This is a genomic window from Pseudoalteromonas sp. XMcav11-Q, assembly GCF_040104525.1.
Taxonomy (GTDB): Bacteria; Pseudomonadota; Gammaproteobacteria; order Enterobacterales; family Alteromonadaceae; genus Pseudoalteromonas.
On sequence record NZ_JBECOX010000002.1, the window covers coordinates 403,699 to 461,369 of the forward strand.

The 57,671-nt window shown below is 43.7% G+C and carries 42 protein-coding genes (2 of these 42 only partly in view); 17 read left to right on the forward strand and 25 right to left on the reverse strand.

Annotated features, from left to right (window positions below; translation table 11 throughout):
- From ABMY45_RS05240 to ABMY45_RS05260, 5 genes are all read right to left on the reverse strand, one after another.
- A protein-coding gene (locus tag ABMY45_RS05240; RefSeq protein ID WP_206473144.1) for a TonB-dependent siderophore receptor crosses the window boundary here: on the reverse strand, positions 1-1,432 show its 5' portion. Its footprint begins 674 nt before the window's first position; the window shows 1,432 of its 2,106 coding nt (coding positions 1-1,432); it begins with the start codon at positions 1,430-1,432; the stop codon falls past the left edge of the window.
- A gap of 65 nt (positions 1,433-1,497) precedes the next feature.
- Positions 1,498-2,340, reverse strand: a complete 843-nt coding sequence (locus ABMY45_RS05245; RefSeq protein WP_206473142.1) for a response regulator transcription factor — start codon at positions 2,338-2,340, stop codon at positions 1,498-1,500.
- Between the two features lie 93 nt (positions 2,341-2,433).
- The gene (locus ABMY45_RS05250) at positions 2,434-4,299 is read right to left on the reverse strand and encodes a S8 family serine peptidase (protein WP_206473140.1); all 1,866 of its coding nucleotides are present in this window, start codon (positions 4,297-4,299) and stop codon (positions 2,434-2,436) included.
- Positions 4,300-5,157: 858 nt separating this feature from the next.
- Positions 5,158-6,150 (reverse strand): helix-turn-helix domain-containing protein, encoded by a 993-nt coding sequence (locus tag ABMY45_RS05255; protein ID WP_227387735.1) that lies wholly within the window; start codon positions 6,148-6,150, stop codon positions 5,158-5,160.
- Entirely contained in the window at positions 6,150-7,058 is a 909-nt protein-coding gene (locus tag ABMY45_RS05260) for a GGDEF domain-containing protein (RefSeq protein ID WP_206473136.1), read from the reverse strand. Before ABMY45_RS05260 ends, ABMY45_RS05255 begins: the two co-directional genes overlap by 1 nt.
- 350 nt (positions 7,059-7,408) lie before the next feature.
- Between ABMY45_RS05260 and ABMY45_RS05265 the strand changes: the two genes are divergently transcribed.
- From ABMY45_RS05265 to ABMY45_RS05275, 3 genes are all read left to right on the forward strand, one after another.
- Positions 7,409-10,198 carry a TonB-dependent receptor gene (locus ABMY45_RS05265; RefSeq protein ID WP_349288530.1) on the forward strand — a complete coding sequence of 930 codons (2,790 nt, stop codon included), beginning with the start codon at positions 7,409-7,411 and terminating at the stop codon, positions 10,196-10,198.
- A 100-nt stretch (positions 10,199-10,298) separates the two neighbouring features.
- Positions 10,299-11,558, forward strand: coding sequence for a metallophosphoesterase (locus tag ABMY45_RS05270; protein WP_349288531.1), 1,260 nt, complete (start codon positions 10,299-10,301; stop codon positions 11,556-11,558).
- 139 nt (positions 11,559-11,697) lie between these two features.
- Positions 11,698-13,104, forward strand: coding sequence for a hypothetical protein (locus ABMY45_RS05275; RefSeq protein WP_349288532.1), 1,407 nt, complete (start codon positions 11,698-11,700; stop codon positions 13,102-13,104).
- A gap of 96 nt (positions 13,105-13,200) precedes the next feature.
- Here the strand turns inward: ABMY45_RS05275 and ABMY45_RS05280 are convergent, their stop codons facing one another.
- The 7 genes from ABMY45_RS05280 to ABMY45_RS05310 are packed head-to-tail and all read right to left on the reverse strand — an operon-like array spanning position 13,201 to position 22,660.
- A complete protein-coding gene (locus ABMY45_RS05280) occupies positions 13,201-13,800 on the reverse strand; it encodes a hypothetical protein (RefSeq protein WP_349288533.1) in 600 nt (199 codons plus the stop codon).
- 33 nt (positions 13,801-13,833) lie between these two features.
- Complete coding sequence (locus ABMY45_RS05285; protein ID WP_349288534.1) at positions 13,834-14,799, reverse strand: hypothetical protein; 966 nt, start codon at positions 14,797-14,799, stop codon at positions 13,834-13,836.
- A 10-nt stretch (positions 14,800-14,809) separates the two neighbouring features.
- Positions 14,810-15,778, reverse strand: a complete 969-nt coding sequence (locus tag ABMY45_RS05290; RefSeq protein WP_349288535.1) for a hypothetical protein — start codon at positions 15,776-15,778, stop codon at positions 14,810-14,812.
- A gap of 10 nt (positions 15,779-15,788) precedes the next feature.
- The gene (locus ABMY45_RS05295) at positions 15,789-16,763 is read right to left on the reverse strand and encodes a hypothetical protein (RefSeq protein WP_349288536.1); all 975 of its coding nucleotides are present in this window, start codon (positions 16,761-16,763) and stop codon (positions 15,789-15,791) included.
- Between the two features lie 10 nt (positions 16,764-16,773).
- Positions 16,774-17,721, reverse strand: coding sequence for a hypothetical protein (locus tag ABMY45_RS05300; protein ID WP_349288537.1), 948 nt, complete (start codon positions 17,719-17,721; stop codon positions 16,774-16,776).
- Between the two features lie 11 nt (positions 17,722-17,732).
- Entirely contained in the window at positions 17,733-21,638 is a 3,906-nt protein-coding gene (locus ABMY45_RS05305) for a hypothetical protein (protein WP_349288538.1), read from the reverse strand.
- Positions 21,635-22,660 (reverse strand): DUF4150 domain-containing protein, encoded by a 1,026-nt coding sequence (locus ABMY45_RS05310; RefSeq protein ID WP_349288539.1) that lies wholly within the window; start codon positions 22,658-22,660, stop codon positions 21,635-21,637. Before ABMY45_RS05310 ends, ABMY45_RS05305 begins: the two co-directional genes overlap by 4 nt.
- A gap of 517 nt (positions 22,661-23,177) precedes the next feature.
- Here ABMY45_RS05310 and ABMY45_RS05315 point away from each other — a divergent pair.
- The 5 genes from ABMY45_RS05315 to ABMY45_RS05335 all read left to right on the forward strand — a co-directional run bounded on the left by ABMY45_RS05315 (position 23,178) and on the right by ABMY45_RS05335 (position 31,533).
- Positions 23,178-25,556, forward strand: a complete 2,379-nt coding sequence (locus ABMY45_RS05315; RefSeq protein ID WP_349288540.1) for a heavy metal translocating P-type ATPase — start codon at positions 23,178-23,180, stop codon at positions 25,554-25,556.
- Positions 25,557-25,561: 5 nt separating this feature from the next.
- Positions 25,562-25,972 carry a Cu(I)-responsive transcriptional regulator gene (cueR, locus tag ABMY45_RS05320; protein WP_174169465.1) on the forward strand — a complete coding sequence of 137 codons (411 nt, stop codon included), beginning with the start codon at positions 25,562-25,564 and terminating at the stop codon, positions 25,970-25,972.
- Positions 25,973-26,140: 168 nt separating this feature from the next.
- Entirely contained in the window at positions 26,141-28,015 is a 1,875-nt protein-coding gene (locus tag ABMY45_RS05325) for an FAD-dependent oxidoreductase (protein WP_266069771.1), read from the forward strand.
- Positions 28,002-29,765, forward strand: a complete 1,764-nt coding sequence (locus ABMY45_RS05330; RefSeq protein ID WP_349288541.1) for a thiamine pyrophosphate-binding protein — start codon at positions 28,002-28,004, stop codon at positions 29,763-29,765. The genes ABMY45_RS05325 and ABMY45_RS05330 overlap by 14 nt, the downstream gene beginning before the upstream one ends.
- Complete coding sequence (locus ABMY45_RS05335; protein WP_349288542.1) at positions 29,758-31,533, forward strand: FAD-binding protein; 1,776 nt, start codon at positions 29,758-29,760, stop codon at positions 31,531-31,533. Before ABMY45_RS05330 ends, ABMY45_RS05335 begins: the two co-directional genes overlap by 8 nt.
- 278 nt (positions 31,534-31,811) lie before the next feature.
- Here the strand turns inward: ABMY45_RS05335 and ABMY45_RS05340 are convergent, their stop codons facing one another.
- The 5 genes from ABMY45_RS05340 to ABMY45_RS05360 form a co-directional block, all read right to left on the reverse strand.
- On the reverse strand, positions 31,812-32,369 hold the full coding sequence (locus ABMY45_RS05340) for a hypothetical protein (RefSeq protein WP_266069777.1): 558 nt from the start codon (positions 32,367-32,369) through the stop codon (positions 31,812-31,814).
- Between the two features lie 53 nt (positions 32,370-32,422).
- Positions 32,423-32,866, reverse strand: a complete 444-nt coding sequence (locus tag ABMY45_RS05345) for a DUF2000 domain-containing protein (protein ID WP_102058465.1) — start codon at positions 32,864-32,866, stop codon at positions 32,423-32,425.
- 99 nt (positions 32,867-32,965) lie between these two features.
- Positions 32,966-33,979 (reverse strand): DUF5924 family protein, encoded by a 1,014-nt coding sequence (locus tag ABMY45_RS05350; protein ID WP_349288568.1) that lies wholly within the window; start codon positions 33,977-33,979, stop codon positions 32,966-32,968.
- A gap of 71 nt (positions 33,980-34,050) precedes the next feature.
- The gene (locus tag ABMY45_RS05355; protein WP_174169461.1) at positions 34,051-34,632 is read right to left on the reverse strand and encodes an FMN-binding negative transcriptional regulator; all 582 of its coding nucleotides are present in this window, start codon (positions 34,630-34,632) and stop codon (positions 34,051-34,053) included.
- The gene (locus ABMY45_RS05360) at positions 34,629-35,204 is read right to left on the reverse strand and encodes a GNAT family protein (RefSeq protein ID WP_010603638.1); all 576 of its coding nucleotides are present in this window, start codon (positions 35,202-35,204) and stop codon (positions 34,629-34,631) included. The genes ABMY45_RS05355 and ABMY45_RS05360 overlap by 4 nt, the downstream gene beginning before the upstream one ends.
- A 96-nt stretch (positions 35,205-35,300) precedes the next feature.
- Here ABMY45_RS05360 and ABMY45_RS05365 point away from each other — a divergent pair, with 96 nt between their 5' ends.
- From ABMY45_RS05365 to ABMY45_RS05375, 3 genes are read left to right on the forward strand one after another with little or no spacing between them, the layout of a single operon-like run.
- Positions 35,301-36,758: a PLP-dependent aminotransferase family protein gene (locus tag ABMY45_RS05365; protein WP_174169460.1), complete on the forward strand. Its 1,458-nt coding sequence runs from the start codon at positions 35,301-35,303 to the stop codon at positions 36,756-36,758.
- Positions 36,751-37,068, forward strand: a complete 318-nt coding sequence (locus tag ABMY45_RS05370; RefSeq protein ID WP_206473105.1) for a hypothetical protein — start codon at positions 36,751-36,753, stop codon at positions 37,066-37,068. Before ABMY45_RS05365 ends, ABMY45_RS05370 begins: the two co-directional genes overlap by 8 nt.
- Positions 37,069-37,085: 17 nt before the next feature.
- A complete protein-coding gene (locus ABMY45_RS05375; RefSeq protein WP_227387745.1) occupies positions 37,086-37,490 on the forward strand; it encodes a lysozyme inhibitor LprI family protein in 405 nt (134 codons plus the stop codon).
- Positions 37,491-37,556: 66 nt separating this feature from the next.
- On the opposite strand, the gene ABMY45_RS05380 is transcribed toward ABMY45_RS05375, so the two are convergent.
- The 3 genes from ABMY45_RS05380 to ABMY45_RS05390 form a co-directional block, all read right to left on the reverse strand.
- Positions 37,557-38,216: a DUF4386 family protein gene (locus tag ABMY45_RS05380; RefSeq protein WP_349288543.1), complete on the reverse strand. Its 660-nt coding sequence runs from the start codon at positions 38,214-38,216 to the stop codon at positions 37,557-37,559.
- 299 nt (positions 38,217-38,515) lie between these two features.
- A complete protein-coding gene (locus ABMY45_RS05385; RefSeq protein ID WP_227387747.1) occupies positions 38,516-40,801 on the reverse strand; it encodes an InlB B-repeat-containing protein in 2,286 nt (761 codons plus the stop codon).
- 168 nt (positions 40,802-40,969) lie between these two features.
- Complete coding sequence (locus ABMY45_RS05390; RefSeq protein WP_174169455.1) at positions 40,970-41,857, reverse strand: LysR family transcriptional regulator; 888 nt, start codon at positions 41,855-41,857, stop codon at positions 40,970-40,972.
- A 101-nt stretch (positions 41,858-41,958) separates the two neighbouring features.
- Between ABMY45_RS05390 and ABMY45_RS05395 the strand changes: the two genes are divergently transcribed.
- The 3 genes from ABMY45_RS05395 (at position 41,959) to ABMY45_RS05405 (ending at position 44,286) form a co-directional block, all read left to right on the forward strand.
- On the forward strand, positions 41,959-43,125 hold the full coding sequence (locus tag ABMY45_RS05395) for an MFS transporter (protein WP_227387748.1): 1,167 nt from the start codon (positions 41,959-41,961) through the stop codon (positions 43,123-43,125).
- Between the two features lie 85 nt (positions 43,126-43,210).
- Entirely contained in the window at positions 43,211-43,747 is a 537-nt protein-coding gene (locus ABMY45_RS05400) for a GNAT family protein (protein WP_349288544.1), read from the forward strand.
- Between the two features lie 74 nt (positions 43,748-43,821).
- Positions 43,822-44,286 carry a GNAT family N-acetyltransferase gene (locus ABMY45_RS05405; protein WP_349288545.1) on the forward strand — a complete coding sequence of 155 codons (465 nt, stop codon included), beginning with the start codon at positions 43,822-43,824 and terminating at the stop codon, positions 44,284-44,286.
- Positions 44,287-44,542: 256 nt separating this feature from the next.
- Here the strand turns inward: ABMY45_RS05405 and ABMY45_RS05410 are convergent, their stop codons facing one another.
- From ABMY45_RS05410 to ABMY45_RS05420, 3 genes are all read right to left on the reverse strand, one after another.
- Positions 44,543-45,265: a hypothetical protein gene (locus ABMY45_RS05410; RefSeq protein ID WP_349288546.1), complete on the reverse strand. Its 723-nt coding sequence runs from the start codon at positions 45,263-45,265 to the stop codon at positions 44,543-44,545.
- A gap of 356 nt (positions 45,266-45,621) precedes the next feature.
- A complete protein-coding gene (locus tag ABMY45_RS05415) occupies positions 45,622-46,470 on the reverse strand; it encodes a hypothetical protein (protein WP_349288547.1) in 849 nt (282 codons plus the stop codon).
- A gap of 113 nt (positions 46,471-46,583) precedes the next feature.
- A complete protein-coding gene (locus tag ABMY45_RS05420; RefSeq protein ID WP_349288548.1) occupies positions 46,584-47,123 on the reverse strand; it encodes a hypothetical protein in 540 nt (179 codons plus the stop codon).
- A 340-nt stretch (positions 47,124-47,463) separates the two neighbouring features.
- On the opposite strand from ABMY45_RS05420, the gene ABMY45_RS05425 reads away from it, so the two are divergent.
- Entirely contained in the window at positions 47,464-47,964 is a 501-nt protein-coding gene (locus tag ABMY45_RS05425) for a GrpB family protein (protein ID WP_349288549.1), read from the forward strand.
- 116 nt (positions 47,965-48,080) lie between these two features.
- Positions 48,081-48,752: an SDR family oxidoreductase gene (locus ABMY45_RS05430; protein WP_102058479.1), complete on the forward strand. Its 672-nt coding sequence runs from the start codon at positions 48,081-48,083 to the stop codon at positions 48,750-48,752.
- Between the two features lie 65 nt (positions 48,753-48,817).
- On the opposite strand, the gene ABMY45_RS05435 is transcribed toward ABMY45_RS05430, so the two are convergent.
- Complete coding sequence (locus tag ABMY45_RS05435; protein WP_349288550.1) at positions 48,818-51,424, reverse strand: ExeM/NucH family extracellular endonuclease; 2,607 nt, start codon at positions 51,422-51,424, stop codon at positions 48,818-48,820.
- A gap of 297 nt (positions 51,425-51,721) precedes the next feature.
- Between ABMY45_RS05435 and ABMY45_RS05440 the strand changes: the two genes are divergently transcribed.
- Entirely contained in the window at positions 51,722-52,456 is a 735-nt protein-coding gene (locus ABMY45_RS05440; RefSeq protein WP_349288551.1) for a transporter substrate-binding domain-containing protein, read from the forward strand.
- A gap of 113 nt (positions 52,457-52,569) precedes the next feature.
- Here ABMY45_RS05440 and ABMY45_RS05445 read toward each other — a convergent pair whose 3' ends face one another.
- On the reverse strand, positions 52,570-57,671 hold the 3' portion of the coding sequence (locus ABMY45_RS05445) for an Ig-like domain-containing protein (RefSeq protein ID WP_349288552.1). Its footprint extends 2,041 nt past the window's final position; 5,102 of the gene's 7,143 nt are visible here — the last part of the coding sequence; its start codon lies beyond the right edge, outside the window; the stop codon is at positions 52,570-52,572.

Here is a 57,671-nt window from a genome sequence, read left to right on the forward strand (position 1 = left end):
GCTGATAAAGTGCGGCAATCCTCCCGGTGAGTTGGGTGTCATCAATAGTTGATTCCGTTTGCCACTCGGTGCCAGCGTAGTTTTTATCAGCAGTAACATCACTTGTGAAACTGTCGTATCTAAGACCTGCCAAGAGGGTTAGCGCTGATATTGTCACTTCGTCTTGGACGTAAAACGCACGGTTACTCTGTTCAATATCGTGCGCTTCGGTATAGAAGTTAAGTGGCAAAGCGCCTACATCAAAGGCTGCATAATTGGGCGCTGCTAGATTAATGTTTGGTGTGCCTGTCCCGAGTGTATCCCAATACCCTACGGTTGAGCTTAAGGTTTTGTATTCAAAACCCAAGAGCAAGTGGTGTGATGAATTGCCAACGGTAAAGTGAGTAGACAATTGGTTGTCTAAAACATAGCCATGTTGCGTTTCATCGGTTTTATATGCTGCACGGGCAAGTATGGTATCGCTATCTGCAATTAAGTTTTGGTTGTAGGTATTTTGCTGTAGGCCTTCTGCATCGGTGTAACGCCAGTTGGCAAACAAAGCCCAATTGTCGGACAAATTGTGTTCCAACTTTAGCCCTGCCATTAGCGTTGTTCTATCAAAATTAGACCAATTGATATCGCCTGCAAATGCATCGGCATCTAGATAACCGTAACTTGCACGCGTGAGCGTACCAACGCTATGTAAGGGAGTGGACGGTATAGCTTTGGGATCGTCTTGGTAATAAAGCTGTGCAGTTAAAGCCGTATCATGGCTCGGTTGCCAGCGCAGTGATGGTGCAAATACAGTGCGTTCTTCTTCAGTTGTTTTTTGCTGGCCATCACTTGTTCTTGATAGCGCAATGGCACGATAGCTCAGCTCATCGGTGATCACACCTCCATGATCAACGCCGATTTCTTTGAGCGCTCTGCTACCGACTCTCAGGCGAACCTGTGTTTGCTCAGTGCCATTGGCAAGCTTTGCGATTTGATTCACCATGCCACCTGGCGGGGCTGAGCCGTAAAGTACTGACGCTGGTCCTTTTAGCACCTCAATGGTGTCGGTGGCAAAGGCATCAACTTGAGGATATAAATTCCAAAGGTTATTGGATTGTAGTTCTAGGCCATCGTAATAGTTTCGATAAGATTCAAAACCGCGAATAGTGTATTGGTCAAAAATGGTGACCGTGCTGCGGCTTTCTGGTGTGATACCAGAAACATAGCGTAACGCAGCATTGACCGAGTCAGCTTGGCGTAGTTGCAGGGTATCTTGATCTATATGAGAAATAGAAAAGGGCGCGTTGATTGGTGCTAAAGACGACTTTGTTCCGGTACTTTTATATTGACTGCCCTGAACTTCTATTCTTTCTAACTCATCTTTTTGGTTTTCATTGGCACTTGTGGTTTGAGAAAGCAGTGAGAGGCACACTGCAGCATAGAGCGTGTTAATTTTCATTGTTCTACTACTATGGATAATGAGAGTGATTCTTATTATATATATTTTGCACGGTTCAGTTTTGTCTAAGAGTGCACTCGTTGTGAAATTTGTTTGGGAGAAAGAGAAAATAAATGTTTAAAACGACGGCTGAAGTGCGCCTGATTTTTAAATCCGCTATCAATAGCAATTTGATTTAAGGATGCGGAACTATTGAGTAACTCAAAATAAGCGTGAGTGAGCCTAGTGCGGATCAGATATTCACTGGCACTCAGATCAGATGCGGCAAAGAGTTTGTGAATATAACGTTTTGACCAGCCAGAATGCTCACAAAGCATATCGATACAAAATGCTTCATCACTTGCATGTGTGGAGATGAGCCGTTTTAACTCCGCCAGCGGCGATGTTGGTAATTGAGTCGGCTGGCAAGCACTTAGATGCAGTACAATTTCATCTTCAAGCCATTTTGCCGCTGTTAAATTTAGCGTTGCGGCGGTTAAGGCGCTTTTGAGTAATGTTGTTAGACCAGAGGGAATTGTCAGTGCTTGTCCATGCAAAAGCCGCTTGCCCGTTCGAGATGCGAGCCAATTGATTGGAAAGTTGAAGCTAACGGCGTGGTATTGTGTAGGAAGGTGAAACACATGTTTTTGATTTGCTTCAAGATAAATTAACTGTGTTAGATCAGCACGCTGTAAAGATTGTTCAGTCAACCACCAACCATTTCCTTCTGAGATAAGGATCAAACTACCATAGTTTTCAGGCATCATCGCCGCAGTTTGCGCAGTGCGATGGTAAATAATACCATCGAGCTTTACTTGCGAGATACTACTACAGATGAGTGGCACTTCGGTGTGTAGTTCACCGTCAGATACATGGTCATAAAACCCTTGATGTAATAATTGGCTGTAGAGATCTAATACAATACTCATTAAAAACAAAAATGGCGGCTCAAACGAGCCACCACTGTACTTGTTTTTTCAATAAACCCAAAACGAAATGAGATTTATTTGTAATAAAGCCAATTAGTAGCTTGCAACAAGTGTTACACCAGAGAAGCTAGAGTAGCCACGTAACTTGATGTAATAGGTTGCACCTTGGCCTGAACTTAAACTACAAGATTCGTTGTTACCATTTAAGAACGGACGACAGTCATAGGTTGATGTCGTAGGTGCCGCACCTTTACGAACATACAAGTCTGCATCGCCAGAACCACCAGAGCTTGCAACTGTTAATGTTACATTTGCTGGAACATCAATGGTGTATAGCAACTCTTGGCCAGATGCACCAGCTAGACCACTTACTGGGATGCCATTTTCTAAGCAATTACTACCACAGCCACCTGGATCAGATGAGTAAGTACCTGTGAGGGTCGCATTTGCATACGCAGCGTAACCATTTAGCATCACATACCAATCACCTGCAGTCGGATTGGTGAAATCGCATGATTCATTGTTACCATCCAGATACGGGCGGCAAGCGTAACTATTCAGCGTTGGTTGAGAGCCTTGCTGTACATACAGGTCGGCATCGCCAGTACCACCAGCAAGTGAGAAGTTCAGTGCGCTAGCGCCTGCTGGAACAACCAACTTATAGAAAGTTTGCTGACCAGATGCACCAGATGCACTGACGCCTTGGCCGTTAACTAGCTCTGTGATTGGATCTGGGTCCGGATCAGGATCAGTGCCATCAGCTAGTGTATAAAGTAGCTCGTTAGGTGAACCGCTTTGTGGGTTAGAGACTTTACCTTTTGATGAGCGTTGGCTCAGCAAGCTATCAATTTGTGACGGGCTTAGACTTGGGTTTTCATCCAAATATAGCGCAACAGCACCCGCAACGTGTGGAGCGGCCATCGATGTACCGCTGATGGTATTGGTTGATGTATCTGAGTTATACCAAGCTGAGGTGATGCTTGAACCCGGTGCATAAATGTCTAGACAGTTACCATAGTTTGAGAAACTAGAGCGGGCATCGCTGCTTGTGGTTGAACCCACAGTGATTGCATTGGCTGCACGTGCTGGTGAGTAATTACAGGCATTGCTATTGTCATTACCCGCCGCAACAACAAAGCTAACGCCCGAGGCAACTGCGTTATTTACTGCGTCATCAACAGCTTGAGAAACGCCACCACCCAAACTCATGTTAGCAACGGATGGGCCTGATGCATTGTTTTTAACCCAATCGATACCAGAGATAACGCCTGAATATGAACCCGAGCCGTTACAACCCAATACTCTTACGCCAACGATATTGACGTTTTTCGCTACCCCATATTCACCGCCACCAATTGTGCCTGCAACATGGGTACCATGACCGTTACAGTCTGTTGCATCATTGTCATTATCAACAAAGTCATAACCATGTGATGCACGGTTACCAAATTCATTGTGACTAATGCGAACACCCGTATCGATAACATAGGCCGTTACGCCAGTTCCATCAAAATCATAATGGTAGTTTGAGTTTAGCGGTAGATTACGTTGATCGACGCGATCAAGACCCCAAGTTGGATTAGCTTGGTCGCCGCTTGCTGTGATAGCTGGAGTCACTGTAACCACTTGGTCTTGTTCGATATAGTCAATATTTGGGTTATTAAGCAAACCTTTTAGTTGCTTTGCCGATGCATTAATGACCACACCGTTTAGCACGCCACCAAACTCTTTTGTAATGCTTACGTTATGTTTATTCTGTAACGCTTTAGCTTGCTTATTAGCGAAGGCTGCAACCGCTTTACTGTCTTTGACATTTAAAACAGAAGGTGTTGTGAATACCACAATATACTGATCATCGATTGCTTTGTTTGACTCTACGCTAAGTATTTTAGCGGCTTGTGCGTTGACTGAAGTCAAACCCGCTAATACTGCAAAACTAATAGCACTTAATTTACGCATTTTGTTGTTCCTTGCATGTTGTTTTGTTTAATTGTGTTTACCAATCTCAAGGTTATGAACTTATCTAGCTGCTGTAGACGCGTTATTCACCAAAGTTCAACGCTTGATTGCGTTTGTTTTGAGATAATGAGCAACGCCAGCTAAATAAAAATTGCACATAATTTCGACTGGTTACACTAGGATAGAAGTAAAGCTTAAAAAATAAACAAAAAATACAAAAAAAATTTACAATGCGTATTTTAATGCATAGATTAGCAGGCCAGATAAGCGAGAGGTTTGCTCCTGCTTTTTATATTTTACCAATAAATACATGTGGTTAATTTTTATTTTAGGGAGAGGTAATACTACAAGGAAAGGGGAATAAATAGGCTGTAAAAATTCCAAATGAGTATAGTGTATGTGATTTTTGTTAATTTATCTTTACGTTTAGGTTTGGTTTTTGACTTTTGAATTGTTAACAAGGACAAAACCAACTAAGGTGAAAACCATGCTTATTATTAAACCTAGTTGATACAGCTTTAGCTTCTCTTTGCTCCTCATTTTCTATGCCGATTTGTTGAATATCGCGGTTATATAGCAACTTTAAAGCCACTAAACCATCCCAAGTTAAGCCCTTTTTGCAGTAACTGCATCACCATTGCTGTGCGCTTGTAGAATTGTTCTCTGTGCTATTACAACCGACCAAACCCGCTACCATCATCGCCATTGCAGCGCCCGTTAATGCTTTCATGTTTTTAATCCTCTTTGTTATCTATTAACGTGCTTAGCTTCGGCCTAGGATCGAAACGCAGTCACGTTATAAAAGACCTAGTAACCGCAAGATCCATTTCAGTGTAGAAGAAAAAATGGGGGATAAAGTTAAATCTTACGAAAATAGGAAGGCGTTAATCCCGTCCATCGCTTAAATGCACGGCGAAAATTAGTGATGTCGCTAAATTGTAAAGCGGTTGCAATTTGTTCATTGGAATAGCCTTGCTCGGTCACGTAAAACATGGCTTGTTGACGATGCAGTCTGTCTTTTTCGTTAATAAAAGTAGTCTGATGTAGCTTGAGTTTGCGTTTAAAAGTTGCAGCGCTCATGCCCATTATTTCGGCGATTTGCTCACTATGATATTTAGGATATTTTAACTGTAAGCGGTGCAGCTGGGCGAGAAATCCACGCTGTGGTGAGGGCAAGGCTTTTAACTGCCGAGCCACTAAATAAGGAAAAGTGCCAATTTGTTGCTGAGCTAAAGCTTGGTTACTCATTACTACGGCAAAATCACTGTGATCAAAGCTGTAAGCTAGGTGTATATGGCTCAGGTATTGCGCGACTTGTTTTGGCTTTGTATACGGAAACTGCAATGTTAATGTGGTTTCTGGGCTGCGCCACTTAAGGTAGCCACAACAAAGGCTTGCCATTGTTTCACATAAAAATCGCGTGACCGCAGGCTTACCTTCTGCAATGGCGGGTGAGAACAGTAAATGGCAGCTTGTTTCTGTCTGGAGTTTTCTAACGTGGTAAAAAGGCAGTATATCCAAACCTTTAAGCAGAAGTACTTTGAGTAATTGCTGTATATTGTGGCAATTAAATAGCAGCTCGGCATGGTGACTGATTAGGGTATTAAGTAGGTATTGGCCGTAAATAAAACTGACTTCCTGACAGCTCGTCTGACTGACAAGGTTGCTTACTATTGTTTCAAACTGCTCATAACTAATGAAGGTTGGGTTAGCGTGCAGATCGGTATAAAACAACTTACTGCCTTTCAAAATGACGTCTGCATGTACACCGCGCTGGGAAGCCAACTCCACCAAGGGGAGTGCAAAATAGCGACTCGCAAGTTGTTTTGTTTGGCACTCAAAATAGGACATTAAGCCGCAGCTACCTTGGTCTGATTCAGCTCGTTCACAAGCGCTGCTATCAAAGGTTCAAATTCACAGTGTTTGTCATCAACTTCGATACAGCTCCATCTCACTGCACTATATTGCGGCTGGTTTTCACCGTCATCATAATTGGCATGGCGGGCGATAAATTCGGCCGTACGGTTGGCAAAAGCTTGGGCTTGAATATGGTTGGTTTGTGGGTGAACGACCACAAATTTATCCGCTGCAAAGCGACATAGCAGATCACTCTCTCGCATGCTCAAAGAGAGCATATCGGCAATATCGCGTAGTAACTGATTACTTTTTTGCATACCATGCTGGCGAGCGTAAGCGGCAAAATCACAAATATCGAATAGTGTTAAGCAAAATGGGCTATTGCCATTGGCAAGGCGAGATTGTTCGTGGCGAACTTGATTTTGCATATACTCTACGCTGTAGAGGCCGGTGACAAAGTCGGTCATGCTGTGGTCACGATAAAAGCGCTCTTTTTTCATTAAGGTTTGATTGAATATGCTTTGTTCTTTATACCAGTAATAGGCTGAAATACTCATCAGCACCATGCCAAAGCAAGCAGGGATCGCTTCAAAACTGGTTAAATAATGGGGCGTGAACACCACCATCTCATCTAAAAAATCCCACAGCATAGAAACATACATGGCACTCAACCCTGCAAACAGTAGGTTAGTGACGAGTCCTTTTGGTCGAGTGAGCAAGGTCACCGCTATCCAAATCAGTGTCATCAGCGTGAGGCCACCTTCACCAACGCTATCGAGCCAATTGACGTCCGACAGCGGTCGCAATACAGAGGTATAGGCCGTGATGGTAATGGCAACCAGTGTAAGTACCACCAGTAGCAACCACCGCGATTGATGCAGTAAAAAAGGCTGAAGTTTCATGTTTGTCGTCTAGTCAAAATTTAAAGCGATATAGTAAAAACTTGCGCTTGGTGCTGATAGGGTCAATTTAGCTCAATAAAGGCGATGTTTTTATGACAAAAACCGCAATACTTTTGCATAACAGCAGCTAGCAAACCGATTGTTATTCAGAGTTCAGGTTAAATATCGTTGCCAAAATTCTAAGGGCTGGGGGGTCATATCGGCTCAAATTTACGCGTTCGGCTGGCATAAACGCCCTGTTATAGGCTGCAGCGCACTCAAGTGAAATAAAAGCGTCACGTTTTCGCACTAGGGTAGCCGCGACGTTTTAGCGGGGCGCTAAAATTCTACTCAACCTGTGCGAGCAAATAATGAAAAAAAATCTACCGACTAGCTTTACACTTTCTGCCGTTGCGATGATCTGCGCTGGACTGACGTTAAGCTCAGCTGCAAATGCTAACACCCTAACAGGGCAAGTCAGTTCCGTATCGAAAAAGAGCCACTTTCAAGGGGCTAAAGTGGTGATCAAAGAATTAGACAGAACCCTTATCTCTGAGCGAGATGGTCGCTTTACCGCAACGAATGTCCCAGCGGGTAATTATACGCTTGAGATAAGTTATCTTGGCGCTGAAACCGTGACTAAAAGCATCACAATTACTGATAACCAAGTCACCGGTGTTCAAGTACAGCTTGGTTCTCAAACGGGCCAAATGGACGATATTATTGTTGTAGGGCAAAGAGCTGGACAAGCTGGTGCATTAAACCGACAAAAAAATGCGCTATCGCTTAAATCTATTGTTAGCGCCGATTCCATCGGTCAGTTACCGGATCAAAATGCAGCTGAGGCGCTGCAACGTCTGCCTGGACTTTCTATTCAACGAGATCAAGGTGAAGGCCGTTTTGTGGCAATTCGTGGGATCGACCCAAATCTAAATAACGTGACCATCAATGGTGCCAACGTGCCTTCTCCTGAAGCGGGCGTGCGCTCGGTGGCGATGGATGTCATCCCAAGTGAGTTAGTGCAAAGCCTAGAGGTGAGTAAAACGGTTACACCGGATATGGACGCATCGGCTGTGGGCGGTAGCATCGAAGTAAAAAGCCTCAGTGCTTTTGACCGAGAAGGGCAGAGCTACAGCGTAACGTTACAAGCGTCACACAATGAACAGGTGAGCGAGACCAGCCCAAAAGCGTCGTTTAGCTTCACCGATATTTATGCCGCAGGCAAAGAGGTGGAAGTTGGGGTTGCAACGGCGGTATCTTGGTTTGAGCGTGAGTTTGGTTCTCATAATATGGAAACCGATGGCGGCTGGATGGAACTAGAAATGGACGATGTGAACTCAGGAGAAGAAGTGAGCTTCTTTGGTGCTGAGGAAATGGAGCAGCGCCACTATCGTATTACGCGAGAGCGTTTAGGAGCGGCACTGAATCTTGATGTGCATCACAAAGGGTTTAACAAATACTACTTACGCACGCTCTACAGCAAGTTTTCTGACGATGAATTTCGTCAACGCAATGAGCACAAGTTTGACAAAGGCGATGTATTTGCCGATGAGCTAAGCCAAAATGCGGCCTATTTCTCAGGTGCAGAAATGGATAGAGATACCAAAGACAGATATGAAGAGCAAAGCATTTTATCTGTGGTTTTGGGCGGCGAAAACTTAGTGCAGGATTGGTTTATTGAATACAGCATTGGCTACTCGAAATCAGATGAAAGCGAGCCAAATCGCTTGGATACCTCATTTGCTGGAGAAGACTTTGCGCTAGGGTATGTACTGGATGGTAAGACACCCACGCTTTCAGCAGATGAAGCTTCTCAGCAGCTTAGCAATTTTGAAATCGATGAAATTGTCTGGGAGAACAACCTAAGTGAAGATGAAAATACTAGCTTTAGACTGGACTTAACTAAAGACTTCACTTTACTTGGTCACAATGCGCAAATTAAATTTGGTGGTAAATATGCCGACCGTGAAAAGTTTAACCGCGTTGACGCCAAGCTATATGACGGCGGCTTTGATGATCTAACGGCGAAAGACTTTGCCGCCAATGAGCCTGAGTATGAGCTTGGGGCCTTTGGTCCGGGTTTAAGTCGCGGCCAGATCCGCGACTATTTCTACAGTACCCGCAGCGCCCTTGAGCTAAATCAGCTTGAAACCGATATTGAAACACAAGGTCGATCGTACATCAGTGAAGAAACCGTCACCGCGCTCTATGCTATGTTGACGGTTGATATAGATAAACTCAATGTTATTGCCGGATTTAGATACGAAGACACAGATTATGCAACGAGTGGTAATCGCGTTGAGCTTATCAATGATGAAGTGAATGACGTTGAGCGCGTCGAGATCAACCAATGGCAAGTCGAAGATAGCTACGACCACTTGCTACCAAACTTAACATTACGCTATGAAATCAGCGACAAACTGATCACCCGTTTTGCCTACACACAAACTCTTGCGCGTCCAAGCTTTGAAGATGCAGCAGCATTTCAAATCATAGAAACAGAGACCACAGAAGATGAGGGTGAAGTTGAAATTGAGCGTAAAGCCGAAGTCGGAAACCCAGACTTAGACCCATACAAGTCAACAAACTATGACTTCTCGGTAGAATATTACCCCGGTGCGATTGGCGTGTTATCTGCGGGCGTTTTTCACAAAAACATCGATAATTTTATTGCCAAAGCCGAGGTGCAAGATAACGGTCAGTGGCAAGGCTATAAAGAAGTTATTCAAAGCGTTAATGGCGGCGCCGCTGAACTGACAGGGGTGGAGCTTGCATACACGAAGAACTTTCAAAACGGTTTGATGCTCTCAGCTAATGGTACATTTATTGACGCTGATGACAATCTACCAAACCAATCCGACACCGTGGGCAACCTGATGTTTGGTTATGAAAATAGCCAAATAAGCGCAAGGTTAAGTGCGTCGTACAAGAGCAAAAGCTTTTTGTTTGAAGAAAACAAGCAGCGCGTTTTCCAAGACGACCATCTGCAACTCGATTTCAGCATGAAGTACTTTTATACCGAGCAAACTCAGCTTTATTTCAACGCGATCAATTTAACCGACGAGCCGATGAGCATTTATCAAGGCGACACTCGTTACAACTACCAATACGAAACCTATGGGCGTTCATTTGAGCTTGGAGTAACGGTAACGTCTTTCTAAGAGAGAAGTAGAGGTGGGGTCTTAGGTATAGGATGTATTAAAAGGACATCCACCTTATTTATATGCAGGAGGATGCAGTGGTAACACTGCGTCGGTAACAATGAAAATAACATCAATAGCATTACTATTCGCGCTTAGTAGCACAGCGCAAGCCGCAGAAAATATTAACTTTCTGGCCTTTGGTGATGGCGGCTATCACCCAGATTATCCAAAAACAAAGCACATTAAATCGCCTAAAAATAAGGCTGAGTTTATTGCTGCTGAAAAGGCGGATTGGTTAGAAGAGCATCGCCCGCTCGAAGAGTTTAATCATGCGCCTATCTATGTTTATCCGGGAACCGAAACCGCAACGGAGGAAACCGGTGCGTTGGTGGTTGGACAGGCAATGGCCTCTTTGTGTGAGAAAAAGCCATGCGACTTTGCTATTCAGCTTGGTGATAATATCTATCCTGATGGAGCGGCGGCTAACGATGGCAAGGACGACCAAAAGCGTATGGATGACTTGATTTTAGGGCCGCTAAAGCCGCTCCTTATTCAAAACCCAGAGTTGGTCGTGTACTCAGCATTAGGCAACCACGATTGGAAGACGTCTCGTCGCGGCGTGAAATTACAGACCGAGTGGATGGCTAAGCAAGCTAATTTTCACATGGATGACAAAGGTTATTACAGCTACACCTTTGGTGAGACAGGCAATAATGTCGAGTTTTTTGTACTTGATACCAATATGTTGCTCTCTGGCCAGCATTATTACGAAATTCCACTAAAACCGGACGGTAGTGAACAGGGACTGGCGAGTGCACTGGCAAGCGGACAAGCTGAAGTGGAAGACATTGAGAAGCACGAGCAACCTGTAAATGGGGAAGATCACAGGCAATTGGCTTGGCTTGCAAATGGGCTTAAAAACTCAACCGCAAAATGGAAAATTGTATATGGACACCATGTACTTTGGTCGATTGGTGGCACCAAGTACGATGAAGCTCATGTGCTACGCCGCTTAATCTTACCCGAACTATGTGAGTACGCAGATGCATATATTGCAGGCCATGAGCATGATTTGGAGCTGTTAACGGACGACTGCTCGCGTGTACTTCCCGGAAACACAAAGCCTAAGTTACCACTTATTATCAGCGGCGCCGCATCAAAAATGCGCGGCACGCATACACCGCTTGCTAACTATCAAGAAAAGCGTTACCCAGAGTACGACCTAGTCTGGAATAAAGCTTTTACTTGGGGCTTTGCGCATATCGAATTAGACAACCAAAAAGACATGTTAAATGTGTCGTTTTACTCAACACCAAACGATTTAAGCGGTCAGCTGGTGCCAGAGCAAAGCTTTAGCTTCGCTCACCGCAGTAAGTAACGGATCAGCAGGCGATAAACATGCGGTTTTAAGCAATTAAAAAGGGTGAAATACAGATTAAATGTAATGCTGTGTAATTGATAACTTCCGTTTTGATGAACTAGATTTAACAGGAGTTTTACATCTTAAGGAAAGCATCATGCTACCGTCATCAATTACACGCACTAAACTTCAACTACTTGGAATATCATTATTGCTTGCTACAAGTACATTGGCTGCGCCAAGTGCGCTTGCTTACTCGAATGATACTTCTTGTAAACCGAATAACGATTGGTTTGGCAGCCCTGTGCCAAATCCTCCTGAAGGTGCAAATAGTCCGTTTGCATTTAAAGATGGTAAAGATCTTTCGACAAACTGCGATTTTCATCAGTGGTCGTGGAATAAGTTTCTCTATTTAACGCAGCCTGACAAGCGTGCTCCTGGTGGCTTGTTGATGTTTGGTTCTGGGTTTTGGCAGGTTGATAATGCGCTAAAACCTTATTTTGCCCCTTGGAATGATTTATTAAATCCAACCGGACTTCGCCCCGCAAATGTGTTGATCCTTGAAGATATAAATCAAGCTGGATCAGATGGCGTTATTTACAGCAAGTTTGGTGGGACGCCCGTACATTATTCGATCCACGTTAACGATACTTATATGAAGTCAGCAACCTCCCACCCTAAAGCAGATAGCAAAGCTGAATTTGCTGTGGGGTCGGTTGAGTTAAAGGTTGCTTGGATGGATGTCAAAGCGCTGCAGCAAGTCTATCCAAAGCTTGATTTAGCTGAGCATTTTTATATTCGTAAAGCGGTTTACCAAAAAGACAATAAATATAGCGGTACGGGAGAAGTGGCGCTCGTTGGCATGCATGTTGTCGGTGTGGTTGAAAATCACCCAGAGTTTATTTGGGCGACGTTCGAGCATAAATTGAGTGCACCAGATTACTACAGCTCTGAGGGAAAGTTTAAGAAAAGCACGGCTTACTTACAGCAAGATAAAGTAGTGAGTAATAGCCATGATCTGCTATTTTATCGGGGCGGAACTGAGGTGCAAAATGCACATTTAACGTATCCAGCTTCTGAAACTACGACCAACACGTTTCGGTTATATCAATACGGCGTGCCAAACGGCAATCCATATATAGCGGGTGATAACCCTGAGCTGGTGGGGAGTCAGACACAACAAGCTCAAGATGAAACTAACTTCAATAATATTACTGAACTAAATAGCTTAGTGAATGTAAAACTGGAACAAAAGAATCCCGTTTGGAGTAACTACTTTTACGCCGGATCAATCTGGCTGAGCACGCAAGATTACGATTTTGCAAATGGCATTAGTGGCAATATCGTGGGTAAGGAAGCCAACGAGGCGTTACGCGGCTCATTGGCGGTTGCCAATATCACTATGGAAACTTATACCCAAACTTTCAGCGATGTCACTGGCACCGAGCCACAAATTAAACCAGCTAACTGCTTTAGCTGCCATGGTATTAGTGCAGGTAAATCAACGATGCAAGTAAGCCATATTTACAACAACTATTTAAAGTTAATGCAAAAGAGTCAGTAAATCAGGTTTCCTGAATGCGCTCAGGCTCATAATAGTAAGCCACCGATTTTTGCGGTGGCTTACTTTTCGCAGTTGTTTTAATTAGGTCAATTAGTGTTACTGCACTTTTTTGTTTTTAGACCCATATAACATAAAGAATAGTCGGCCCATTAAAAAGATATTTATCAAAGCGATAGAAAGGGCGATTCTATCGTCCTCATCGCCTCTGAAGTTTGACAACAATTCAACGAGGATTAGCAGACAAAACAAAGTACTAATCAAGTTTATGCCCCAACCAGCGAACTTAGCGGTTTTGACAAGTTGCGTGTAATGGCTAAGTCTACCCATTATTGAGTGATATCCGAAAGTTATGCCTATCGCCATCATCATTAACCCCATTGCCGCCGGATCTCCTCTTCGATTTACGTTATACGCTTCAATGCACAATAACCCTACCGCAGTGATGATAGACAAAATGACAACAGTTCTAATTAAAAATTCAGCAACAGGATTTGGTTCTTTTTTGCTTGAAACTTGAGATTTTGTTATCGTAACTTGCTGTCCGTTACGTGTCACTTTCTGTGCATGTTGCTGTTGATAGACTTGGCCATATTTGGGTTGTTGATTATTAACACTCACATCACTGATTGCACGAGTAGGCGTTCCTTCATCTAGAATATGCTCAACGCATTTCTTAAATAACTTTTTTATTGTCACAAAAACTCCTTGTTATAGAGATTAATTCGAGTATTACCAAAACTCTTTATCTATTGGGCGGTTATTTTTTAGGTCATAAAAGGGGGCTTGTTTTACTAAATCTTCGCCTAATATTTGAATATGGTCTTGGTGGTCAAGATAGGGGCTTTCTATCGTTTCTTGCCAACCTTTATAAAACGAACTTGGTATGGGCTGAGTGGTATCCATAAAACGGTGGATTTCACTCCACAGCTGCACGCTGCCGTCCATATCCTTTGGCTCCCAATCGGTTGAATAAAGTGTCTGGCGCTTAAGTGTTTTTGGGTATCGCAGTGGGGCTAAAAACGCCAAGTTATGCCTCACACCTTTCCCCGAGGAGACCTTTACAATATACAGTTCAACTTCACCAAGTGTTAACGAGAAGCTCCCTTCATTATTGCCAATGGGAAATGTGACGAGGCCGGTATTTCGGAAGAAGTCGACCCGTAGCACTTCAGAAGTATAGTGTTTAATTCTGTGAACTCTATAAAAAACGAAGCTTGCAAACGCCACTAACCCAATCATAAGGTAAAGGATATGAGGCTCAGACTCTTTCAGATATACGGGGAGACAAACAAGCGCAAATATTGAGGCCATATAAGCAAAAACGATATTCGCAAGTTTCCCTGCTCGCGCAAAGTCAGCTCCGCCTAATGCGATACGTAGGTTCGATGAGAGCACGTTATTATCTTGCAAGACAAAGTCTGCTTTACTATTTACAGCCACTTTTTGCATGCCTTTACTAATGTTAAAGTCTCGTGGTATCGAGTCCTCTATTTTTAGTAGCGGTGTTTTTTCTATTGGCCGATCATGCACTACCTTATCTACAGGCGCCGAGGGAGTTAACGTTTGCGTCTCCTTTTTACCCTCAGTTTCCATCACCATTTTTACTATTTTTTGCAGACCTAAAGCGAGCAAGGCCACCACTTTTTTCCAACTGCGGTTATGGGTAGGGCTGACTTCCTTGTGGTGTGCTTTCATTGTTTTATTGCTACCAAAACACTTTATCTAGTAGACGGTTATTTTTTAGGTCATAAAAAGGCGCTTGTTTTACTAAATCTTCGCCTAATATTTGAATATGGTCTTGGTGGTCAAGATAGGGGCTTTCTATCGTTTCTTGCCAACCTTTATAAAACGAACTTGGTATGGGCTGAGTGGTATCCATAAAACGGTGGATTTCACTCCACAGCTGCACGCTGCTATCCATGTCCTTTGGCTCCCAATCGGTGGAATAAAGCGTTTGGCGCTTAAGTGTTTTTGGGTATCGCAGTGGGGCTAAAAACGCCAAGTTATGCCTCACACCTTTCCCCGAGGAGACCTTTACAATATACAGTTCAACTTCATCAAGTGTTAACGAGAAGCTCCCTTCGTTATTGCCAATGGGAAAAGTGACAAGGCCAGTATTTCGGAAGAAGTCGACCCGTAGCACTTCAGAAGTATAGTGTTTAACACGGTAAACATAGACAAACAGGGGCAAAGCAAATGCTAGTAGTCCCGTGGTGAGCCATAAATACAAACTATCACCACTACCGAAATAAAAAATAATTGAAAGTAGCGCGATGATGGATGCCATATAGGCAAATACAATGTTTGCTAATTTACCAGTTCGTGAAAAATCGGCACCACCAAGCGCTACTCGCCTATTCGAAGAAAAGAGGTTATTTTGTTGGACTGGTTGAGTACGAGTAGATACCGCAGGACTCACTTTCAGCATCCCTTTACTAATGTTAAAGTCTCGTGGTGTCGAGTCCTCTATTTTTAGCAGCGGTGTTTCTTCTATTGGCCGATCATGCACTACCTTATCTACGGGTGCCGAAGGAGTTAACATTTGCGTCTCCTTTTTGCCCTCGGTTTCCATAACCTTACTTACAATTTTTTGAAGACCTAAAGCGAGCAAGGCCACCACTTTTTTCCAACTGCGGTTATGGGTAGGGCTGACTTCCTTGTGGTGTGCTTTCATCGTTTTATTACTACCAAATCACTTTGTCTAACGGACGGTCGTTTTCTAAATCGTAAAAAGGGGCTTGTTTTACTAAATCTTCGCCTAATATGATTATTTTATCTTGCTCCGTAAAGTCACTGCTTTCGATTACCTCTTGCCAGCCTTTGTAAAAGGATGCAGGTATAGGTTGTGTGTTATCCATAAAACGATGGATTTCACTCCACAGCTCCATGCTATCTTCTAAGTCTCTTGGCTCCCAGTCGACAGGGTACACAGGTTGATGGCGAAGGCGTTTGGGGTAGCGCTTTGGTACCAAATAGGCCATGTTAAACTGCACCCCTCTACCTGCAGAAACTTTACCGATATACAAATCAACCTCATCTAACGCTAACGAAAAGGTACTAACATTGTTACCAACGGGAAAGGTAACAAGGCCACTATGGCGAAAGAAATCAACACGGAGTACTTCAGCTGAAGTGCGTCTTATATGAGAAGTACGAATGAATATAAGTGTAGCCAGTACGCTGAGCGTACCACCTAACCAGAGAAATCTTGGATCAGGATTATGAAAATAACTCCAATAGCAGATCGCCACAACTAATATTGCCATATAAGCAAAAGCTGCATTCGAAAGCTTATCGATACGATCAAGGTCAACACTCATCAATTTAATATCTCTGCTGGAGGCCATTAGGTTATTTTGCGAAAGCATGAATCGACTGTTTAGCTGAGCTGGTACTCGCTCAAATCCCCCCTTTACTTTTTTACGTCTTGGTACAGAGTCTGCTATTGGTAGTAGAGGAGTCTCTTCCACCGGTCGACCAAAATCAATGGGTGATAAATTGTCCTCTGTATGTTCTTTTATCTCTTGTGGTGTTTTGGGAGCTACTTCAGTTTCCATGACCTTACTTACAATTTTTTGAAAACCTAAAACGAGCAAGGCCACCACTTTTTTCCAGATGCGGTTATGGGGAGGGCTGACTTCCTTGTGGTGTGCTTTCATTGTTTTATTGCTACCAAATCACTTTGTCTAACGGACGGTCGTTTTCTAAATCGTAAAAAGGGGCTTGTTTTACTAAATCTTCGCCTAATATGATTATTTTATCTTGCTCCGTAAAGTCACTGCTTTCGATTACCTCTTGCCAGCCTTTGTAAAAGGATGCAGGTATAGGTTGTGTGTTATCCATAAAACGATGGATTTCACTCCACAGCTCCATGCTATCTTCTAAGTCTCTTGGCTCCCAGTCGACAGGGTATATAGGTTGATGGCGAAGGCGTTTGGGGTAGCGCTTTGGTACCAAATAGGCCATGTTAAACTGCACCCCTCTACCTGCAGAAACTTTACCGATGTACAAATCAACATCATCTAACGCTAACGAAAAGGTACTAACATTGTTACCAATGGGAAAGGTAACAAGGCCACTATGGCGAAAGAAATCAACACGGAGTACTTCAGCTGAAGTGCGTTTTACAAAGCCAACATGGATAAAAATAGGTATGGCGACCGTAAGCAAAACGGCTATCTTCCAAACAAAAAATTGATCGTGTGTAGCCAAATAAAAACACGCCGCAATCATTGCCCCTGCTAAAGCAATATACGCAAAAGCTGCATTTGAAAGCTTATCGATACGATCAAGGTCAACACTCATCAATTTTATATCTCTGCTGGAGGCCATTAGGTTATTTTGCGAAAGCAAGAATCGACTGTTTAGCTGAACTGGTACTCGCTTAAACCCCCCTTTTACTTTTTTACGTCTTGGTACTGAGTCTGCTATTGGTAGTAGTGGAGTTTCTTCCACCGGCCGACCAAAATCAAAGGGTGGTAAATTGTCTTCTGTATGCTCTTTTAGCTCTTTAGGTGCTTTGGGAGCTACCTCGGTTTCCATTACCTTACTTACTATTTTTCTGAGTAAAGTAGCAGATAGGGCTGTAAACGTTTTTAGATTTAATTTTTCTCTCATTATTTGGCCTTTTAGTTTAATAGCCTCTGTAGCAACCCTGCTGCACTTAAACCATAGTCATCGATCTCTACCTCTACGGCTTGTTCACTCCAAAGCCGTGCTTCTGAAATATTGCCATCTTGATCGCGCTCTGGAGCTGGTAGCCTAAACTCTTGACTCGAGTTTGGGCTAATGGTTTGCCCCTTACCAAGGGGGTATTTTGTACAGCGCATGCGCAGCTCTAACTTTGTGCAGTTTAGCTTGTCAAAATAAGGGTATAGCGCGGTTTCGTCGAATTGCAGCTGAAACCCGGTAAATTGAGGGCTAACGGTAATTTTGACATGTTCCCAGAAGTGGTCGATTGCGGTGGAGGCTTGGCCCTTTGCCGCTGTACTTAGCAATGATTGCCATGGTTTATTAGAGGCAACGGGCTTAATATCAAACTCTAGGTCTAAATAACCCTGTTGAGATGCAGGAATATGCCCTGGAACCTGCATATTAAAGTTTACGATATGAAATTTACCACGTTTTGATATTTTATCAGCAACACGTGAAAAGGTGTTGAGCTGCATCACCTGAGATTCAGCCATAATAGATGGGGCAAATAGCGCGTCGTAAAGTGCATGCAGAGCATATTCTGGGTGAGTTTGCCAAGAATAAGTTAAGTTGTCCCCCAGCATGTTCTTTTCGCCACCCTCAAAGGCGTTTTTACCCCAAGGGCAGACGGTTAACCAGTTTTTGAGCGGATCTTTATGGATTAAATAGAGAATACCGTAGCCTATAAGCACCGCTATCAGACCATAGATGCTCACTCTGCCAAATTGTAACATAACTGCGGCACGAGAATATTTGGCCAACACCATAGGCAGGCTGTCAATGGCCATCCCCGCAAAACCTGCTGTCACAAGTAAGTTTCCTGTGGTTGCCCACACATCTCCTCGCTTATAGGCATAGTAAGCATCAAAAGCAGATATGGTCGCACTATATGCTGAGGCGAATAAGTTTAACCTACTTGTCCATTTCATTAACGACGCTTTACTCGAAAAGGTTGGCCCATATTTTTGTTGTGCGCTATGACTTCCAAAAACACGCCTATGGTGTTCAAAGGCGGCATATTGTCGTGGACTTGGCAAACCTGATCGCATTTGTGTCACTGCGGACTGCACTGTTAAGTGAATTGCAGCAAGATCAGACACTACTCCTAGTGTATCAAAAGAGGCCCTAATACTTGGTTCTATATTTATTATTACCTGCCTCACATTTGCAATTTCAAAGATATATAAAGCACCTAATACACCCACCATTCCTCTTTTTAACGACTGGCTGGATGCGGCCTCGGTAACGACTTTATTTTGCCATTTCTCTAGATTTGCTGTTCGCTCTGCGAGATTTTTGATAGTGGTGTGTTGGTTTTCTAACTCAGTTGAATAGTGTTTTGCATTTTGTACCGTGTCGTCATAAATTTGTTTTGCCCTTGCTGCTGAGGCTTCAGCAGACAAATCGGCACCGGTTGCTTTAACCAAATAGGCAATGACTTTCTCTTTACTTTCAATAAAGGTGGTTGTTTGCGCTCTGTCTAACGATTGGGTTAGGAGTTCAAGGCGTTTATTCAAGTTCAAAACATCTTCCAGAGACACTTTATGGCTTGCGCCTCCGTATTTTATATTGACGTTTCGCTTTCTGTTCGCTCGTATCAGCTGATTTAATTCTTTCACTTGCTTCTCGGCAGAAAGCTGGCGAGATTTGGGGTCAAGCGGCATGTAACCTATAGGAAAGTTACCATTTATATAATCGGAGACCCTCATTTCGACTTCAACAAGGTGCCCAGGTGTTGAGATATCTACTAATCGCATCAGTGGCTGTAATACATCCGCTTTTGCATCAATCAATTTTGCAAAAGGGTATTTGTGCCATGCATTATTGACCTTTACGAAGGTAGATACTTGTTTTTGAGCTCGTGTAACCGACGCTTTTGCTGCTGCAAACTTGGTCTCAAGTCGTCGTAATCTTGCTCTTTCAACTTGTATCTTTGCGTCTAATTCTGCAGCTTTGAGCTGATGCTCTTCAGGAGTCAAACGCGATAGTTCAGACTTTCGTTGTTCATACTCAGCTTCTTTTTTTGTCAGCTCATCAAGCGCTTCATCTCTTGCAAGTTCGGCCTCTTTCAGTGCTTTTTGAGTTTGTTCATACTGCCGTTGAGTCGCGTTTGTGGCTGCTTGAGTCGCGGATTTTTGTTGGCCTAACGTCCCTTCGTGACTCGAAAGTTTATGGGCGATATCGGGGATCTCAAATACGCTAACGGCTAAACCAAAAATCACCTGAGAAAGCCGCCTGCCTAATTGTTCTCCTTCATTCCAATCTATTAATTCCTCTTGTTTATGGATCTTTTCGATTTTTGCGCTCGCAAGCTTAAGCTCAAAGCGGTTAAAGTCACGCTTTTCGTATTCACTTAGCTTATTTCCCGTAGGTTTTGGAAATAAAAACTGCGCAATTTCTTTTCCTGGTTTGCTTGGGTGTTGATCTAGACATTGCAGAATAAAGTCTTGTCCTCGGTGGCCGCTACTTAGCGTGTGCCAAAACTCTTTGTCTCTATTAATTTGGGCTATTTGTGCTGCCGGATGGGGCTTCAAAACCAAAAATAAATCGGTGAGTAAGTCATAGGCTTCAAAAAACCTTAAGTCAGTTTGATGCGCATAATCCTTAAAGCACTCGGTAAATCCAGCGGCTAAGGATTCTTGATCGAGAAAGTTAATGAGTTCATCAGTGAGCTCCGCTATATTTTCTGCAAGTTCTCGAAATGTTTTTTCCTGCAAAAACTCAAAAAAGGCCTCTTCATCTAAGCATTCTGTTCGCCATTCTTTAAGTTTGTTGGCAAAGTCGATGGCGTCTTCATCCGATTCGACTAGTTTTTCACCAGATGACTGTATTTCTATGTCTTTATCTAAAACGGCATCTGTTTGCAGATAGAAAGTTTGCAGCATGTAAACTGCAAGCTCGTATTTATTACGTTGCTGATAGTCGATTTCACCTGTGTCGCTGTTTACACCAGAGAGGTGGTTCATAAGCGCTTCAATTTCAACCACCAAATTTTGAATTTTCACCACATACATTCGAGCCACATGGATCCCGTCAAAAATCGGCACTTGGGCGATTTTATCGCGCTCTGGAAGGTGCAGCTTTTGATGAAGTGTCGGGGTGTTAACTACTTTGCCTTGGTCGTTATAGCCTGTGGCAAATTGCCCTAAGTTATCCAGCTTCGTCATGCGCTGTGCTCTGAGCGCTGCTGCATCTCCTAGGGCAGGGCTATGTCTTTCTTCGTCAGCGAGTGGTGTGCCGGTATTTAAGCGCGGATCCTGTTCATTAAACCCGCCAAACAACAAGATCTGCTCCCATGACCACTGAACTTCAGACCATGCGATTTCTACGCTTACTTCGTTGCCATTTAGTTTATGCGGGACGAGAATGCTGCTGGTTGGCTTACAGGTTGCTGCACGCGTGCCTTGCGGTCGTGAGTTAGGTTTATTGGCCGACTTTTTCCAACTTAAAAAACCTTTTTGCCAATACAAATTCACATCTGAAAATAGCGCCGGAGCGTCAAAGTCTTCGGGTTCGATAACTTGTAGTTCACGCCATAAATAGCCATCGACATAAATATAGATAAATCCGCTGGTTACTGGAGAGGCTGATTGTAGTTGCTGCTCTGGCGTGTCGTATAAAAATGGATAAATGTGCACCAGCTCAATGTCAGCATCGCTGCTTTGTTGGTCTACCGTGTTTGAAGTGTAAAGGGGGACCTTATAATAGCCTTCTTTCGTGCCATCAACCGAGGTGTCTTTGAGCATCAAAGAAACCACTTCTTTGTCGCTTGCATAGCCCTCAAAAACAAGTTCTCTAAAATTACCGTTAGCATTGGTTTTGGTTGGTAAAGAGTGGCTCATCCTATCTTCACCTCTTCATCGCTAGGTTTGCTACTACCCGACACTTTTATATTGATCTTATTCGTACCGGCTTGGCTTAGTGGCTCTGCGCCAAGCACAACATCAAGGCCTGCAGGAGTCGCACCACCGGGCTGGTTCAAAGGTGCGGGGGGCGTATTTTTATTATTAGATACCATTAAATCTCCCTGCCGAACCGCTGGTTTTCCCTCGATGTAAACATCAAAGCTGCCTTGCAGAAACTCTGCTTTTTTACCCAATGTTCGACTAGCGATACCTTTTTTATTACCGGGTTGGTCTCCCGTACTTTTTGAAAAGTTAGACTTGATATTGGCCGCACCGTTACCTTGAATTTTTACTGAGCTGGCAACGCTTGCGGCGTCTGATGAGCGAGCAATGTTACCGTAGGGAATAGGCACAACCACTTTGCCTATCTTAGTCAAACAAACGTCTACTGTGCTTAACACACCGCCGCTGCCACTATGCACAGCGGTTCTACCGTTAATGAGAACATTGGTATTTGAAACGATAGCTGCTTGTCTGGCTTCGGCTTCAAAATCTCTGGCAACATCACTCTCAGTTCCTACTTGCCAACCCAGTTTAAGGGTTACCAAGTCTAAGAATGCTTGTGGGTCGCTAATTGGCAGATTAACATCCATTCCCGTTATTGGCTCAATATGCGGTAGAACAGCCGTTTGGTTTTGTTCATCCCATTGTGGTGGGTCGATGATGTAGTCAGGAATAAACGCATTGACCATTTGGCCTAAGGTAAAATCGCTGTATTTGGCTCTTTCGATTTCTTCTAAAAAGGCTTGCTCTCCCGCAGCACGGTCGGGAAATATTGCAATACGATAGGCCTGTCCCAGCGCTTGATTTCGCTTTGCACTAATATTTAATGGCAGTAGGGCTGGATTGTTGTGCCGCCAAGAAGCTGAACCTGAGGTTCGTAATTTGGCAGTTTGCGCGTCGACATTGTATTGCACGCTCTGGGCTTCGTTGCCTGCACCGGCGCCGATAAAGCTCATTGTGTTGTCCTTAAATTATTCCTTTAGTCGCAGTTGTATTGGGTTTATCTAATACAAACGGCGTAATTGTTCCGCATTGTCTGCGCTTTGTCAAAGTGTGAATTATTGTGAGCGTTTATTAACGTGAGCTGTATAAAACAAGTGTGAGTGGCGATAAAGGAGGATGTGAGCTCACAAATGTAAAGTGGTTTGGGTCGACTTGGATTGATAGCTTCTGGGAGTTAGGCACAGCTTTCGTTGATATAGCCTGCGTCGCCAATAATAGCGATAACGTCGTCTTCTCCTTTGGTGTGTAAATTCGCCGTGTTATCCCTAAAACTTACTGGCTAGGTGAGAAAGAAGTCATTATTTCTCTTAAAGGCAATGAGTTCATCTATTTCTTATCTAAACCTCAGGTTATTTATCTATGGAAACTCTTTTTTCTTCTGTTAGATAAATGAACAATTTTGTTTGACCTTACCATAAGGGTAAGGATTAGTGTCCAACAATGAGAATTAACGCGTTTGCGGAGATAGAAATGGACAAGGTGATAAAATTTAATGTATCGGGCATGACATGCGCCTCGTGCGTTGGCCGAGTTGAGAAAGCCTTAGAGAAAGTGTCTGGCGTTGTCAGTGCCAGTGTTAACTTAGCCTTGGAAGCGGTGTCTGTTGAGGGCAGTGCGGAAGTGTCGGCGTTGGTCAGTGCGGTAAAAGATGCAGGCTACAAGGTCAATACCAATGAAGTGCAATATCAAGTTAAAGGCATGACTTGCGCGTCTTGTGTGAGCCGAGTGGAAAAGGCGGCGCAAACATTACCGCAGGTAATTAAAGCCGAGGTCAATTTAGCGACTGAAAAGCTAACCTTAACTTTAGTGGCAGAGTTACCGTTCGCTGAAATCGAAGCCAAGCTTAACGACGCCGGTTACACTGTGGTACAGCCACAAGCAGACCCTGATGAGTCAAGCGAACAAGTGGCAGCAATTCCCTTTTATCGCGCTGATTGGTTCCCGGCAGTGGCGTCACTGACGCTCACCTTACCTATGGTGTTACCCATGTTTGCCATGTTGTTTAACCAAAACTGGATGCTCCCGGCGTGGATGCAATGGGCATTGGCCACGCCTGTTCAGTTTTATTTTGGTGCGCGTTTTTATCGTGCCGGATGGGGAGCAATAAAAGCGGGAACGGGGAATATGGATTTGCTGGTGGCCATCGGCACCAGTGCGGCGTATGGCCTGTCGCTGTATTTGTGGTGGACATTCAGCGGTGAGCATGGCGCTCCACATTTATACTTCGAAAGCAGCAGTGCCGTGTTGAGTTTGGTGCTGTTGGGTAAGTATCTTGAACACAGAGCCAAGCGACGTACAACCAGCGCCCTTAAAGCGCTTGAAAGCTTAAGGCCAACATCGGCTATGGTCTGGCGTGATAACAGTTGGCAAGAAGTCCCTGCTGGGGCAGTAAAAAGTGGCGAACGACTATTGATCAAACCTGGTGAGCGTATACCGGTTGACGGCGTTGTAGTTGAAGGTCACTCACAGGTAGATGAAGCGCTTATCAGCGGTGAAAGCGTGCCTGTTTATAAAGCACAAACAGATAAAGTTACTGGTGGTTCGGTGAATCTTGATGGCGTGCTTGAAGTGGATGCAACCAGTGTTGGTGCGGAATCAACTTTGGCAAAAATTATTCGTTTGGTAGAACAAGCACAAGGTGCGAAAGCACCAGTGCAAGCGTTGGTGGATAAAGTGAGTGCGGTATTTGTACCTGCGGTATTGGTGATTGCGCTCATTACATTTTTTGCATGGGGGCTCAGTACAGGAGATTGGCCAACGGGTATTCTGAATGCGGTGGCTGTTCTTGTTATTGCTTGCCCGTGTGCGCTTGGTTTAGCAACACCTGCCGCGATTATGGCAGGTACAGGCACTGCGGCGCGCTATGGGATCTTAGTAAAAGATGCTGGTGCATTGGAGCAAGCAACTGCCATCGATATGGTGATTTTTGATAAAACGGGCACGCTTACGATGGGCAAACCTGAGCTTAGCAATATGCACACTTTTACGTATCATCAAGACGATGTGTTACAGCTGGCGGCATCGTTACAGCAATACAGCGAACACCCGCTTGCCAAGGCGGTGGTCAATAAGGCACTGGAAAAGCAATTGTCATTACTTCCTGTAAGCGACTTTAAAGTGGTAGCGGGTAGAGGCGTTAAAGCACAATACCAAGATAAAACAGTCTATTTGGGGAGCGGCTTTTGGATGCAAGAGTTAGGCTTAACTTTGCCTGCGCTACCAGAAGAAATACCCGGCGCTTCTTTATCTTGGTTAGTGACCCAAAATAGTGAACTGAGCTGCGAGTTTTTGGCGCTATTCTACTTTACTGACGAGCTTAAAGCTCATGCCTATACCGCGGTCAAACAGCTTAAGCAGCAAGGGATCAAAGTTGCAATGTTGACCGGAGACAGCCAAAGTAGTGCACAGTACAATGCTAAATTGCTAGAACTGGACGATTACAAAGCGCAAGTACTGCCAGAGCACAAAGCTGAGTATATTGCTAATGCCCAACAGCAAGGTTACTGTGTGGCAATGGTCGGTGATGGGATCAATGACGCCCCAGCGCTGGCACAGGCTGATCTGGGTATCGCAATGGCAACCGGTACGGAAGTGGCGGTAAGCGCATCGGCAATGACGCTGATGCGTGGCGAGCCAAGCTTAGTGGCATCTGCTTTAGCGATGGCAAAATTAACCTATCGCAAAATCAAGCAAAATCTATTTTGGGCATTTATCTTTAATGTCATTGGCATTCCATTGGCAGCACTGGGTTACCTTAGCCCTATTTTTGCAGGTGCGGCGATGGCGACCAGTAGTTTACTAGTCATTAGCAATGCGTTGTTATTGCAACGTTGGCAACCAAAGGAGTAAACGTCATGGAAAAACTGATCACAATCGGCGAAGCCGCGCAGCGTACAGGACTCTCGGCAAAAATGATCCGCCATTACGAAGCGAGCGGGCTACTAAAGTGCAGCAAAAGAAGTGAAGCAGGCTACCGGCTGTACGATTCACAACAATTACAATTGCTAGGTGTGATAAAGCAAGCACGAAAACTGGGGTTTCCTATTGCGCAGATCCAATCTTTGCTCGATTTGTTACAAAACCCAGATCGTACTAGCCGTGAAGTCAAATCGATAGCGCAGCATCATTTGAATGAGATTGAGCATAAAATCAATGAACTTCAGCAAATGCGTGAGACTTTGAAACAACTGTCGGACAACTGTAATGGTGACGAAAATGCAAACTGTCCAATTTTAGATGGGCTTTGCCAAAATAGCCTAAAGTAGCCGAAGGTTAGAATAAGCAAACGTTAAATAGCCAGTCTTCATCATTGAAGACTGGCTATTTTTGTAGTTGCTGTAATGTCTCTGTAATCTGTTGTAACTCGGTGTAATAGATAAAATCACCACCCTTAAATATGCTTTTAAAGTAATAGCTTAAAGGAGCATATTAAAATGAATAAAGAACTAGATATTGCCATTGTGGGTGGCGGTGTATCAGGTGTCTATAGTGCATGGCGTCTGCAACAAGAGCTTGGTGATACACATCGCATAGGCTTATTTGAGTATAGCGATCGTATCGGTGGTCGTTTGTACAGTCGCACGCTTCCGGGGTTACCCAACGTCGTGGCTGAGCTTGGTGGCATGCGCTTTATTCCTGATGATCATGTGATGGTGAGTACGCTGGTGGATGAGCTAAAACTCCAAACCAAAGACTTCCCTATGGGCTCAAAGCTGCCGTTATACCCTTCAAATGCAGAAAGCTCTCCTGAAGCAGGCAGTGAAAACAACCTCTTTTACCTGCGCGGACAATATTTTAGATATCGTGATTTCGCCGAGTGTCCAGACAAAATCCCATACAAGCTTGAAGAAACAGAGCGAGGCTATGGGCCGGAAGATCTTCAAGTTAAAGTCATGAACCTCATCTGTCCGGGCTTTGCCGATATGTCTCTTGCAGAGCAGATGAAAGTCAAAGTGTTTGGCAAGGAAATCTGGCGCTTTGGCTTTTGGAACTTGCTTGAGCATGTGTTGAGTAACGAAGCATACCTTTTTATGAAAGAAGCGGGGGGCTACGATGCTAATGTGGCGAATGCCAGTGCGGTTACTCAGTTGCCTGCCACTGAATATAGCGATGATACGGTATTTAAGACCCTCAAAGATGGTTTTCAGGCGTTACCGCTGAAGTTATGTGAAGAGTTTGCAGCGGCACCGGGCTGCCTTGACCGCTGTAAGCGCGTTAATATGTTGCATCGACTTGCAAAAATTGAGCTGCATCATTGTGGCGAGTATCGTTATGAACTCACCTTTCAACCAACACAAGTGAACAGCAGTGGGAAAGTGGTTGATAAAGATGCTCCAGCGTACAGCGTTAAAGTGAAGCGGCTTATTTTGGCTATGCCAAGGCGCTCGCTTGAGCTGATTGAATCGCCGTTCTTTGACGACCCTTGGTTAAAAGAAAACATTCCGTCTGTGCTTATCCAAAAAGCGATTAAGATGTTTATGGCTTACGAGCAACCTTGGTGGCGCAGTTTGGGCCTTGTTGCTGGTCGCTCTGTCACTGACTTACCAATCCGTCAAACTTATTACATGGGCACGGAATGCGATCAAAAAGAATGCCTTGAATACGAGAGCAACGAAAAAGGCGAACGGGTATGTAAAGTAGAGCATACCTATGGTGAGCCTAATACCAACTCGCTGCTAATGGCTTCTTACAATGATATTGGCACTATCCCTTACTGGAAAGGTTTAGAAAAGGGCGAGCATTACCAAGGCTATATGCCAGCCTATGGTGCACAAGGCTATACCGAAAATGAGATAGTACCTAAAAACCAGTATCAAATTACCACTGGGATGGTTGAAGCGGCACATCGCCAAATTCAAGCGTTACATAATCAAAAAGCGCTCCCAATGCCATATTCTGCTATCTACCAAGAGTGGGGGGATGACCCTTATGGCGGTGGCTGGCATGAGTGGAAAGCCAATTATCGTCTCGATGAGATCATGTGCAGAATGCGCCACCCTGTTGCAAGTGAAGAAATCTATATTGTTGGCGAAGCGTACTCCTATGAACAAGGCTGGGTTGAAGGGGCGTTAAATACGGCTGAATCAACATTGGCTGAGTTCTTTGCTTTACCAACGCCTAATTGGTTATCCAAAGACAAAGCACAGTATGAACAGTGGCTTGAGTCACACCACAACTACTTACCAGTAGATTGCCGTAAAGGTGGCTGCTCGTGTCAGCATTCAGCGCAGCAGCCAAATGCCAGTTCGGACACCCTGGACGAAGTCACTGAATTCGCCTATCGAGGTATTAATCATGAGTACCGCTAATTTTACGGTTGCTGACCATTTACTGTGGCGGTTAAAGCAGTTGGGCCTTGATAAGGTGTTTCAAGTGCCTGGTGACTATGTGCAAGAATTTATGACCGCACTGGACAACTTTCCAGGTATTGGCGCTGTAGGCGATGTAACCGAACTAGGGGCAGGCTACGCGGCGGATGGATATGCAAGATACCGAGGTATTGGCGCGGTGTCTGTGCAATACGGCGTTGGCACGTTCAGCGTATTAAACGCCATCGCCGGCGCTTATGTCGAGCGTAATCCTGTTGTCGTTATATCGGCAAGTCCGTCGGCTGAAAACCGTGTAGATATTGAAGAAACAGGCGTGTTATTTCATCACTCTACCGGCGACTATAGCGCAGATAAAAAGGTGTTTGAAAATGTCACTGTCGCCAGTGAAATTCTTTCGGATCCCGCTTCTGCTCCTGACATTATTGACAATGCGTTACGCCTTGCCATGAGTGAAAAGCGGCCTATTTATCTAGAAGCATGGCAAAACGTGTGGGGCGCAGCTTGTGATAAACCAGATGGCCATTTAGTGATCCCAAGACCTGCATCTAATCCTACGATGATGGCAAATTTACTCGATAAAGTAATCAACCGACTCAAAGAAGCTGAGAAGCCGTTGGTATTATTAGGCATAGAGATCACGCGACTTGGCATACAAAGGGAAGTCGAAAACTTGCTCTGTAATCTCAATATTCCGTATACCACGACCACGCTAGCCAAATCAGTATTAAGTGAGGCGCAAGGGCTCGGGAAGGAGCTGTTTGTTGGCACCTATGCGGGTGAAGCGTCATGGCCTGAAACGTTTGACTTTGTTAGCAAACGAGATTGCATTTTAGCGTTGGGGGCAATATTCACTGATGATTACCTGACCATGTTAAAAACGCAAGACAACGAATTGATCCGCGTGAATATGGGCGAAGCAAGAATTGGTAACTGCGAGCGTTTTGGTGGTATCGATTTAGCACAGTTTATTGATGATTTAACGGTGTATGTTGAGCATTACCCGATGCAGCATCATGCGCTTTGCTCGTTGCCGGAAAACCCCTACTTGAAAAGTCCTGTACGAGATTGCGATACCATCAGCTACGAAAACTTCTTTTGCACATACCAAAAGCAGTTAGCCCAATGCCAAAAGGTGCGTGACTTCAACCTTATTTTAGGTGAAAGCTCTTCGCTTTATATGGCGGCTCGTTTAACTGGTATTGAAGAAAGTCGCTTTATTAGTGACGCGGCTTGGGGGTCGTTAGGTCATGAAACCGGTTGTTCACTCGGCACAGCCTTGGCTGACAACCGACGTAGTGTTGTGGTTGCCGGCGACGGTGGGTTTATGATGATGTGCCAAACACTGTCTACCATTAGCCATAACAAACTCAATACTGCAGTGTTTGTAATGAGTAACCAAGTGTATGCAATTGAGCAGTCGTTCGTTGATATCTGTGCGTTTACTCCTACGGGCGCATTTGCACCATTTGATGATCTGCATCGTTGGGACTATAAATCATTAGCGAATGCGTATTCTGTTGAATATTTGAATGTAGAGACCGTCGCAGATCTAAATGGGGTTTTTGCTGCGCTTCATGAAAACTCATGTAAGCCGTACCTCATTAAAGTCAATATTGATAAAAAAGATCTCGCACCGGCGATACAAGATCTCGCCGAAGCCATTACGGGTAACAAAGTGGACGACTGTCCACGTGGAAATTGCACAGCGCAAGGAAACAACAATGCCTAAACAATCCAATAAACCAATCCCTGAATATCAGTTAGAAGAAGCACAAAAGCGTATCGACCGCTATTGGCGCGCGACACAAGGATTTATACTCGCGTTAGAAAGTAAGCATGGCTTTTCTGCAAAGCAGTTGCTTACTTTATTGCCAACGGGGGATACTTCGATGGAGCGCTTTAGAGAATATCAAGCTAAAGCACTTATCTTTAACACACGATTTCAGTTTTCGCCCTCGGTGATTGTGATGTGTAATAACACCGATGATGTAATGCGCGCCTATCAAGAGGCGATAGCGTTTAACTTACCCATTCGGGTGCGCTCTGGTGGCCATGATCACGAAGGGGAGTGTAGTGGCACAGATGTGGTGCTACTGGATTTAAGCGGTTTAAAAGACTTCTCCATTGAGAAAGAAGGCGATGACTATATTGCTCATATTGGCTCTGGATATCGCTTTTATCAATTAGTTCCAAAGCTTGCGGAATCTGGTTACAAGGATATTCCGCCGTTAACCATTCCGCACGGCACCTGTGCCACGGTTGGGTTAGCTGGGTATATTCAAGGCGGTGGTTGGGGCCCGTGGACGCGAGCAAAAGGGATGTGCTGTGAGTCACTCGTTGGTGCGACTGTTATTTTGCAAGATGGTTCGAGAGTTGAGGTATCTGAGACTGAAAATGAAGATCTCTTATGGGCACTACGCGGAGGCGGGGCGTTAAGTTATGGAATAGTGACGGAGTTTAGAGTCAAAGCTTTTGAGCTACCTGATGAAATCCACCGCTTTGAAATTAACTGGAATAATGAGGCGGTTGGCTCTACAGACTTAGCAACTTGGCAGCTGCTCAGCCAGTGGGAAGATGCGATTAACGATACGGGAAAGGATACCGAGAACTTAGTTGGTACTAACCTAAAAATCAACGCGATCCCAGATGTTAGCGAGTGTGAAAAGTCATCTGGCTACGAAAAAACGTTAAAGCACCCAAGCACCATGTATGGTTATTGGCAAGGCTCAGAAAAGGCGCTACTTCAGTTTGCTAAGCAGTATTTTCCCACTGCTAAAGTGCAGGTGACGGGCACGGATACAAAGCAGAATTATAGCGAAGCATTGATGTCTGACTGGTCGCGAAACTCTTTGGCTAATCTCAAAAAACTGGGGTTAAAAGGGACGCTTGCCGCAAGCGTTGATGGCGAACCATTTACACCAGACTTCGACGCCCCAGCGCCACACAAGATCACCTCGAAGCTAGTGCGTGAGTCTGGTCTTACCGAACAAGGCAAGTTGGCGCTATTGCGTTCACTTACATCGCCTTTACTGTTTGCACAAAATGCCCCACTTGGACTATTTAGTTATGTCACTCTAGGTGCCATTGCGGGTAAGTTTTATGCCAATGATACTTGTGATGATGCTAAGGAGCGTGTTGCCTTTCCTTATACTACTGCGCAGTACACCATTCAATACCAAACTTGGTGGAATACCGAGTTAAAATACGACGGCAGTTATGACAGCAAACGCCTTGGTCAAGCAAATCCAGTATACCGTTATGTAAACCGTGCACTTGATTGGATTGAAGTTAGCCGCGACACCACCATAGAAGGGGCATACGGCGCGTTTATCAGCTTTAAAGACGCATCCATCCCGACGCAAACCTACTTCCAAGAGAATTACGAAAAACTCATTGAAATCAAAGAGGAGTATTCGGGTTTCACAGTTAAATTAGACTGTGGTAAAGAGGTTTACGTCAACTTTAATCGCCTAAGAACCCGTAAGACTATTATTTAACAGTGTTAAATGTGAAGAGCAAAAAGCCAGTATCGGCTTTTTGCTTGGTTTCACCTTGAGGTAGGAGATGTTTTACACAGCGACTTTGTTGTTTTTATATTGAATTTTTGGCTGGTGAGATGAGGGGGATTTTTCATCAAAAATTCGTTAGAAAACATAAACTGCTCGGCGAGTGAATCGCCTCCTACAAGCATGACTTCACTACAGGGTAGGAGCTGTTTTACACAGCGATTTTGTCGCTTTTATCATGTGCTTTACGCTGCGGCCTTGAAAGCATTTTAAATATCTAACACCACCACTTCCATTTGGTCTTGCGTATCATAAGGCTGGATCTGCATTTTTATTTGGCTCTCAGAAAGCAACTCCAGCTGACCTTCTGCGGCTTTGTATTTGCTGTGAACGACCTTTACTGCATGAATACCAAATCCGATTTCTCGCTCTAAGCGTAAAACTAAACCATATGAAGTGGTGGCTCCGCGGTCGGTTCGGTAAAGCACATAGTTATCGTCATTGACATTCAGTCGATTAAGTTCGGCAAAGGAGTTGTCAACGCCGCTTTGTTTGATCTCGGAATAATCACCAGCGGCAAAGATAAATACGATGAAACTCGGCACTGCTGCTGCCAAAGCGACTAATAAGCCAGACATTTTGAGCAGCTTGGTGCGTCGACATAACGACCACAACAACACTGAAGCGGGTAAGATGATGGCCAGTATCATAACGAAAAGGTAATTATGCTGAGGCGCTGCAAATCTTAACTCCCAAGGCAAATTACTCATATTAAGGATGACTAGTAATACAACAATGACCAACGCAGTACTTGAAAATCGTTTCATAAATTAAACCTAAACTACAACCAAAGTAAGTGATACCAAAAATAAACCTCAGGTTATTTAAACAAGCTGAATTTCCCTGTAAATTCTTTAAGCTCCGCGCTATCGCCAAACATGCAAATGCCAAAGTACTCTAAGTCTTGCTCTGGTGTTTCAGCGGTGGCGCTTACTTGCTGTTCGGATGTGCCAACAATCATGGTATTTGTAAAGTCGGTAAAGGGGATGTTACGAGCCACAAGCTCTGCTCGCACTTTTCTGATTTTATTACTGTTATCTGCTTTAAGCACAATAAAAGGGTAGTGCGAAATCGAAGGGTGAATGCCGCCATCTTTGTCTTGATACGGTAAAAAGCAGAGCTCATCAGTATTACCAATTTGGTCAATGAGCCCAGCGGTCATATGGCCAAGCGCATTAAAAAGTCGACCAAGTTCAACTTTTTTATTGAGCACAGCAACAAATCGCTTCGAGTTTTCGTCCGGTAAAACGGAAAAATCAGTCATAGACTTCCTTGAATAAGAAAAGAGACGCTTAACCATATCATAATAACACTATCACCGCGCCTAGATTTCGATAATTGATTGTAATTCCTTAAAAATTTCCTAAGGAGATACAGTAAATTTTGTTAGGCCAATCAGTTGTCCTGAACTGGTGACAACGTGCACCTCCCACTTACCTGTTGAGTCGGCGGGAAAGTTGCTCTTATGGCTCCAAGCTCGATAGCCTTCCTCGCGTCCACCGCTAATATTTAAGGGGATTCGGTCAACCACTTGCTTGTTGTGTACCCACACGTGAAAGATCTTTTCGTTTAGTCCCCGTGGTGCTTTTACCGCGCTCCAACTATACAAGCCTTGTTCGTGAAGCGAATGGGTATCGAGTTGTTGGATACTGTTCATTGGCTTTCGTTGCTGCCTATCAACTTCATAAGCCAGCGTAATGTTGGTGAGTCGTAAGGCCGCCGGGGGAACCCAGCTACGTAACTGCCACAAACCAGCGCTAAGCGCACTTAGCAGCAGAGCCAATAAGGGAAAACGCCACCACCTTGCATGTGGCATGACATTACCAAGACTCGGTAGGGTAAGAATAATGGCGGTGACTAGCGCTATTTGTATACTTTGGTCGGTTGTCAGGTGAAGCAAAATAGGTAGCGTAACTGAAATCACAACAAACAAGGCAAAATTGTGGAATACCATAAACAGCACATTGTGCCGGGCTAGCTTTTTGTAATATATCGGGTCTACAACGGAGATAAACGCGCAGAGTGCAATTAAGCAGGTAAACGCGGCCTGTGGATGATTCCATGTCGTGGCAGCCAAGAAAAAAGGCAGTGCGAAGAATAGGCTTTCCTGTTGCACCATTTGTAGGGCAAAGCGCATAAAGTTGGGTGACAACACAATACCAAAACGTTGCTCCACTTGGTCGCGAAGCCAGTTATCAATAATAAGCCACAGCCAACTGGTGAGTAAAAGCAGAGCGATGATCTGTGAAAACGACTCTTTACGTTCAACTAAAATAAAGCTCGCTATACCACTGCAAAAAGCCAACAGCGCCATTAGGCCGGGCCACTTCTGCATCATCAAAATAAATTTTGTTATTAGGTTTTTGAAATAACGCATTGAAATAGAAATTGCTTGCTGGTCTGTAAGATTCAAGCACTTCAACCATGAATGCAGTATGAGTTTAGTAATTAACACACATAACTAGCTAACATTGGTTTGGATGGCGTTAAATGTGTTTTGATTTTAGCGCGAATGTCACTCGACTGGTTTTGGCTTAACTTAAAAGCGCCATGCATCGTATTGATTTTAATCTTGAAAAAGTTAATGGCGTTAAACAGCGATTGGCGTTGATTAGCAGGCACGCTATCAAGTTGCCAATTACTATTTGAAAACTGCTCAAAATGCATTATCTGCGCTTGCATTGACGCGTATTTTTCATCATCAGTAGCAATAAGTGCGAGCTCACCTTCAACTACCACATTTGCGTACAACCACGTGGGGAGCTTAATGTCAGGGATAACCGTGGGTGAGAGGTAATGATCTTCACAGTGGAAAACTGCTTGAATAACACCACCTGTGTGAAAAATCGGGTTGTCTTTTGTAGCGTGTCCGAGCAAATAAGCATGGTCATCACTTAATGTTAGCGGTACAAAAACCGTCTTTATCTTGCCTTCTTGGATCACCGTCAGCGTGGCCAGCGGGTGTTTTGTGATCACAGAGCTGAGTATGTTTGGATTGCTTTCAATGTAGTAGTTTCTTGGGTAGCTCATAACTTTTCCTCCAACCTCGCTTTCACTTCAGGCCACATCTCATCAGTGATGGCAAATCGTGCTGTATTACGGTAACTTCCGTCAGGCAAGCGTCTATCTTTTAACGACAAGCCTTCAAAATGGGCACCGAGTCGAGCGATGGCATTACGAGACTTATGATTACATTCATGCGTTTGAAATTGCACACGCACCAGTCCAATCGCTTCAAAGGCATATTTGAGCAACAGGTATTTGGCGTGGGTATTAACATGCGTACGTTGAAATTCAGTACCAATAAAAGTATGGCCGATTTCGGCACTTAAGTTGAGTTTATCAAGTCTAAACAAGCGGCTATTACCAGCCAGTTTACCTGAGTCTTTATCTATGATTGCAACAACAAGTTGTTCGCTTTCGTCAAATTGCGCAGAGCCGTAAAACCATTGCTCTATGGTTTTTTGATCGCGACAATAATTATTAAATACCCATTTCCAGATCTCAGTTTTTTTGCCTCGAGCCAATAACTCAGGTAAATGCGCGGCTTCAAGCGGAGTGAGCTTAACGCGATTGGATTCTAGCGTTTGTTTTGAAAGCATCAATTTTCCATTCATTCTGTGTTTTTAATGCTTGCATATTGCGCTGATTTTGGTTGATATAAAACAACCAGATTTAATAATTTAATTAGACCAGACTTGATTTCTATTAGCCCAAAAACACAGTCTCAAGATGCTAAACATAAACGCTTAGCAGATGTTTTGCGCAGTGCCATTACTGAAGGTAAGCTCACACCCGGTGACAAACTTCCTTCTGCCCGAAAGCTGGCTGAGTTACATGGTATGAATCGGCACACGGTGATGAATGCGCTACAAAACTTGGTAGCTGAAGGCTGGCTGGTGGTTAAAGAGCGCAGCGGCTATCGAGTCAATACTGAACTACCTATTTTCAGTAGCCAACAGATAGACACAAGAGTGCCTGCTACACCACAAATCGTACCGCAATTTGCTAAAACACTGACCCCAGTAAGCAGCACTAAGCGTACGGCCTACCGCTATAGTTTTGCAGGGGGCTTACCAGATCTTCATGCTTTTCCTTATGATGAGTTTAAGCGGTTTTTAGTAAAGGCGTGCCGCAAAACCAATGTCAGTCATTTTCACTATTCAGACATTGCGGGGTGCGAGTTACTGAAATCCCAAATTCAGGCGTATTTGCGCAGAGCGAGGGGACTGGTATGTGATGATTTACTGATTTGTAATGGCTCCCAAGAAGCGCTCTCATTGGTGGCAAATGCATTTATTAATCCAGGTGATGGTGTTGCCATCGAAATGCTTGGTTATCCGCCTGCGCGACACGCCTTTACTAATGCAGGGGCTGAAGTTTTTGCATTAGCACAAGATGCAGAAGGCATTAAAGTGGAAGCCTTGGCGCGCTGCCTTGAACAAAACAAGGTGAAGCTGTTGTATTTAACTCCTCTACATCAATACCCCACGACAGTGACTTTATCTGTACCGAGGCGCATGGCGATTTATCAGCTGTGCCAGCAGTATGGCGTGTTTATTATTGAAGACGATTACGACCATGAGTTTCATTATCTCTGCCCACCGTTACAGCCGATGGCGGCAAGCGATCCAAGTGGTATTGTGATTTATATTTCTACTTTCTCAAAAATCATGTTTGCCGGTGCTCGTGTGGGTTATATGAGTGCGCGGGCAGATGTGCTTGCGCAATTGGTGGCACGTAAGCAGCTACTTAATCACAAAAATGATGCCCTTACCCAGTTGGCTGTGGCTGACTGGATGGAAGAGGGAGGGTTTGAGCGCCATTTACGCCGCATGACCAAAGCCTATCAAGGACGCCATCAGGCGATGGCGCAGCATCTAAGCGAGCTTAAAGCCAAGTTAGATATTGACTTTGAAGTGCCACAAGGCGGCATGGCGTATTGGGTAAACAGCAAACGCGACGTCTCGAGATTATCTGAAAAAGCACTTGAAAAAGGGATTTACGTACAATGTGAGCCTGAATTTACTCTCGGTAAGGCTAGTAGTTTAAGTCATATTCGCTTAGGCTTTGCGGCGCAAGAAGTCGAGCAACAGCAAGCGGGGCTGAGTGAGTTATTTGCTTTGGTCGCAGAGCTGGAGAAAAATCATGAATAAGCAACAAGCACTGGCCGAGTTTGTTACATTCGGCCCACACAAAGAACAGGCGTTAAATATATTATTGAGCGATAACAGTGCAGTATCGCTCGCTATCAGCAAGGCGATGTTAAGCGTGGTATTAGCAAAATATCTCAGCGGTGAAATTGACGAAGATGACCTCGAAAATTGGGCTGGGTTTGTTGAACTGCGTGACGAGATTGATTGCACCTTGATAGAAGATTACCTCTATGCGTTGAATAATCCAGAGCTGATGGGTGGAATTAACCTCGATTCCATCGGTAATATGTTGAAACTCATTAAAGGTTAAATACAAAAGGAAATATCATGAGATTAATAGCGGCTGCATTGTTTTTATTACATAGCCAAATCACGTTGGCGGGGGGAGATGTGTGTGAAAACCCTATCTCAACCATAGACATCAACGAGTGTGCAATGAGCGAGCTTAACGCGCGAACTGAAATACTTGAACGTTACTACCAAAAAAGCCTTGAGCATAATGCCTTTGATGAGCAACTGGTAGAAGCGATTAAAGCCTCGCAGTTGGCGTGGCAAAGCTATCTCGATGCCCACTGCGGCGCGGTATATACCCAATGGCGAGAAGGCACTATTCGTGGCGTGATGGCACTCGAGTGTCGTAAGGAATTAGTAAAAACTAGAACCCATACTCTTTGGGCTAACTTTTTGACTTATATGGATAGCACTCCACCAGTATTACCAGAACCAGAGTAAACGCGTGGTTCTGGCAATAATTTTGCAATTGCCCCTTGGAGATATTATCCAGCTGTGGTTATGCGCCTATGCTGGTGTTTCATCTCTCAATAACATCACACCTAATACGATAAACCATAGGATTTGCCCCAATCCGAAGATAGCAGTGGTCACGTCAAAAAATGGGTTTGCTGAGAAAGAAGAAAGACCAGAAAACAATGTAAGGATTCCTGCAATACTGACCAACAACCCCCAATAATGCAACAGTGGACTAAAAACGTTATGTTTAATGCCAACATAGCTAACCGCTAGTACCCATATTGCACCGACCAACTCGATACCACCGCCAAGCGCATCTACCACTATCGAGATGGTGCGATTAACCGTTAGGGCAAGTGCTGGATCGATCTCATAAAATTTTGCAATTGTTGCAATGCTGGTTAAAAAAACCATGGTACTTGCAAGTACAATTGCGGCCCATATATAACCCACTATGCTAGCAAATTTCATCAGCTCAGGAGAGGCTTTACTCAAGCGCTGCTGCATGGCTTGTACCAATACGATAAGCGTGAAGCTGAAAATAATCCCAATGACAATATAGCCGAGGAAAAAGGTGTCGCGATTTTGGATGAAAAAATCTAGGTAAAGCGCTGGGGTATTATGCCCACTGGAGTCCAATACTCCAAAAAATAATACAAAGCCAAACAAATAAGTTGCCGCTTCTGTGAGTGCGCGACTCCTCCCCATTTTTGTAATGACATGGCTACTCCAAAAACTTGATTATTATTGTTGTGCTCAGTTTAGCAACATATGGAGAGTCAGCGCCAAAACAGGGAGGATTATTTGTAACAATAGTTTATCGATGTGGGTGTTTTAGGAACAATGTTGTATATGAACAATGCTATCCGCATTACTATTTCGCATCATAATCACAGTACAGGCTGCAGGTGGAGCCATTGAGATGCCAGACATGGGTTCTCATGCAATCTGGTGAAGGTAAACAGCATAGCGAAGCGTCGCTATGCTGTTGAAATGAGGTTTGCAGGTTATGCAGGTGTTCTGCGTCTAACAAAAGCCAACAGCGTGCTTAGCATCGCTAGTAAAAAGCCGAACGCACCACCGGAACTACCTTTATCTTCCTTATCGGTAGTCGTTGGATTATAACTCGCTTTATACTGCGCTTTAACAACTAGTTCACTGGTGACGTTGTCAAAAGTAGTATCCCACCCAGTAAATGCGTAGCCATTTCGTTTTGGCTCTAGAGGCGGTGTTGCTGCTTGCCCATGAGAGATTTCCACGGCCTTGATGACTGTACCATTCCAATCTACGAACTTAACTTGATACATATTAATTTCAAATTGTGCAGTAATGATAAGGTCTTGCTCCACTTTGCTAAAATCTCCATTCCATCCAGAGAATGTGAAACCTTCTCTGGGCGGAACTTGAGGAGCATTCGCGGAAGTACTTTCTTCAATAGTTTGAGTAGCAAGCACGCCACCGTCCCAATTCTTAAACACGACATTAAACAGTTTTGGTTCGTAGCTTGTTACTTGAAACGTGGTTTTGTTGTCTGTGTAGTCTAATTCAGGGAATTCTGACGAGAAGCGGACGGTTGGCGTAAATACGCCTACTTCGCTGGGCGTTACATTAAACGAGACTTGAACTGATTTAATGTCAGCGCCATTGCTAAAACTACATATGTGACGGTTACTTAACGCTTCACAGCTAGTAGTATATTCGTTATCTACTGACTCGAAATCAAGCTTTAATGCGGCTTCAGAATCTAGGTAAAGATGAAATTGACTAGGTAAACTGGGTAGTGTGTTTTCAGTTATTTCTAACGTAACTGGGATGCTAGACCCCATTTTTACCTGCTTGGCTCCCGTTATATCCCTAACAGAAATTTTATTGATCTGTTCTTCATCAACAAAGATATAAGGCGTAGCGCCTAACGTTGTTAACTCTCGCGCTTTAGCACCTTGGCTATATATTCCCGCAGAGTCTATTTGAGTACTAGCGTCTAATTGCCAAACACCTTGACCTTGTTGCAAGTCATCGTTGCTGAAACTCAAACCTTTAGTACCAACAAACTCATTTTGACTATTGCCTTGTTGCCATTGCTCTATAGTGAAAAGCTTATCTTCCGCGTCAGAACCTTCTGGTGCTCTGAGAGCATAATAACCTTTGGCCATCCCCGATAGATCTGACGCTGTGACTGTTAACGTTATGTTTTGCTCACCATTCGCTGATGCCAGTTGATTAGATGAAAAAGCGATATGGTTGATTCTGGGTGGTACTAGATCTAGTTCCGTTTCATTTTTTACAGTGATGACAGAAGGTAAGCCTAGTGTATTAAAGTGTCCTCGGTTGTAAACTCCCATATTTCCGTTGCTGTCAGTGAGCATAGCTGTGGCAACAAACCACTCACCAGGTAGGTCTTTATCAGTAAAGGTGAAAGAATAATTCGAGCGATAAATTCCCTCGACATCTGTTTCTTGCCAATCAGATGACTCAGCCTGTTTTATAGCAAGTGATTTATACTGGCTAGGTGGTGAAACCCTAATTACGCCTTTAGACATAGTCGACTGGTCGTAAGCTTCTACGGTTACGTTAACCGTCTTATCGCCTGTATTTACATCAACTTCAGTGCCTGAAATCACAATAGATTTGATCTCAGGATTAACTCCTTCAGAGACCTTATCATTTGAGACGACGATGTATGGGTTAAAGCCGGCAGCTTCAATTTCACTCTCGCGAAGCCAAAAACGAACCGCGTTATTTACGTCAGTTACGTGGCCTAAGGTTAAAAACCATTTACCATTAACGTCGGTATCTGTGAAAGTGAAACTAACCGTACTTTCGTAAACCCCCGGTACGTCCGTTTTCTGCCAATTAGCAGCGGCTGCAGATTTATTGCCACCCCAACTAAAGCCTGTTGGTGGTGATAAATAAACACGTGCGGATTTTACACCGCTTTCATCGTAAAATCTCAAGTTAATATCTACGGTTTTGTCACCGTCGTTGACATTAACTGAGTTTGAGGTCAAGTGGATTGCTCTTAGCTCAGGTGGGGTTCGTTCAGTTTCATTTGTAGTTTGTTGGTGTTGCTGGCAATGGGTATTGAGCACTTCTAACATAGTCTCAGCGGGCAATAAATTGTCACTTACGCCACTGGCAGCATTTGCCATCAGTAATTCAATTTTTGTATCACAACCTATTTGTGGATCGGTGATGGTATCTAAACTGAGCGGTTGGCTTGCTTGTGCATTCATTGCAGCTAGCCCAGAGACTAGTGTTGCCAGTGTGGTTTTCGTGAAGAGATTAAAACTCATTGTTAGTCCTTTAAAGTTATAGTATGTGGCTCTATTTTTAGCGAAATACTCTGTTAGCACGGTTTAGTACTACAAAGTTGAGTAAATATCCTAAATTAGCATGTGGCTCTAAATCTTTAGAGAATTTTTTGTACTTGAATTGTGAACAAATGTGAAAGTCATTCTTCTCTACTCTGTTGCTTTAAGGTGCTTTTTAAGGTGATCAATAAAAAGTTGAGTTTTATAGGGGGTGTAGTTTGCCTTCGGATAATACGCCCACAATTGTTTTGTTTCTGATTTCACTTCAGGTAAAACAGGTGTGAGCAAACCTTGGTCAAGCTCTCTTTTCACATAGCTAGGAGAAATAAACACCAGCCCCAAACCTTGCACGGCCGCAGTCAGCATTGCATCTAACTGATCAGAGACGAAGTTGTAATTGTCAAATTGGAAGGTGTCTCCATTTTCAAGAATAATCCCACCTAGCTTATGGTAGTAACTGCTTAACAACATTTTATGTTGGCGGAGATCATCCAGAGATTCGATAGGGTTATGCTGTTTGAGATAGTGAGGAGCACCAAAGATTTGCATTTGGTAGTCAATGAGCCGGCTGCCTTTGTGAGAGGCTGAGTCAAACGCTTCATAGTAGCGTGTGATCACTAAATCGTGATTAAGATCTGGGTGTGCGCCAGGGGCGATGACATTAAGATGAATTTTTAGCTTGGGATATTTAGCTAAAAATGAGGCGATATTTGGCATCAAGATGGTGCTGCCTACCGCGAGAGTTGATGCGATTTTCAAGCTACCTGATGGCGCTTGATTCAGCGTTTGTCCGTGATCAGTTAAACATTCAAACTGCGCAAGCCATATTGAAGCTTTCGGCAAAAAGTGCTCCCCAGCCTCAGTGAGATTGACTTGGCGAGTAGTGCGAATAAATAGCGTTAAGCCTAGTTGTTGTTCTAGCCAGTCAATTCGTTTGCTCACTGCAGACGCTGAAACACCTTCTTCATCTGCGGCCCGGGTAAAACTGCCAAACTCTACAACTTTGCTAAAGCTCCGTACTCCGGTTAACCAATCCATTAATTGTTTCCTGATGGGAATAAGTGTTTTTATTATTACCTTGTTTTTTGGATATTAAAAGCTCGGTAAAATTACCCTCTATTAAGTTAAGAGGAGCTGACGTGTTTCAAGTGGTGTTTTTAGCTGTTTTGCTGATGTCTTGCTCTCAGATCGCAAGCCAAATCTACATCCCTGTTTTACCTACTATCACGGATTCCTTACAGCTTACGCCTAGTCAAGGACAAGCAGCAGTAATTAGCTATTTCACTACACTAGGAGCTGCGCAACTGCTGGTTGGGCCGCTACGAGATAAGTTTGGCGATAGGCCTTTATTTTTTAGTGGGCTGGGTATTTTACTGTTAGGTACGGTTTTTTGCTCAATAGCATCTAGCGCCGAGGTATTTTTTATCGGTCGAGTGTTGCAAGGCATTGGTGCTGCATCGCCGGTGTTAATTGGCAGAACGCTTCTTGCTGCAAGATTATCAGGTGCCGAACTTAAAAGCGCGATGGCGACACTGGCAATGTCGGTGAGTGTGACTGCTATTTGTAGTCCATTCTTGGCTGGGGTGTTATCTGGCTGGGTAGGGTGGCAGGGGATGTCATGGTTTGCATTCGCATACTATGTTTTGATTTTGGTGTATGGCTATAGAATTATGCAGCAGAGCAGTAAAACTACTTTGTCGTTACGGCCAAACGCGCTCTTTTATGAATATCAAAGTCTATTGCTAAACCGATCATTTATTTCCCTCGCGTCGCTCAAATGGTTACCTACTTTTTTGTATCTTACCATTCAGTTGTATCTGCCGTTTTTACTGGCAAGGCAGTTTGGCTTGGAATCCAAAGCAATAGGTCAGGCGATGATGCTCCCCATGTTTGGCTTACTCATAGGGTCAATATTAACTAAGGTATTGCAACGTAAGCGCTCCTATTTAGATATTGTAATTTGGACTTGGCCTGCATTAGTTGTCAGCGTGTTATTGCTGCTATTTGCAAGTGGTAGTGCGCTTGCTGTTCTGCTCGCTTATGCTGCGATTATGTTTGTATTTGGCGCGTATTTTCCAAGTTACATGCATCTCATTGGGGTTTTACATCCAGAAAAGGCAGGAACAGCGAATGCGCTGGTAGGGGCGGTTGAGCTGCTATTTTTTTCTTGCGTGGCATGGGTAGTTAATAAGTGGTTACTGAGTGGTGTAGAGTCTCTTGCGGTACTCGTTTTTGGCTGTGCACTGTTACTGTTTTTAACCTGGCGGCATTTATGCACTGTTTTTATGCCGGTTTGTAAAGAGTAATAAAATGCAGGGCTGCTTGCTACTAGGGGGCGTTTATTTTTGAGACTGGTGATTATGTGTGGTCTGCGAGTGAGGAAAAATACCAATGCAGTTTGAAACCGAACGTTTGTCCATGAGACGTATGACAATGGACGACCTTGATGCAGTTTATAGCCATCGGAAAAATCCAAATACGTCAAAATATATTGGTGCGCCTGCCACGTTCGAGTCGGCAAAAGAGCGGCTAGTTCAAGCATGCCAGCCTTGGAAGGGAGAACAAGACGAGCGCTTGATCTTGGCTATAGTGAGCAAACAAAAAGGAAAACTGATTGGCGAGCTAGTTTTTAAATATGTCGACGAAGAGAAAAAGGTTGGTGAAATTGGATTTCGATTAGCGGAGGATGAAATTGGTTGTGGCTACGGCTATGAGGCTGCTGCGGCGCTGATAAAGGCGGCTTTTCAACAGTGTTCTGTCGATACCATTCAGGCAATGTGCGCTGTTGGCAATCAACAGTCGCAGCGGTTGATGCTGAAGTTAGGGATGAAACGCAAATGTCGTTTAAAAGCCTTTTTGGATATAGGCGGTGAAAAGCACGATATCTATATTTATCAATTAACTAAGGCCTGTTATCTGGAATTGTAAAGGGAACAAAATACAGTTACTGTAAAAGTGGTTGATAATCCTTTGTCCGTATTATGTTTATTTGAGGAATTAAAATGGAATTTAAACTTTTAGCGCATCACAAAGCATTCATCCCAACCATTGCCAAGTGGTATTTTGATGAGTGGGGAAGCATTGTTGAGGAGGCCTCTGTAGAGCGTTTTGAGCAAAAGCTTTTAGACTACCTTAACGACTCTAGTATTCCTTGTGTAATCGTCGCGCTGGATGGCGACACAATCGCAGGAGTCGTGCAGCTTAAATTTCATGAAATGAGTATCTACACAGATAAAGAGCACTGGATTGGTGGCGTTTATGTGGATAAGCCCTATCGTGGAAATAAACTAGCGTCACGCTTAGTCAAAGAAGCAGAGCGATTAGCCTCAATGTTTGGTGTTACCACGTTATATTTACAAACAGAGCATCCAGAAGGTGGACTCTATCGAAAACTCGGCTGGCAACCGCTCGAAAACGTCAATTACCGAGGCGTAGATGTCGTGGTGATGAGTAAAACATTAGTTTAGTTAAACAAGCTAGATTATAAGCTCAGGTATAAGGCTTAATAAAATCCGATAGTCTCATATGTGCAAAACTGGACCGTTCAACAGCAACTTATTATCTTAAATCCAATTGCGATAACGGACGCTCATCTAACTTGTATTTGGACAGAAATGAGTTAAAGCTTATGTATGGCTTGCGTCAACAGCGGATCTTCAACGCTCGCGTAATAGGCGCGAGGTACGAGCGTCCGGCTCCGCAGGCGCGTAGTTAATTGCCTTGTTATACATTGCCAATAATCTCAACAGATTTAATCCTATTAGGAAGCACAATAACATTTTCTGAATCGAAAAATGTATTTGCGGATGAAGCTGCTTCGAAATGCGCTTCTCCATCTTCAACTAGCTTTAAGTAAAGCAATGCTTGAGGTACTTCATACCCTTTAGATTCAGATGTGAAAGAGACTAGGCAAGGAGCGCTTATCTCTTTAAAACTGTTCACTAATTGTGAATAGTTTTCACCAAGCAATGTTCCGGCAATATCCTCTACCATTTCAGGAGAGTCTAGATAATTATGGTTTGGTGAGGGGGCATGAATAGCAACATCTCGCATTAGAAATGCAAATGGACCTTCATCATGATCCCCTTGTTTTCCAGAAATAGATATTGAGAATGGATTGGAGCCAAAGCTTTCCATGCCTTCTGATAACTCTTTGAGCCGTGGCTCTATGAATTTTCTTGCCTCACTTTTAGTAAGGATGCCAAGTTCATTAAACCGGCTCGCATCTTCGGTTCGAGTTCCATGAAACCAGACAACGCTTATATTATCTCTTGGATGCCCGAGAACATCACAAGCTTCTTCATATAAGACCTCTTCAGCTGGCTTATAGATGCTTTCGAATGGATTTATAGATTGCAAAAATGAGGTTAATTTGTCCTCAGTGGTACTAAAAATATCTAGAATAGATTTTTTGGTAGATTCATAATTTGAACAATCTAAAATCACGTCCGCTACATCCTAATTATTTACGTATAATACCAATTTAATTAATTCTTTAATCAATTTGAAGGGTGAAATATCATATTAGCTTCGTTAAAAATTTCTCATTTAGAACAACTAAATAGCAAAATTTTTGCCTTGCTACTAAAGCTATTTCCCCGCTTCAAAATAGCTCATTTACTTAATACAATTGGTATAACGCTTTGCTACACGGCAAAAAAATAGCTGACTGAAATTGCTCGAACGAGCAAAAGCCAGCTGTTTTTGACCGTTCGAGCAATTTTTTATAACCCGTTTGATGCTTCGGGGTAATATACAATACCAGCCTCGCCTGATCTATCGTATTTAGAAAACAAATCGGCTTATCGCATTTTAGTGCTTTTCATCAGAGGTCTCATAATCACCTCTGATAACATATCGCACTTAGCACACTTAATATTCAGCGTTTGATTGAAGCGCAAGTCTTGAAAGTATCTGATAGGAACTTCTAAGTTTTCATCGCAGCCTGAGCATGAAAACTTAATAATGTTTCTAATCACTTCAAAGCCATCATTTTTATTCTTTTGAATGACGTAGCTTTCTTTGCACTCTGGGTTTATACAGCTTAAAACTGTTTTATCCAGCAAGCTTTTTACAGGTCGTTTTAGTTTGGTCTTACATGAGGAGCAATTAAAGCTATATTCTTCTCCGAACGAGCCTCCTATCAATAGGTTGCCGTTAATATCAGAAAGAAATGAAATAACGTCTACGACTTTCTTTCTGATACGGCCTTTTTCGCCATAAATATCAATATTTCCAGAGGATATGCTTGGCACTGGAATATGTAAAGCAACGTTAGATACACCATTCCACAGGCTATGTAGCCTATTAAACTTAAGTTCCGATTGAGTACCCAAAGGGGTGTATTCTATCGATTCAAATTCTTCTCTCGTTTCTGGAGATCTACCATTTATTTTTTCAGTTGATATTGATATCGAGAACTCTTTTGAAACATGGTCATCAATTTGATCTGAAATTTGTTTAATGATGTGTTTGGGCTGCCAGTTTTTTAAGTCATTTTGTGATAGGTATGAGAGGTAGAGTTTAAACCGTTCGTAGCACAGGTATTCTAATGTAAGTCTACATTCTAAAGCAGCATAAGTAAGGCTCTGTTCAGTATCTTGTTCTAAAAGTGCATTTATGAGTTTGATTCTTTTGGCTATATCCAACACTAAAAAGCTCCTTGGCTAAATATTCAAAACAGTTTGTTATGTCGGCCAGAAAATAGCAGACACCCACCATAACATAAATGCAAATTATGGTGGGTGTAAGTGTTAGCCTAGTATTATTCATCTTGCTCACATGAAAATGGGCCAACCACGTCGCTTTTGATGGTAAATTTGGTATCAATTTCCGGATGCCGTGTTTTTATCTCCTCAAGCGCTTGCTCGAAGTTCTCTTTAACCAGCACTCTCCAAGGATGCGATGAAAATAAAATATAGTTATCGTAGTCATTCACATGAAAGTGGATATCCCCGATATAGGTGAGGCTATTTTCTGCTATATCAAAAGTGCCAAGGCAGTTTAAGTCGGGATCAACTAATTTGGATCCTTGCATATATAACACTTGGTCAATTTTGTGCGTCCCCACTGGCAGTGGCAGAACAATCAACTTTTCCCGGGTGTCTTTTAGAACGAAGCTGTAGTTGTCTAGCATTTTTTGTGTATTTCGGGTAATGAATTGAGCATTACCAATATCGCCAGAGGTACTAAAACGGGCTAAAGCTAAGCCATGTCCTTCAGGCAAAGGCTTTTTAGCATCATATGCCAGTTGCGCGCAGCCAGACAGAAAAAGAGAACAAACAACAACCATAGTTTTAAACATATTTACTTCTCACTACATAAAGGTGCGGCATTACAAGCACCTGTCAAATTCTAATCGCAAGCATTAAACCCAAAAAAAGCAAACATTACAACTACAAGAAATACACAAATAATCAAGACCTTAAAATGCAGATAGCAGACACCCACCATAACATAAATACAAATTATGGTGGATGTCAGTGTTAGCCCTCCGAAGGTGGACTTTATCGGAAGCAGGGGACGATAAACAGCTCGAAAACGTCAATTACCAAGGTGTTGATGTCGTGGTGATGAGCAAAGCTTTGCTTTAGCTGTATACTGTTCCAAACCGAACCTGACGCAACTATGGGATCCTCCTTCCAATGGCAGACCAAGCTATTTCACTTTCTAAATATAATCAAGATTGGCCACGAATGTTTCAAGTGGAAAAGCTAAGGTTAGCGCCTTTGCTATGCCCTTGGATTGAAGGTGATATTGAACATGTAGGTAGTACAGCTGTGGTTGGTATGGTTGCTAAGCCGGTGATAGATATTATGGTGGGGGTTAAGTCGCTAATAGCGTCAAAAGAAGCCATCCAAGTGCTCACTCAACACAGTTATTGTTATTACCCCTATAAAGCTGACGTAATGCACTGGTTTTGCAAACCAACGCCTGAGTTTAGAACCCATCACTTACACCTTGTTCCTTTCAACAGCCTACTTTGGCAAGAGCGTATTTCTTTTAGGGAAAAATTAAGAGCATCATCAGTTTTAAGAGCTGAGTATTGCGCGTTGAAGCAGGCGTTAGTACAAGAATACAAAGATGACCGTGAGCAATATACTCAACAAAAATGGCCGTTCATTAAACGGGTGTTGGGTTGTTAATTTAATGTTGATATTTTGGTTCTAAGCCCAATATAACGTAAAGCAGTAGTCGAGTATTAAATAGGTGAGGCTTGGCTCTGTTGTGATTTTTACGTTAGAGGAGTTGAAGAAAAGGAATGAAAGGAAAAAAGGTATTAATTGTTGGTGGGAGTACAGGTATTGGTCTCGCATTGGCAAAACGAGTAAGTGAAGATGGAGGTGAGGTATTAATAGCCTCGAGATCTGCATTTGACAAACAAGCTAGCATTAGAAGTCAGCCATATCTTGAAAGTTGTACTTGTTATTCGGTTGATATTACGGTTGAAAGTGAGATTAAAAACCTACTTGAGAAAATAGGAAAAATTGATCATCTTATTTTTACTGTTAAGTCTCCACTCATTGTTTCTCCATTTTTAGAACTCGACCTCAAAGAGGTTCGTCATGCTTTCGATACTAAGTTTTGGGGGCAGTATAGCTTTGCTAAATTGGCTCACCAATATATTAACGATGGCGGGAGTATTGTGTTTTCGTCGGGAACATTAGGTAAACGGCCTTACAATGGGTACTCAACATTAAGTACGATAAGCGGTGCAGTTGAGTCACTTGGGAAGGCTTTGGCAATTGAGCTTGCTCCTATTCGGGTCAATACCGTTTCACCAGGATTTAAAACATTGAAAGAGTTGGAGGAAAAAATTCCTCTAGGTCTTGGAAGTGATTCACAAATTTCCAATGCATATTTGTTTTTGATGAATGACAGTTATATAACGGGCGCATCGATAGTGAGTGATGGTGGGGCTATGCTCGTATAGGAGTGACCTACAATGCCAAGAAAAACCCAAGAGCCTTGGCTCTTGGGTTTACATCAAAGCAGCAATTAATTCGCTTTTGTCGCTTTATATTTGATAGTTACATTGTAATAAGGGAATAGGCCGCGCAGGCGGAAATTCCATTTACCTTCTGCAGGCTCATCAAATACACAGCTTTCTTCACTACCCCAAAGGTATGGACGACAGTCGTACTTGAAGAAGTTTGGCATTTTCTTATGGCGCACATATAGGTCTGCTTCGCCTTGACCTGTGATTGACACTTCTAGTTTATCAAAGCCCGCTGGTAGCTCGATTGAGCGATGTTGCCACCAGAACCAACCTGCAAGGCCTGTAAACTCGCCTTCAATAATCGTCGGCTCTTTAGCAAGGTTAAGGTCGATTACCACTGGGTCATGATCCGATGCGCGATAAGCGTGTGCTGCATAAAGACTTGCTTTGTGAGTATCTGATTTGTACTCAGTGTTGTAATCTAGCGCGACGGGTTCATCCGCATTGATATGCCAATCCGTCACTGACTTTACTTTTTCCATCATCGTGTTTGAAGCAAAGGCGTGATCTAGGCTACCGATACGCCCTTGATACACGTATGAATAATCTAAGCTACTGCCATGAAGTGTTTGCTTGATGTTGGCATAACCATTCTCGACATAGGTGTTGATTGGATCTTCCTGAGCGTAAGCATTCATGTCACCCAGAATTATTACATCATCTTCTGCAACCCCTGTCGGATTTGTACCAAGCCAAGTCGCAAGGGTATTAACCGCTGTGACTCGAGTTTGGTTCCAACAACCCTGACCATCATTTTGGTCTTGATCTAAGCCCTCAGCTTTTGAACAACTGCCTTTAGAGCGTAAGTGAGCCATTACCACAGTGAAGATTTCTTCGCCGTTTGCCTCTTTGAAAGTTTGTACGACAGGAGGACGGTTACCGTAATCAAATGGTACGGCTTCGGTAAATGCTGGCGTGCCTACTTCAGCTACTTTGTTACTACGATAGATGATGCCGGATGTAATTGCATCCCCACCCACTTGGTCAACATTTAGGTTTACAAATGCGTAAGTATTAGCAGAGTCTGCTGCATTTAAAGCGTTAACGAGGTCGGCAATCGCACTAAACTCACCAAAGCCATCGTTTTCTACTTCTAGCAGACCAATAATATCGGCATCGAGCGCCGAAATTGCAGCAACCGTTTTTGCTTTTTGGCGTTCAAACTCTTCTAGATTGTCAGCTCCTCGTGATGTTGGGAAACCTGCACCTTGACCGTCACCATTGAAGTAGTTTAATACGTTGAAGCTAGCAATACGTAAATCTCCACGCACTTCTACCTGAGGTGCTTCTGTACGTAGATTAGTATGAACAAAGTTTGGTGTTGTCGTTGGGTGAATACGGTATTGGCTATAACCATATCCCATTACACCCTCAAGGCCTGTCACAGAATCGCCCAGTCGTAAGGTGTTATAGGCATCTAGTGTAGGTGATGGGTAAGGAATAACGTCAGGGTTTTGTACTGATGAACCATCATCAAGTAAAATTTCTTTGCGCTTGTTCTCAGCTTCTAGCTGGTTAGCTGCATCACCAGGAGTTGCTACTTGAGTGCTTTGGTATAAACGTTCAGTACCTAAGCGTACTTCGCCGTAGCGTGCAAGTCCGTATGTATCGTTAACGACCAACTCATTTGAAATCGAAACCAACATGCCTTCGTAGGCTTCAAGACCATTCTCTGCAGGTAAAGTAACGGTAGTCGCTGAAGCCGTTGCAGAACCGCATAGCTCAATTGCGTCGACGTTAATAAGTTGAGTTTGACCATACTTCTCTTCAACTTTACCACGTAATTTAACCACATCTCCTGTGCTTACTGGAGTTGCGGTATATACGACAAAAATACCTTCGGAAGTATTATTATCAGCATCATAGTCAGTGCTTTCTTCTTGAAGGAAGAAGCCGCCAAGCCCTGCATCTGATTGTAGGCTTGCAGTGACAACAGCTTGAACTTCAACCGTTTCTCCAGCCAATGGACTTGCATCGCCTGCGCCCTGAATGGCACTTATCAAGGTATTATTTTCGCCACAAATAACTGGCTCTGGCTCAGGTACGTCACCGCCATTAATGTGGATACCTAGGTTGCTAAAATCGTCTTTAGCGAGTGCGAGCCATTGTCCAGCGCCAACAAATGCAGAAGTTGCATCGGTGCGGCCAGTTGTTATTGCAGGATCTCTGACAAGCGTTTTATCTTTTGTTCTAATATCGCCATCAATCCATTCACTACCTGGGTCGACACCAACCTGACCTAGGCTATCAACAACTGCACCATTGAGCGTAAGCGTCACGGCATCATCACCATTAAACCAGCTACTTGTGTTTGTTAACTGTGCTTTTGCGATGATCTCTGCTGCTGAGTCAGCATGAGCAATAACATAAGTTGATTTAGCCGCAAGTTCACCACTTAGTTCTATATTCGTGCGAGCTTCTGTTGCGCCATTAAAGAAAAAGTTGACTGAGTAACCAGTTAGATTGACAGCTTCATCACTACCATTGTAGAGCTCAACGGCTTTGTTATAACTGCTACCTTCAACATACTCAGAGATAATCACCTCTGCTTGTGCATTTAGGCAAGCTAATGCAATAGCTGAAGCTAGGATAGATTTTTTAATCATTTTTTATTTTCCCGTGTATTAGAATTATCCGAATTTTTATTCGGACGCAGTATTTTAAGCGCTATTGATGACAATTCAATTAAACTTCACGGTTTGTTTACATTGGTTTACACTAAATTGTGTATTGAAGGACAAAAGTCGTTGAATTTTATGCCATATTCAAACGTTGCCAGTGAGCAAGTGTGTGTATATTTCTTGATGCAACGGTTGCGCTATACTCAATTAGGGTCGGAGCAAACATTTATAGCAAAGTTGTCAGCCAACTTAGTTTGAAGGTAAAAGTGGGAGAGAGTGGACATGGCGATAAAAAGTTTAAGACAGTCATGCCTCCTGCTTATTGCCCTGTCGTGCACATCATCTGCAAATGATGCCATAGTGGGGGCGCATAATGTTTGGCCTCCCTATGTCATTGATGAAGATTCAGGTTTTACTGTAGATTTAGTTCGTGCGGCATTTAAGGCAGAGAATCAAGATTTTGAAATGCTTATTACGCCTTTCAGTCGTGCCATGCGAATGGTAGAGAAAGGGCAGGTCGATATTATCCCCGCATTATGGCGTTCGGACAGTCGCGATGAACGTTTTATTTTTAGCAAAGCTTATTATAGTAACCGGCTGGTACTTATTTCACGTACAGAATCTGAGATTAACTTTGAGCACTTGGAAGATCTAAAGGGGTTGAGTGTATGCGCTATTCGGGGTTTTCGTTCTGAAATTGCGCTCGCGCAGATTTCGCAAATTCGTTTAGAAAAGCTCACAAATTTGACCTCTTGTTTATCACTCCTTAATAAGCAGCGAGTAGAAGCCGTAGTAAGCGATGAGCTTGCCTTTGCCTATTTACGGAGTCAACACACTGAATTTCATCACCTTAAAGTACATCAATCGACCATTGCACAATGGCCTCTTCATATCGGTATTAGCAAATCCCATCCAAAAGCAATGGAAGTTATTGAATTGTTCGATAAAGGCCTTTTACTACTACAGACTAATAGTATTTATAAAGCGACACTTAAAAAGTATCAATTAGATGAGTGAGTAGCCGAGCATGCTCGGCTCTATCGCCACAGTGCTTTATCGCTAAAAGAAAGGGATAATGAAGTGCAACTTCATTACCCCTTTCTAGTGTGGTTTTTAACCTGTTCAGGTCGTTAACGTGTTATAGCTTGCCACCGACGAATTACTACAAATGCAAGGCTGAGCCAAATCAACCATACCGGCATACTACCACTATCACTCTTGTTCGTGACGGTATCAGTAGGTGCTTTGTTGACTGTAATATTCACACTACCTTGAACACTCGCTTCACCATCTGTGATTGTGTAGGTAACGGTTTCACTGCCAACAAACCCAGCATTTGACTGATAGGTTAAGCTGTAATCAGCATTAACTGCGACACTACCGTGCTGTGCCGTTGCCTCAGTTACTTGCAGCGTATCGCCATCGCTATCACTGTCGTTTGCTAGAACATTAATGGTAATTGGCTTTCCAGAAACAACTGTTGCAACATCGGAAACCGTTATGGGAGCCGTATTGGCAACTACAGTAATTACTACGCTCGCTCCTGCGGTTCCTCCATTACCATCGGTTATGGCGTAACTCAGCGTATCTACTCCGACATACCCCGTGTTTGGTGTATAGTACAGAGTATTATCTGGATTAATTTGTACATCGCCAAAGCTTGCTGAAGCATTTGCTACGGTGAGCATATCTCCATCAGCATCAGTGTCATTCGCTAAAACATCGATAGTAATATTAGTGTTCCACTTCATACTAATTGTATCGTCTAGCGCTACAGGCATCTGATTATTAGATAGCAGTACACCGACACCACCTGGATCCACAATACTACCGTTTGCTTCACCATCGTCATCATTGATACCACCATCTTCTATCTGAAGTTGCACACACCAATGTCCTTCTGTCAGGCCCTCAGACCAGCTTTCATCTCCTGGAGGAGGACAAATGCCAGACTCACCTTCCGCACTAAAGACGAGGTTATTTGCGTCTTCCACAAAGTTCACCCAAAGACCTGAGGACGCTTTAAACTTACGATATACAGCATCTCTTGGGATAGGTAGGCGCTGTGGCATCACTAGCTGATATACTTGACCTGCTTTCGGTAGCCCGTAAGCAATAAAGTCAAACAAGCCGCCAGTGATTTGTGCATCATCATCGTTACCTAGTTGTGAATTACCCTCGTCATCTGTCATCAGTAGGCCACCGGTTTCACCACTAGCAGTAAACTCGCCCTTACGTAAACAGACTCCAGGGTTACCTTCGACTAAGAAGCCGTCCTGCGTCACTACTTCCTGAGGCATAACGTTACACTCGGTGATAGCGTCTTGGAAATCAGGGATCCCGTCTCCATCATCATCGGCGTAACCCTCTTGACTATCAGGGATAAGATCGCCATCCGTATCTTCCGTATCAGATAACTGTTGCAATGACTGGGTCACTTGAATAAATACGCTCTCACTATCTTGCGCACTACTAGAGTCAGTTGCTGTATGCGTGATCTTGTATGTCCCCGCTTGCAGTTCTTGAGGGTTAAAGCTTAGTTGCAGTGTGTCCTCCGTATATTGATCGGAAGTCATACCTGTTACTTTCCATGCGTTCGTCACTGTGTCGCCAGCATTTGGATCGGCCACCGTTGCAACGACAGATACAATTCCTTCATCTTGGCTAACGGTTAATCGGTTTTGGTTATTCTGAGTCACAACTAGTGAGACATCCGGCGCAATATTTTGCTCGCTCACTGTAATAGTGGTTTCCCGTTTTGCACCAAGGTTAATACCGTTATTTAAGCTGACCGTGATCGTCTCATCGCCCTCAAACTCACCATCTGCAACTGTTTGAATTGAAATGTTGGCTTTCGTGCCCGAGCTTATCGTCACCGAGCCGCTACTCAAGTCATGATCAACACCAGATATTGCACTACCTGTTACGGTATAATCGACAGTTACAGGATATTGCGGAGCAGGGCCATTTAGTAGCACTTGAATATCTACCTTACTGCCTTCAGCAATGGTTTTATCTTTACTCAACGACACTAGCGGATTCACTCTCAACAACTGTTGATCTGTTCCTAAGTTACCGTTTGCGTCTGTTGCTTGCCAGTAGACGTTATGCTCTCCTGGTGCAAATATGGTTTTACCTTCTGTAAGCGTAACGGGTAAAGGCTCACCGCTGCTATTAAGTGCTGTCGCAGTACCCAGGTTTACCTTGGTAAATAGCCCTGTCGCATTAATCTCTAGATCTGCTGGGGCGGTGACAACAGGAGGTTCACCATTGACTGCACCACTTATTTCTAATAGTGCATTTGCTTTAGCTCGACCACCATGACCATCACGAATGGCGTAGTTCAAAGTCACAGAGCCTGCGAAGTTACTTGGCGCAGTGTACTGTAGTGTATTGCCAACCACACTTGCGCTACCTAAACTTGCCTTTACGCCTTCAATAATGAGGGTATCTCCATCAACATCCGTATCATTGTCTAACACATTCAGGGTGAATGTATTGTTGGCGCTACCATCAAGCTGGAAGTTATCGTTGTTGGCAATAGGCAAGTCATTTACAGCTGTGATAGTTAATGCAACGGTATAGCTATCACTTTGCAGTTCTCCATCGCTCACTGAATAGGTAAAGCTATCTTCCCCATTGAAATCAGCTTCTGGTTGATATACCCAGCCTGTAGCATTATTGGTTAATGATCCATTTGTCGGCTGACTACCAATTGTCAGCGTTAAGGTATCATCTTCAGCATCTTGTAATGTCGGCTGAATAGTCAAAGAGGTATCTTCTTTAACAGTGAGCGAAAGGTTTTCACCTGTTGGTGCCGTATTCTCTGCAACCACTTCAAGGTTAAATGCTGGTAAACTCGCATTGTCAGTACCGTCACTAACGCTGATTTGAATACCGCTAGTCGTACCAATATCTGTCTCTGACGGAGTACCAGATAGCTCACCGGTTGATGCTGAGAATAGAGCCCAGCTTGGCTTATTAGTGATCGTAAAGCTTAATGTGTCCTCATCTTCATCCGTTGCAGCAGGTACAAAGCTATAGTTTTCTCCCACAGTGACTTTCACGCCGGGTGTACCACTGATAGTTGGCAAGCGATTGATGTTTATTACCCTTATTATGAAGCTTAGGTCGTCACTTTCTGTACCATCGGTGACACTAATAGTGATGATGTGTTGTTCGCCACCATCGCTAAAGGAGGGGGTACCAGATAGTGTACCCGTTGTACTACTAAACGTTGCCCAATCAGGTGCGTTGCTAATGCTAAAAGTAAGATTATCATTGTCTTGATCAGAAGCTGTAGGTGTGAAGCTATAAATTACTCCCTCATTCACAGTGGTTGCTGGCGTACCCGTAATGGTAGGTGCGCGATTTACATCTGTTACAGCGATTGAGAAGGTCAGATTTTGAGAGGCGCTACCGTCACTGACTGTAATGACTATGCCACTGTAAGTACCTGCCTGATTGAAGTTAGGAGTTCCAGTTAATGCCCCAGTAGTTGAACTAAATGATGCCCAGATCGGCTTGTTGGCAATAGAGAAGCTTAGGTTGTCATTATCAGGGTCACTTGCGGTTGGTGTGAAATTATAAGTACCGCCTTCAAGCACTGAAGTGGATGGAGAGCCACTAATTGAGGGTGAACGGTTCACATTTACAACATTAATATTAAAGTTCAGCGTTTGTGTTGCACTGCCATCGCTAACTGTTACTACAATACCGTTGTAGTCGCCAGCATCAGTAAAGCTTGGCGTGCCGCTCAAGGCTCCTGTACTGGTACTGAAAGTGGCCCAACTTGGTTTATTGGTGATACTGAAAGTAAGCGTATCTCCATCAGGATCAGAGGCTGTTGGAGTAAAGCTATAACTGCTATTTTCATCAACACTAGTCGCTGGTGTCCCACTAATACTTGGTGTGCGGTTCACGTTGACGACAGTAATATCAAAATTTAAGGTATCACTGGCTGTGCCATCACTCACTGTAATAACAATACCATTGTATGCACCTGCATCGGTATAACTAGGTGTTCCCGTTAAACTGCCGGTTGAGGTGCTAAAGGTTGCCCAGCTTGGTTTATTGGTGATGCTAAATGTTAAGGTGTCGTTATCTTCGTCGGTTGCGGTAGGCGTAAAACTATATGCAACGTTTTCGTTGACGGTCGCCGCTGGAGTACCGCTGATAACCGGTGCTTTATTTAACTCAACAATAAAGCTAAATGTTTGATTGGTAATTGCGGTAACACCGTCTTCCAAGCCATCCTCTAGTGAAAAGACAAAACTGTCACTCGTATTTTGAGAGTCGTCGTGGGCATAAAATAAGTTGCCATTTTCAATATCAGCTTGTGTGAACGTACCATTGCTGCCGAGCGCTTCACCACTGTCTAAGCTGTCATTACTGTTGGCATCAACAAAGAGGCTTCCGTGACTTGGCAAGGTAGTTACTGTGTACGTTAAACCTGTACCACTGTCATCAACATCGCTTGCAGACAGAGCTGAACTCGTGATGTTTATTGTTGTACCACCATCTAAGGTTAAACCCGTGTTAGTTGCGACAACGGGCGCATCATTGACGTTTGTAACCGTAATGGTAAAGCATTGCTCGCTGGTTTCAGTACCGTCGGAAACAATTAAACAAATATAGTGATCGCCAACATCGTCATTGCTAGGCGTACCCGTCAACGTCGTCTCTGCCGGTGATATTTTTCGAATTCGATGGTTGCCGGTATCTGCAACATAAACGATGCCATTGCTGTCTACTGCAATACCAAAGGGTTGGCTGAAGCGTGCCACACTCGCTAAACCATCTGTACTTCCTGAGACTCCGGCACTTCCTGCAAAAGTGGTTACTACGCCTGCACTGGTTATCTTGCGAATAGTGTGGCCCGTTTGCTCGGATACATAAAGGTTATCGGCGCTGTCTAGTGCGATATCGTATGGCTTATTAAAGCTTGCTTGCGTTCCTGTGCCATTAGCCGAACCCGCCGATCCCGTTCCTGCAAAAGTGGTTACAACACTTGCCGAGGTGACTTTACGAATAGCGTGATTGTTGCGGTCCGCTATAAATAGGTCGTTGTTGCTACTACTACCGCCATTATAGGGGAAGTTGAATTTTGCCGATGTTCCTGTTGCATCAGTAAACCCAGAAGACCCTTTACTACCCGCAAACGTGGTTACGACGCCTGCAGGGGTTATTTTACGAACGATATGAGGGTTCGTTTCTACGACAAATAGATTTC

Coding starts and splice junctions, on each gene's coding strand:
- ABMY45_RS05270 (WP_349288531.1), top strand. CDS start 10,299: ATGAAAATAACATCAATAGCATTACTATTCGCGCTTAGTAGCACAGCG.
- ABMY45_RS05260 (WP_206473136.1), bottom strand. CDS start 7,058: ATGAAACTTCAGCCTTTTTTACTGCATCAATCGCGGTGGTTGCTACTG.
- ABMY45_RS05390 (WP_174169455.1), bottom strand. CDS start 41,857: ATGGATTGGTTAACCGGAGTACGGAGCTTTAGCAAAGTTGTAGAGTTT.
- ABMY45_RS05385 (WP_227387747.1), bottom strand. CDS start 40,801: ATGAGTTTTAATCTCTTCACGAAAACCACACTGGCAACACTAGTCTCT.
- ABMY45_RS05345 (WP_102058465.1), bottom strand. CDS start 32,866: ATGACTGATTTTTCCGTTTTACCGGACGAAAACTCGAAGCGATTTGTT.
- ABMY45_RS05425 (WP_349288549.1), top strand. CDS start 47,464: ATGGCAGACCAAGCTATTTCACTTTCTAAATATAATCAAGATTGGCCA.
- ABMY45_RS05400 (WP_349288544.1), top strand. CDS start 43,211: ATGCAGTTTGAAACCGAACGTTTGTCCATGAGACGTATGACAATGGAC.
- ABMY45_RS05350 (WP_349288568.1), bottom strand. CDS start 33,979: ATGCGTTATTTCAAAAACCTAATAACAAAATTTATTTTGATGATGCAG.
- ABMY45_RS05370 (WP_206473105.1), top strand. CDS start 36,751: ATGAATAAGCAACAAGCACTGGCCGAGTTTGTTACATTCGGCCCACAC.
- ABMY45_RS05360 (WP_010603638.1), bottom strand. CDS start 35,204: ATGCTTTCAAAACAAACGCTAGAATCCAATCGCGTTAAGCTCACTCCG.
- ABMY45_RS05315 (WP_349288540.1), top strand. CDS start 23,178: ATGGACAAGGTGATAAAATTTAATGTATCGGGCATGACATGCGCCTCG.
- ABMY45_RS05300 (WP_349288537.1), bottom strand. CDS start 17,721: ATGAGAGAAAAATTAAATCTAAAAACGTTTACAGCCCTATCTGCTACT.
- ABMY45_RS05440 (WP_349288551.1), top strand. CDS start 51,722: ATGGCGATAAAAAGTTTAAGACAGTCATGCCTCCTGCTTATTGCCCTG.
- ABMY45_RS05290 (WP_349288535.1), bottom strand. CDS start 15,778: ATGAAAGCACACCACAAGGAAGTCAGCCCTACCCATAACCGCAGTTGG.
- ABMY45_RS05250 (WP_206473140.1), bottom strand. CDS start 4,299: ATGCGTAAATTAAGTGCTATTAGTTTTGCAGTATTAGCGGGTTTGACT.
- ABMY45_RS05295 (WP_349288536.1), bottom strand. CDS start 16,763: ATGAAAGCACACCACAAGGAAGTCAGCCCTCCCCATAACCGCATCTGG.
- ABMY45_RS05305 (WP_349288538.1), bottom strand. CDS start 21,638: ATGAGCCACTCTTTACCAACCAAAACCAATGCTAACGGTAATTTTAGA.
- ABMY45_RS05435 (WP_349288550.1), bottom strand. CDS start 51,424: ATGATTAAAAAATCTATCCTAGCTTCAGCTATTGCATTAGCTTGCCTA.
- ABMY45_RS05335 (WP_349288542.1), top strand. CDS start 29,758: ATGCCTAAACAATCCAATAAACCAATCCCTGAATATCAGTTAGAAGAA.
- ABMY45_RS05355 (WP_174169461.1), bottom strand. CDS start 34,632: ATGAGCTACCCAAGAAACTACTACATTGAAAGCAATCCAAACATACTC.
- ABMY45_RS05340 (WP_266069777.1), bottom strand. CDS start 32,369: ATGAAACGATTTTCAAGTACTGCGTTGGTCATTGTTGTATTACTAGTC.
- ABMY45_RS05375 (WP_227387745.1), top strand. CDS start 37,086: ATGAGATTAATAGCGGCTGCATTGTTTTTATTACATAGCCAAATCACG.
- ABMY45_RS05420 (WP_349288548.1), bottom strand. CDS start 47,123: ATGTTTAAAACTATGGTTGTTGTTTGTTCTCTTTTTCTGTCTGGCTGC.
- ABMY45_RS05285 (WP_349288534.1), bottom strand. CDS start 14,799: ATGAAAGCACACCACAAGGAAGTCAGCCCTACCCATAACCGCAGTTGG.
- ABMY45_RS05325 (WP_266069771.1), top strand. CDS start 26,141: ATGAATAAAGAACTAGATATTGCCATTGTGGGTGGCGGTGTATCAGGT.
- ABMY45_RS05380 (WP_349288543.1), bottom strand. CDS start 38,216: ATGGGGAGGAGTCGCGCACTCACAGAAGCGGCAACTTATTTGTTTGGC.
- ABMY45_RS05245 (WP_206473142.1), bottom strand. CDS start 2,340: ATGAGTATTGTATTAGATCTCTACAGCCAATTATTACATCAAGGGTTT.
- ABMY45_RS05430 (WP_102058479.1), top strand. CDS start 48,081: ATGAAAGGAAAAAAGGTATTAATTGTTGGTGGGAGTACAGGTATTGGT.
- ABMY45_RS05330 (WP_349288541.1), top strand. CDS start 28,002: ATGAGTACCGCTAATTTTACGGTTGCTGACCATTTACTGTGGCGGTTA.
- ABMY45_RS05275 (WP_349288532.1), top strand. CDS start 11,698: ATGCTACCGTCATCAATTACACGCACTAAACTTCAACTACTTGGAATA.
- ABMY45_RS05405 (WP_349288545.1), top strand. CDS start 43,822: ATGGAATTTAAACTTTTAGCGCATCACAAAGCATTCATCCCAACCATT.
- ABMY45_RS05310 (WP_349288539.1), bottom strand. CDS start 22,660: ATGAGCTTTATCGGCGCCGGTGCAGGCAACGAAGCCCAGAGCGTGCAA.
- ABMY45_RS05255 (WP_227387735.1), bottom strand. CDS start 6,150: ATGTCCTATTTTGAGTGCCAAACAAAACAACTTGCGAGTCGCTATTTT.
- ABMY45_RS05265 (WP_349288530.1), top strand. CDS start 7,409: ATGAAAAAAAATCTACCGACTAGCTTTACACTTTCTGCCGTTGCGATG.
- cueR (WP_174169465.1), top strand. CDS start 25,562: ATGGAAAAACTGATCACAATCGGCGAAGCCGCGCAGCGTACAGGACTC.